The sequence below is a fragment of the Micrococcus sp. APC 4021 genome, assembly GCF_030407635.1.
Taxonomy (GTDB): Bacteria; Actinomycetota; Actinomycetes; order Actinomycetales; family Micrococcaceae; genus Micrococcus; species Micrococcus luteus.
This window is the reverse complement of record NZ_JASDCZ010000004.1, coordinates 1-42,135: the sequence shown is the minus strand read 5'-3', so window position 1 is coordinate 42,135 and position 42,135 is coordinate 1. Positions and strand designations below refer to the sequence as shown.

General features: G+C 73.4%; 40 protein-coding genes, 1 tRNA gene and 2 pseudogenes. 11 read left to right on the top strand and 32 right to left on the bottom strand.

Annotation, left to right across the window (positions count from 1 at the left end; translation table 11 throughout):
* The first annotated feature begins 177 nt into the window (after positions 1–177).
* On the top strand, positions 178–735 hold the full coding sequence (locus QL983_RS01045) for a helix-turn-helix transcriptional regulator (protein ID WP_290151115.1): 558 nt from the start codon (positions 178–180) through the stop codon (positions 733–735).
* A gap of 71 nt (positions 736–806) precedes the next feature.
* On the top strand, positions 807–1,943 hold the full coding sequence (locus tag QL983_RS01040) for a tyrosine-type recombinase/integrase (protein ID WP_148244921.1): 1,137 nt from the start codon (positions 807–809) through the stop codon (positions 1,941–1,943).
* 98 nt (positions 1,944–2,041) lie between these two features.
* Here the strand turns inward: QL983_RS01040 and QL983_RS01035 are convergent.
* A tRNA-Lys gene (locus tag QL983_RS01035) sits at positions 2,042–2,114 on the bottom strand.
* Positions 2,115–2,272: 158 nt separating this feature from the next.
* Here QL983_RS01035 and QL983_RS01030 point away from each other — a divergent pair.
* The 3 genes from QL983_RS01030 (at position 2,273) to QL983_RS01020 (ending at position 4,754) form a co-directional block, all read left to right on the top strand.
* Positions 2,273–2,947 (top strand): hypothetical protein, encoded by a 675-nt coding sequence (locus QL983_RS01030; protein ID WP_002856103.1) that lies wholly within the window; start codon positions 2,273–2,275, stop codon positions 2,945–2,947.
* Positions 2,948–3,086: 139 nt separating this feature from the next.
* Entirely contained in the window at positions 3,087–3,713 is a 627-nt protein-coding gene (locus QL983_RS01025; RefSeq protein ID WP_010079633.1) for a hypothetical protein, read from the top strand.
* A 15-nt stretch (positions 3,714–3,728) separates the two neighbouring features.
* Entirely contained in the window at positions 3,729–4,754 is a 1,026-nt protein-coding gene (locus QL983_RS01020) for an inorganic phosphate transporter (protein WP_290151114.1), read from the top strand.
* Positions 4,755–4,843: 89 nt separating this feature from the next.
* Here the strand turns inward: QL983_RS01020 and pstB are convergent, their stop codons facing one another.
* The 4 genes from pstB to pstS all read right to left on the bottom strand — a co-directional run bounded on the left by pstB (position 4,844) and on the right by pstS (position 9,123).
* A complete protein-coding gene (pstB, locus tag QL983_RS01015) occupies positions 4,844–5,623 on the bottom strand; it encodes a phosphate ABC transporter ATP-binding protein PstB (RefSeq protein WP_036384205.1) in 780 nt (259 codons plus the stop codon).
* 86 nt (positions 5,624–5,709) lie between these two features.
* Entirely contained in the window at positions 5,710–6,891 is a 1,182-nt protein-coding gene (pstA, locus tag QL983_RS01010) for a phosphate ABC transporter permease PstA (RefSeq protein ID WP_036384203.1), read from the bottom strand.
* Between the two features lies 1 nt (position 6,892).
* The gene (gene pstC / locus QL983_RS01005) at positions 6,893–7,849 is read right to left on the bottom strand and encodes a phosphate ABC transporter permease subunit PstC (protein WP_044658633.1); all 957 of its coding nucleotides are present in this window, start codon (positions 7,847–7,849) and stop codon (positions 6,893–6,895) included.
* Positions 7,850–7,983: 134 nt separating this feature from the next.
* Positions 7,984–9,123 (bottom strand): phosphate ABC transporter substrate-binding protein PstS, encoded by a 1,140-nt coding sequence (gene pstS / locus QL983_RS01000; RefSeq protein ID WP_020624566.1) that lies wholly within the window; start codon positions 9,121–9,123, stop codon positions 7,984–7,986.
* Between the two features lie 226 nt (positions 9,124–9,349).
* Here pstS and QL983_RS00995 point away from each other — a divergent pair, with 226 nt between their 5' ends.
* Together QL983_RS00995 and radA are read left to right on the top strand one after the other, a co-directional pair.
* Complete coding sequence (locus QL983_RS00995; protein ID WP_290151105.1) at positions 9,350–10,519, top strand: FUSC family protein; 1,170 nt, start codon at positions 9,350–9,352, stop codon at positions 10,517–10,519.
* 52 nt (positions 10,520–10,571) lie between these two features.
* The gene (gene radA / locus QL983_RS00990) at positions 10,572–12,008 is read left to right on the top strand and encodes a DNA repair protein RadA (RefSeq protein ID WP_102708227.1); all 1,437 of its coding nucleotides are present in this window, start codon (positions 10,572–10,574) and stop codon (positions 12,006–12,008) included.
* Between the two features lie 13 nt (positions 12,009–12,021).
* On the opposite strand, the gene QL983_RS00985 is transcribed toward radA, so the two are convergent.
* Complete coding sequence (locus tag QL983_RS00985; RefSeq protein ID WP_102708228.1) at positions 12,022–12,852, bottom strand: hypothetical protein; 831 nt, start codon at positions 12,850–12,852, stop codon at positions 12,022–12,024.
* A 41-nt stretch (positions 12,853–12,893) separates the two neighbouring features.
* On the opposite strand from QL983_RS00985, the gene QL983_RS00980 reads away from it, so the two are divergent.
* Positions 12,894–13,826, top strand: coding sequence for an A/G-specific adenine glycosylase (locus tag QL983_RS00980; RefSeq protein WP_180971853.1), 933 nt, complete (start codon positions 12,894–12,896; stop codon positions 13,824–13,826).
* A 37-nt stretch (positions 13,827–13,863) separates the two neighbouring features.
* Here QL983_RS00980 and QL983_RS00975 read toward each other — a convergent pair whose 3' ends face one another.
* From QL983_RS00975 to QL983_RS00945, 7 genes and pseudogenes are all read right to left on the bottom strand, one after another.
* The gene (locus tag QL983_RS00975) at positions 13,864–14,379 is read right to left on the bottom strand and encodes an amino-acid N-acetyltransferase (protein ID WP_102708230.1); all 516 of its coding nucleotides are present in this window, start codon (positions 14,377–14,379) and stop codon (positions 13,864–13,866) included.
* Positions 14,380–14,475: 96 nt separating this feature from the next.
* Complete coding sequence (locus tag QL983_RS00970) at positions 14,476–14,658, bottom strand: Rv0909 family putative TA system antitoxin (protein WP_041104640.1); 183 nt, start codon at positions 14,656–14,658, stop codon at positions 14,476–14,478.
* Positions 14,659–14,984: 326 nt separating this feature from the next.
* On the bottom strand, positions 14,985–17,540 hold the full coding sequence (locus tag QL983_RS00965; RefSeq protein WP_102708231.1) for an ATP-dependent Clp protease ATP-binding subunit: 2,556 nt from the start codon (positions 17,538–17,540) through the stop codon (positions 14,985–14,987).
* 156 nt (positions 17,541–17,696) lie between these two features.
* On the bottom strand, positions 17,697–17,999 hold the full coding sequence (locus QL983_RS00960) for an Lsr2 family protein (RefSeq protein ID WP_036314827.1): 303 nt from the start codon (positions 17,997–17,999) through the stop codon (positions 17,697–17,699).
* Positions 18,000–18,163: 164 nt separating this feature from the next.
* A complete protein-coding gene (locus QL983_RS00955; RefSeq protein ID WP_002856071.1) occupies positions 18,164–18,403 on the bottom strand; it encodes a hypothetical protein in 240 nt (79 codons plus the stop codon).
* Between the two features lies 1 nt (position 18,404).
* Positions 18,405–19,919, bottom strand: coding sequence for a lysine--tRNA ligase (gene lysS / locus QL983_RS00950; protein WP_102708232.1), 1,515 nt, complete (start codon positions 19,917–19,919; stop codon positions 18,405–18,407).
* A 32-nt stretch (positions 19,920–19,951) separates the two neighbouring features.
* Positions 19,952–20,677: pseudogene (locus tag QL983_RS00945) on the bottom strand (NAD(P)-dependent oxidoreductase); the annotation flags it as partial.
* Positions 20,678–20,730: 53 nt separating this feature from the next.
* On the opposite strand from QL983_RS00945, the gene QL983_RS00940 reads away from it, so the two are divergent.
* Positions 20,731–22,479 (top strand): MDR family MFS transporter, encoded by a 1,749-nt coding sequence (locus QL983_RS00940; protein WP_290151116.1) that lies wholly within the window; start codon positions 20,731–20,733, stop codon positions 22,477–22,479.
* Positions 22,472–22,981, top strand: coding sequence for a MarR family transcriptional regulator (locus QL983_RS00935; protein WP_102708235.1), 510 nt, complete (start codon positions 22,472–22,474; stop codon positions 22,979–22,981). Before QL983_RS00940 ends, QL983_RS00935 begins: the two co-directional genes overlap by 8 nt.
* Positions 22,982–23,021: 40 nt before the next feature.
* On the opposite strand, the gene QL983_RS00930 is transcribed toward QL983_RS00935, so the two are convergent.
* The 10 genes from QL983_RS00930 to QL983_RS00885 all read right to left on the bottom strand — a co-directional run bounded on the left by QL983_RS00930 (position 23,022) and on the right by QL983_RS00885 (position 33,854).
* The gene (locus QL983_RS00930; protein WP_290151089.1) at positions 23,022–25,073 is read right to left on the bottom strand and encodes a M13-type metalloendopeptidase; all 2,052 of its coding nucleotides are present in this window, start codon (positions 25,071–25,073) and stop codon (positions 23,022–23,024) included.
* A gap of 149 nt (positions 25,074–25,222) precedes the next feature.
* Entirely contained in the window at positions 25,223–25,705 is a 483-nt protein-coding gene (locus tag QL983_RS00925) for an SRPBCC family protein (protein ID WP_036380856.1), read from the bottom strand.
* Positions 25,706–25,752: 47 nt separating this feature from the next.
* Positions 25,753–26,451 carry a DNA-3-methyladenine glycosylase gene (locus QL983_RS00920; protein ID WP_036380853.1) on the bottom strand — a complete coding sequence of 233 codons (699 nt, stop codon included), beginning with the start codon at positions 26,449–26,451 and terminating at the stop codon, positions 25,753–25,755.
* Complete coding sequence (gene panC / locus QL983_RS00915) at positions 26,448–27,479, bottom strand: pantoate--beta-alanine ligase (protein ID WP_036380850.1); 1,032 nt, start codon at positions 27,477–27,479, stop codon at positions 26,448–26,450. Before panC ends, QL983_RS00920 begins: the two co-directional genes overlap by 4 nt.
* Positions 27,480–27,632: 153 nt before the next feature.
* A complete protein-coding gene (locus QL983_RS00910; protein ID WP_036338457.1) occupies positions 27,633–28,331 on the bottom strand; it encodes a DUF3618 domain-containing protein in 699 nt (232 codons plus the stop codon).
* Positions 28,328–28,795: a phage holin family protein gene (locus tag QL983_RS00905; protein ID WP_036314802.1), complete on the bottom strand. Its 468-nt coding sequence runs from the start codon at positions 28,793–28,795 to the stop codon at positions 28,328–28,330. The genes QL983_RS00910 and QL983_RS00905 overlap by 4 nt, the downstream gene beginning before the upstream one ends.
* Complete coding sequence (locus tag QL983_RS00900) at positions 28,792–29,607, bottom strand: hypothetical protein (RefSeq protein ID WP_020625303.1); 816 nt, start codon at positions 29,605–29,607, stop codon at positions 28,792–28,794. Before QL983_RS00900 ends, QL983_RS00905 begins: the two co-directional genes overlap by 4 nt.
* 157 nt (positions 29,608–29,764) lie before the next feature.
* Positions 29,765–30,994 carry a glycerophosphodiester phosphodiesterase gene (locus QL983_RS00895; RefSeq protein WP_290151081.1) on the bottom strand — a complete coding sequence of 410 codons (1,230 nt, stop codon included), beginning with the start codon at positions 30,992–30,994 and terminating at the stop codon, positions 29,765–29,767.
* Between the two features lie 170 nt (positions 30,995–31,164).
* On the bottom strand, positions 31,165–33,309 hold the full coding sequence (locus QL983_RS00890) for an alpha/beta fold hydrolase (protein ID WP_290151080.1): 2,145 nt from the start codon (positions 33,307–33,309) through the stop codon (positions 31,165–31,167).
* A 95-nt stretch (positions 33,310–33,404) separates the two neighbouring features.
* Positions 33,405–33,854, bottom strand: a complete 450-nt coding sequence (locus tag QL983_RS00885; protein WP_020625300.1) for a DUF3806 domain-containing protein — start codon at positions 33,852–33,854, stop codon at positions 33,405–33,407.
* A 261-nt stretch (positions 33,855–34,115) separates the two neighbouring features.
* Here QL983_RS00885 and QL983_RS00880 point away from each other — a divergent pair, with 261 nt between their 5' ends.
* Positions 34,116–34,592 (top strand): low molecular weight protein-tyrosine-phosphatase, encoded by a 477-nt coding sequence (locus tag QL983_RS00880; protein ID WP_020625299.1) that lies wholly within the window; start codon positions 34,116–34,118, stop codon positions 34,590–34,592.
* 157 nt (positions 34,593–34,749) lie between these two features.
* On the opposite strand, the gene QL983_RS00875 is transcribed toward QL983_RS00880, so the two are convergent.
* The 9 genes and pseudogenes from QL983_RS00875 to QL983_RS00835 all read right to left on the bottom strand — a co-directional run.
* On the bottom strand, positions 34,750–35,700 hold the full coding sequence (locus QL983_RS00875) for a DUF2520 domain-containing protein (protein ID WP_020625298.1): 951 nt from the start codon (positions 35,698–35,700) through the stop codon (positions 34,750–34,752).
* Positions 35,697–37,388 carry a PH domain-containing protein gene (locus QL983_RS00870; RefSeq protein WP_020625297.1) on the bottom strand — a complete coding sequence of 564 codons (1,692 nt, stop codon included), beginning with the start codon at positions 37,386–37,388 and terminating at the stop codon, positions 35,697–35,699. The genes QL983_RS00875 and QL983_RS00870 overlap by 4 nt, the downstream gene beginning before the upstream one ends.
* Positions 37,385–37,897, bottom strand: a complete 513-nt coding sequence (locus tag QL983_RS00865; RefSeq protein WP_020625296.1) for a PH domain-containing protein — start codon at positions 37,895–37,897, stop codon at positions 37,385–37,387. Before QL983_RS00865 ends, QL983_RS00870 begins: the two co-directional genes overlap by 4 nt.
* Positions 37,878–38,405 carry a DUF3180 domain-containing protein gene (locus tag QL983_RS00860; protein ID WP_020625295.1) on the bottom strand — a complete coding sequence of 176 codons (528 nt, stop codon included), beginning with the start codon at positions 38,403–38,405 and terminating at the stop codon, positions 37,878–37,880. Before QL983_RS00860 ends, QL983_RS00865 begins: the two co-directional genes overlap by 20 nt.
* On the bottom strand, positions 38,402–39,046 hold the full coding sequence (gene folK / locus QL983_RS00855) for a 2-amino-4-hydroxy-6-hydroxymethyldihydropteridine diphosphokinase (RefSeq protein WP_119217629.1): 645 nt from the start codon (positions 39,044–39,046) through the stop codon (positions 38,402–38,404). The genes QL983_RS00860 and folK overlap by 4 nt, the downstream gene beginning before the upstream one ends.
* Positions 39,043–39,423, bottom strand: a complete 381-nt coding sequence (folB, locus tag QL983_RS00850) for a dihydroneopterin aldolase (RefSeq protein WP_044659875.1) — start codon at positions 39,421–39,423, stop codon at positions 39,043–39,045. The genes folK and folB overlap by 4 nt, the downstream gene beginning before the upstream one ends.
* A complete protein-coding gene (gene folP, locus QL983_RS00845; RefSeq protein WP_221844701.1) occupies positions 39,420–40,334 on the bottom strand; it encodes a dihydropteroate synthase in 915 nt (304 codons plus the stop codon). The genes folB and folP overlap by 4 nt, the downstream gene beginning before the upstream one ends.
* A 26-nt stretch (positions 40,335–40,360) precedes the next feature.
* On the bottom strand, positions 40,361–40,981 hold the full coding sequence (gene folE / locus QL983_RS00840; protein ID WP_010079671.1) for a GTP cyclohydrolase I FolE: 621 nt from the start codon (positions 40,979–40,981) through the stop codon (positions 40,361–40,363).
* Positions 40,982–40,998: 17 nt separating this feature from the next.
* Positions 40,999–42,135: pseudogene (locus tag QL983_RS00835) on the bottom strand (cell division protein FtsH); the annotation flags it as partial.

Below are 42,135 nucleotides of genomic sequence, written 5' to 3'. Positions count from 1 at the left end.
ACAATGGACCGACGGGGGGTGGTGGTGGTCGCCATGGGTGTCTCCTTATTCGGGCTGCAGCTTGAGTGATCGCCACTGAAAGCTGTTCCTTGAGTCTCACCCCCCGTCGGTCCATTGTCAAGCGGTCCCGATAGTGGGAGACTGTTCAAGCTACGCGTTGCGAACGGACGGAGAACTATGAACATCGAAGAGGTCATCGGCACGAACCTGCGCCGGGTACGAGAGGGCCGGGGCCAGTCACAGACGGAGTTCGGGGCCGCCCTCGGCGAGGTCCTGGGGTCCACCTGGAAGCCCCAAACCGTGTCTGCCGCGGAGAAAGGCCGGCGGCAGTTCGTGGCGGCCGACCTGGTGGCGCTGGCGCACGCCCTAGGGGTCCCCGTGCCCACGCTTCTCACACCACCGAGCGACGTCACCACTGTCACGGCTGGCACAGTCGAGGTGCCCGCCTCGGCGCTCACGCTGTTGCCGTTCAGCGATGGGGAGACGGTGGACCCCCGATTCCTCGAATGGTCCTTCCGGGGGGTGGCGATGGGCCGGAAGTGGATTGACGAAGCCACGAAGGACGCCCGCGCCGCCCTGGACCGCGTCGACTCGGCGACGGAGTTCCAGCGGGGGAGGATCGAAGCGGTAGAGCGCGCATTGCGCGGCGAGGCACTCCCGGAAAGCGTCACGGGCGGCGGTGAGCCCGAGTGGGCAACGGAGGACAACGCCGCGGACGACGACGGGGAGGGCTGACCATGCCGCGCCCGCCGCTGACTGTGGGCACCTGGGGCCGGATCAGCGACCCCAAAGAGGTGTCCCCAGGCGTGTACCGCGCAATGGCCAAGGTCCGCGACGTGGACGGCGTCACGCGCAAGGTGGAGGCCCGCGCGTCGTCCAAGGAGCGCGCCCGCCGCGCCCTAGAGGCCCGCCTCCGCGCCCGCACGGCCCCGCCCGTCGGCGATGTCACCCCGGACACGCGCGTCCGCGAGGTCGCCCAACTATGGCTGGCGGACGTGGAGGCCCGCGGCCGGGCCGCCAACACCGTGAAGCGGTACCGGATCACGGTGGACCTGCACGTCTGCAAGGCCCGCGGCGGCGTCGGGGAACTCCGGGTGCGGGAATGCACCACGTCCCGCATGGAGGCGTTCCTCCGGGGCGTGGCGCGGGACCACGGGGCACCGTCGGCCAAGGTGGCCCGGACGGTCATGTCCGGCGTCCTCGGCCTCGCCGCCCGCCACGACGCGATCACGGGGAACCCGCTCCGGGAGGTGTCCCCCATCTCCGTCCCGCGCAAGGAGGTGCGCGCCCTGTCGGCGGCGGACGTCCGCGTCCTGCGCCGCAAGTTGGCGGCCTGGCAGTCGGAGCCGCCCGCGAACGGACGGAGGCAGCGCCCGGACGATCTGCTGGACGTCGTGGACGTCATGTTGGCCACGGGGTGCCGCATCTCGGAGGCGCTGGCCCTGCGCTGGCAGGACGTGGACGCGGACGGCCGAAAGGTGGCCATCACCGGCGCCGTCGTCGTCGCGGGCCGCGGGGGCGCCGTGCGTCAGGATCACCCCAAGTCGGCCGGGTCCGTCCAGACGTACACGGTGGACGCGCACACGGCGGACATGCTCCGGCGCCGCTGGGAACGGTCCATGGAGCTGGGGGTTGTGTCGCCGATGGTGTTCCCGTCGTCCACGGGGACCGTCCGAGACCCGTCGAACTACCGGAAACAGTGGCGCACGGCGCGGGAGTCCATTGGATTCGATTGGGTCACCCCGCACACGTTCCGCAAGACGGTGGCCACACGGGTGGCGGACGCGGAGGGCCTGGCCGCGGCCTCGGCGTACCTGGGCCACTCCGGGGAGGCCGTGACGCGGACCCACTACCGGGCCAAGGCGCCGGAGGCGGCGGATATGACGGCGGCCCTGGCCGGATTCTGGGAGGACGCGGACCGCGACGCGACGGAGGCACCCTAGGGTGAATCGGGTGGGTAAAGGGTGGATCGCGGCCCCCCGGCGCCCGACATGAACGGCCCCTGACCCGGCATCATGCCTAGTCAGGGGCCGTTTTCCGGTGGGCCCTGCGGGGATCGAACCCGCGACCGGCGGATTAAAAGTCCGATGCTCTGCCAGCTGAGCTAAAGGCCCCCACCCGCGGCCGACGACGACGGCGTGCGGCCGACGACGGCGACCCTCGCGGGTGCCCTCCGATGGTAGCCCAGGCGTCCGGGGCACTACCGTGGACGGGGCCGCCGCCTCCGGCGACCACATCCCCACCCCGATGCGCCCTCGAAGGGAGCCCGCCCATGGCACGTCACCGCCTGCCCGCCGGCCGCGGCGCCAGCTCGAGCGCCTCGGGCGTGCTGCGCCCCCACCGGCCCCGCCTCTCGGAACCGCAGGAGCTCACGCACTTCGCCGGCGGCGAAGACCCGCAGGAGGTGGCCGCGGCGGCCTCGCGCCTGGCCCACGCCCTCGTGGCCGGCGGCCGCGCGGAGGAGGACCCGGCCGTCGTCGAGCGGCTGGTCGGGCTGGTCCGCGAGCTCGGCGTCGAGACGCTCGCCGAGCTGTGGGCAGACGCCCCGCCCGTCTCGCTCGCCGGCGCCCTGTGGCGCCTGTACGCGCTGCAGGAGGCGACGACCCGCGACGGCGAGCGCTGGGCCGCCTGGTACCGCGCGGGGCACGCCGCCTACGCCTCGCGCGTCGTGGCGGGCGCCGTCGAGCCGCCGGGGCCGGCCGAGCTGCGCCGCCTCACGGACACGATCCTCACGGGCGCCTACCGCTCCGAGATCGACGTCGCGTTCGAGCGCGCCGCCGCCTACGCCCGCGTCGTGGCCCTGGGCCAGGTCGAGCACGCCGAGGGCTCCGAGGCCGCCGCCCCGGACCGCGCCGCCGCCCTCACCCGCCGGGCCGCGCGCCTGGTCAGCACCGCCGACGCCCTGGAGGCGGCGGGTCGAGCGTTTCGGGACGGATCGCTAGACTGAAGGGGACGGCGCCGGGCCGCTGGTAACCCCGGGCTCCAACACATAGCCGCTGCGAGCGGCCTTCCGCCGAGAGGCGTTCCCGGCCCGGCGTCGTCGTCGACCCCTTCGCCACCCGTCGACGAGAGAGCGACCGCTGCCCATGTCCCCCCGCATGCCCTGGCTCGTCACGCGCGACACCCCGGCGCTGCGCCACATGGCGGACCTCGCCGAGGCCCTGCACCGGTCCGTGCATCTGGTGGCCCAGGTCGCGGGGACCCGCGGACCCGAGGCGGACCGTGCCGCCCGTGAGCTCGAGGAGCTCGACTCGTCCTCGAGCGCCACCCTCATGGCCTTCCTCACCGCGCTGCGCAGCGCCTACGTGACTCCGCTGCCCCGTCAGGACCTCTACCGGCTGGCCAGCGGCGTGCACGCGGCCACCCGGCGCGTCGTGTCGGCGGGCGTGCTGATCCAACGGGCCGACCTCGAGGAGCTGCCGACGCACGCCCTCGACGTCCTCGAGACCGTGGGCCGGCAGGCCGAGCTGCTCGCCCGCAGCGCCGCCGAGATGCGCGACCTCGACGCCCTGGAGGCCACGTGGATGCAGCTGCTGCGCGCCTCCCGCCGCACGGAGCGGATCATGGTCGAGTGGCTCGCCGACCTCGGCATGGACCTGCTGCAGCGCGACTACAACCGCCAGCGCGAGGTCGCCTGGGCGCTGCACGCGGCGCTCGAGGCCCTCTCCCGCGTGAACATGGACCTGGGCATGGTGCTCGTCCGTGAGTCCTGAGCCGGTGGAGGCGCCGTGACCGCGGGGCTCGCCGTCGTCCTCGTGCTGCTGTGCGCCGTCGGCGCGCTGATGGGGTTCCGTGACGCCCCCAACGCCGCGGCGCTGCCTGTCCGGTACCGGGCGCTGACACCGCGCGGGGCCCTCCTCCTGACCGGAGCGGTCAACACCGTGGGCGCGCTGCTGGGCATCGGGCTCATCACGCTGAGCGTGCACTACTTCACCTCGCCCGCGGTGCGCAGCGAGATCGGCCCCCTGGCCGTGGGCGTGTCCTGCGCGGTGACCCTCGTGTGGGGTCTGCTGCTGTGGTGGCGGCGCCTGCCCGGCTCCAGCACGCACGCGCTGATCTCCGCGCTGGCGGGCAGCCACCTCGCCGTGCGCCTGAGCCTGCACATCGACGTCGCCCACACCATCTTCGACCTCGTCCGCGCCGAGGTGCTGCTCAGCCTGCTGCTCTCGCCCCTGATCGCGTGGGCGCTCGCCCGCCTGCTCACCGCGCCCGCCACGCGGCTCGCCACCCGCGGCACCACGGTCAACGTCCAGCACCGGGCCCGCGTCGCGTTGGGCATCTCCGCCAGCGCCATGGCCATGGGCCACGGCCTGCAGGCCGGTCAGCGCATGGGGGTGCTGTGGGCCGCCGTGCTGGTGGGGTCCGGGTCCGTCCTGGCGCCGGACGCCCTGACGGCCGAGTTCGTGGGGGGCGCGTTCCTGTTCGCCCTCGCGGTCGGGCTCGGCACGCTAGGCGGCGCCTGGCGGATCGCCTGGACCCTCACCGAGCGTCTCGTGCGCCTCGACCCCCTGCGGGCGTCCGTGGCCGCCGTCATCCCCGCGGGCCTGCTGTTCGTCGGATCCCTGGTGTTCCACCTGCCCCTGTCCTCCACCCACACGGCGACGGCGGCCATCGTGGGCGCCGGCCAGACGCAGACCTACGCGTCCGTGCGCTGGCCCACCGTGCTGCGCGTGGTCGGCTGGTGGCTGCTCACGCCGGTGGCCTGCGCGCTCCTCGGCCTCCTCGGCACGCTGGCCCTCCTCCTGCTGGCCTGAGGCCGCGCCCGACGACGCCCGGCCCCGCAGACGCAACGACCCCGCCCGGCGTGGGGCCGGACGGGGTCGGGGACGGAGCGCGGGGCGGCTCAGCCGAAACGGCCGGAGACGTAGTCCTCGGTCTGCTGGCTCGAGGGGTTGTTGAAGATGACGTTGGTGTCGTCGTACTCGATCAGCTTGCCGGGCTTGCCGACGCCCTGGATGTTGAAGAACGCGGTCTTGTCCGCCACGCGCGCGGCCTGCTGCATGTTGTGCGTGACGATGATGACCGTGTACTCCTCCTTGAGCTCGTTGATCAGGTCCTCGACGGCGAGGGTGGAGATCGGGTCGAGCGCGGAGCAGGGCTCGTCCATGAGGATCACGTCGGGCTGCACCGCGATGGAGCGGGCGATGCACAGACGCTGCTGCTGACCGCCGGAGAGGCCGGAGCCGGGCTTGTCGAGGCGGTCCTTGACCTCGTTCCACAGGTTGGCGCCGCGCAGGGACTTCTCCACGAGCTCGTCCGCACGGGACTTGTTCAGGCGGGTGCCGTTGAGCTTGTAGCCGGCCAGCACGTTGTCGCGGATGGACATCGTGGGGAACGGGTTCGGGCGCTGGAAGACCATGCCGATCTGGGAACGGACGCGGACCGGGTCCACACCGGGCCCGTAGATGTCCTCGCCGTCGAGCAGGAGCTGGCCGTCCACGGTGGCGCCGGGGAGCACCTCGTGCATGCGGTTGATGCTGCGCAGGAAGGTGGTCTTGCCGCAGCCGGAGGGGCCGATGAAGGCGGTGACGGAGCGGGGGGCGATGTCGATGTTGACGCCCTCGACGGCCTTGAACTTGCCGTAGAAGACATCGACGTCGATGGCCTGGATGCGCTTGGACATGAGTGGTTCTGTTCCTTCGTGGAAGTCTCTGGGGGGGTGCGACGGGGTCGGGGCCGGCCGCCCGGGGGATTCCGGGCGGCCGGACCTCATCGGCCCTTCTTGGGGGCGAACGCCTTGGCGATGAACCGTGCCGCCAGGTTGAGCAGCATGACGATGGTGACGAGCAGCAGGGCGGCTGCCCAGGCGCGGGCGGTCGAGGGGTCCGCCGCCGTGGGCGAGGTCGGGGCGACCAGCTGGCGGTAGATGTACACCGGCAGCGCGGTCATCCAGTTGTCGAACGGGTTCCAGTTGATGCTGGTGGCGAAGCCGGCCGTCACGAGGATCGGCGCGGTCTCGCCGGCCACGCGGGCGATGGCCAGGGTGACGCCGGAGGCGATGCCGGAGATCGCGGTGGGCAGGACCACCTTGGCGATGGTCTGCCACTTGCGGACGCCGAGGGCGTAGGCGCCCTCGCGCAGCTCGTTGGGCACCACGCGGAGCATCTCCTCCGTGGATCGCACGACCACGGGGATCATCAGCACGGAGAGCGCGATCGCGGCCGTGAGACCCATCTGCACGGACTGCAGTGCGGTGGACTTGCTGCCGGTGACCAGGGTCAGGACCCACGTGATCGCGGCGTAGGCGAAGAGGCCGGCCACGATCGAGGGGATGCCGGTCATGACGTCCACGAAGAACACGATGGCGCGGGAGAACCAGCCGCCGCGGCTGTACTCCACCAGGTAGATGGAGGTGAGCATGCCGATCGGCACGGAGATCAGGGTCGCGATGATCGTGATCACGACGGTGCCGATCAGGGCGTGGCCGAAACCGCCCGCGAGCCCGCCGGCGGGCTTGCCGTCCTCCACCCACGCCGAGTCGTCGATGCCGGTGATGCCCTTCATGTCGTACGCCATGATCTGCGGGTTGGCGATCAGGGTCGGCAGACCGGCGGAGAGGACCGACCACAGCACGGAGACCAGCGGCACCAGGGCCACGAGGAACGCCAGCCACACGAGGTTGCGGCACAGGCCGTCTGCGGCGCGGCGCCGGTTCTCCATCACGCGGGTGGCCACGTAGAGCCCCGCGATGTAGAGGATGGCGGCGATGATCACGAAACCGACGACGTTGAAGGCGCCGCTGAGCAGCACGGTCAGGCCGGCGGCGACGACGGCCGCGGCAGCTGCGACGGCCATCCAGGTCCAGCCGGGCTTCTGACCCTCGGTCAGGGAGTGACGCCGCGGCGTCACGCTGTCCTCGGTGGCCCGGGGAGAAGTCGAGACAGTGCTCATGTCAGTTGGCTCCCGAGAATTCCTTGTGCTTGTTCACGATCGCGCGGGCGATCATGTTCACCGCCAGGGTGATGATGAAGAGCATGAGACCGGCAGCGATCAGCTCGTGCAGGCGCATGTTGAACGCCTCGGGGAAGTTGAGCGCGATCTCCGACGGGATCGTCTGGTTCCTGCCGGACTCCACGAGCGACCAGGAGAAGACGCCGCCGGAGAGCACCATGGTGACCGCCATGGTCTCGCCGAGCGCGCGGCCGAGGCCGAGCATGATCGAGGAGACGATGCCGGCCCGGGCGAACGGGAACACGGTCATCTTGATCATCTCCCAGCGCGTGGCGCCGAGGCCGAGCGCGGCCTCCTCGTGGAGCTTCGGGGTCTGGGTGAAGATCTCACGGCAGAGCGCGGTGATGATCGGCAGAACCATCACGGCCAGCACGACGCCCGAGGTCAGCAGGGTGCGGCCCGTGGTGGTGGCCGAGCCGCCGAAGAACGGGATGAAGCCCAGGTTCTCGTTGAGCCAGCCGTAGATCGGCACCATCAGCGGAGCGAGCGTCAGCCAGCCCCACACGCCGTAGACCACGGAGGGGATCGCGGCCAGCAGATCGATCACGAAGCCCACCGACTGCGCGATGCGCGGGGGCGCATAGTGCGAGATGAACAGGGCGACACCGATCGCGACCGGGGTGGCGATGAGCAGAGCGATGATCGACACCATCACGGTGCCGGCCATGAGCGGCCACACGTACTGGAAGAAGGAGTCCGCAGACACGAGCTCCGCGCCCGGCTGCAGGGCAGGCCATGCCTCCGTCAGGAGGAAGACCGCCACGAAGGCGAGCACGAGCAGGATCAGGACGGCGGCCGCAAGGGCCCCGCCGGAGAGGAGCTTGTCTCCGGCGGCTCCGCGGCGGGGGCCGCGCAGGCTGGACGGCTTCGGTGCCGCCTCGTTGGTGGTTGAGGACACAGTGCCTTCCCTCAGATCGACGTGCGTGGTGATGGACGGGCCGCGACGAACGAGAGCCCTGACGCGGCTTCAGCCGCCGGGCCCGTGGGGCCCGGCGGCCGAAGCGGCGGTGGGTCAGCCGACAAGAAGCGACATCAGCCCTTGACCGAGATGGCCTCGATGCGCTCCATGGCCTTCTTGCGGGTGTCCTCGGAGATCGGGGCGTTGCCCGCGGACTCCTCGGCGGTCTTCTGACCGTCCTCGGACACGACGTACTCGGCGAAGGCCTTGACCTGGTCCACGGTCTCCTGCGACTCGTACTGGTTGCAGTAGATGTGGTAGGAGACCAACACGACGGGGTACACGCCGGACTCGTCGGTGGCGCGGTCGAGCTCGATCGAGCCGTCCTCCTTGGCCTCGGACTTCTCGACGGTCGCGGCCGCGGCCTCGGCGGAGTACTTCACGTACTCCTCGCCGACCTTCACGGACACGGTGCCCAGCTCGCCCACGGCGGAGGCGTCGGCGTAGGTGATGGCGCCCTCGGTCTGGGAGGCCAGGCCCACGACACCCTTGGTGCCCTGGGCCGACTCGGCGGTGATGTCGGACGGCCAGGTCTCGACCTCGTCGTAGGACCAGGCATCGCCGGCGGCCTCGGTGAGGTAGGCGGTGAAGTTCTCGGTGGTGCCCGAGTCGTCGGAACGGTGCACGACGGTGATCGGGGTGTCGGGCAGCTCGACGCCCTCGTTCTGCGCGGCGATGGCCTCGTCGTTCCAGTTCTTGATCTCGCCGGAGAACACCTTGGCGATGGTCTCGGCGTCCATCTTGACCTCATCGACGCCCGGCAGGTTGTAGGCCACGGCGATCGGGGAGATGTAGGCCGGCACGTGGAACGCACCCTCGTCGCCGCAGTTCTCCTTGGCGGACTCAGCCTCCTCCTCCTTGAGGGCGGCGTCGGAGCCGGCGAAGGAGGTGGCGCCGGCGAGGAACTTCTCACGACCGGCACCGGAGCCGTCCGGGGAGTACTGCACGGTCAGGTTCGGAGCGATCTCGGTGACACCCTGGGTCCAGGCGGTCATGGCCGCCTCCTGCGAGGAGGCGCCGGCGCCGACCAGGTTGCCCTGGACCTCGGAGGTGGTGCCCTGCTCGCCGCCGGCGGAGCCGGAGGCATGCTCGCCGCCGGCGGAGCCGGAGGCATCGGAGCCGCCGTTGCCGCTGTCCGCGGAGGAGCAGGCGGTCAGGGCGATGGCGGCCACGGACAGGAGGGCGGCGGAGCGGCCGAAGCGGTGAGCCTTCACGAAGAGCCTCTTTCAATCGGATGACGACGGTGAGGGCAGAGCGTCCGGCTGGCCCGGTTCTGCACCGCACCCGACCGTACGGTCCCGAGGTGAATCGAGTGCTCGGCCGGGGTGAACAGATGGTGAACGGGAGCGGCATTCGCAGGAATGATCTGTGCCGTGGGCCACAATGCTTGGTTGAGCCTCGCACGGCGGGGGCACCGCGGCGTCGGACTAGGCTGGCCGCATGACGGACCGCTTCGCCACCGCCACGGGCACGGTGCCGATGGTCGACCCCCAGACCCGCGGGGAACGTCTCGGCCGCTTCCTGCGTCGGCGCGCCCGTGCGGGCTGGTCCCGCGTCCGCTCCTCCGTGGGCCAGGCCGCCCTCGTCGCTGTCTGCGCGGTGGGCGCCTACTGGTTCGCGGAGGCCGTCCTGGGCCACCAGCAGCCCCTGTTCGCCTCCACCGCCCTGCTGATCGCCCTCGGCTTCCAACGGGAGCCGAAGCTGCGCAAGGTGGCCGAGGTCGCCGTCGGCTGCACCGTCGGCATCCTGATCGGGGACCTGCTCATGGTCGGGCTCGGCCGCGGCCTGTGGCAGGCCTCGGTGGTCCTGTTCGTGTCCGTGATGGTGGCCCGGTTCCTGGACTCCGGCGCCACGTTCACGATGCAGATGTCCCTGCAGTCCGTCCTCGTGGTCCTCCTGCCCATCGGCACGGGAGGGCCGTTCGTCCGCAGCCAGGACGCGATCGTGGGCGGCGTCCTGGCCCTGCTCGTCACGTTCCTCTCGCCCCAGGACGTGCGCCGTCCCGCGGTGCGTCAGCTGGGTGGGCTCTACGACTCGATCGCCACGGTGCTGCGCGACCTCTCCCGGGCCCTGCGGGAGGACGACTCCCGCACCGCCTGGATGGCGCTCGTGGCCAGCCGCGGCACGCACACCACGCTGGAGGCGCTGCGCAAGGAGCTGCGCGTCACGCATGAGCAGACCGTGTTCAACCCGCTGCACCGCTCCTCGCGCTCCTTCGTGGAGGACGCGGTGAACGCGGCGGACCGCTCGGACCTGGCGGTGCGCTCCCTGCGGATCGTGGCCCGGCGGGTGGTCTCGGTCCTGGACGAGGGTGTGTTCGACGACGACGACCGCGAGCGCCTGGCCGCCTGGTTCGACGACGCCGCGGACGCCGTCGAGATCCTGCACCGCTCCCTCGTGGAGCCGCAGGCCGAGGGCCGCCATCGCTCGCTTTCCGTGGCGCGGGACGCCCTGGGGGCGTCCGCGTCCGCGCTGGACCCGCACCAGCTGGGCGGCGGGTCCGTGCACGGCGAGGCGCTCGTGATGCTGCTGCGGCCCATGATGGTGGACCTCATCGAGGCCACGGGCGCCGAGCACGACGAGGCGCGCGGCTACCTGCCCCGCGTCTGAGCCCGACGGCGGCGCCGGCTAACGCGTCCGCCCCGGCTCCTAGAGTGGGCGCATGGCCACCAAGACCGCCCCGAAGCGTGCCCCCGGATACCGCTGCACCGAGTGCGGCTGGACCACCGTGAAGTGGGTCGGCCGCTGCGGGGAGTGCCAGTCGTGGGGCACGGTCGAGGAGATCGGGCTGACGTCCACCACCGGTCGCACGCGCGCGGCCACGGTCGCGGAGGTCGCGCCGCGCATCGGGGACGTGGACGCCACGCTGGCCTCGTTCCGATCCACGGGGGTGCGTGAGCTGGACCGCGTGCTCGGCGGCGGCCTCGTGCCGGGCGCGGTGATCCTGCTGGCCGGCGAGCCGGGCATCGGCAAGTCCACGCTGCTGTTGGACGTGGCCGCCCAGACGGCGCGCGGCGCGGGCGGCGGCGGTCCGCGCTCGGTGCTGTACCTGACGGGCGAGGAGTCGGCGGCGCAGGTGCGCTCCCGCGCAGACCGGATCGGGGCGATCGCGGAGACCCTGCGTCTGACGGCGGAGACGGACCTGGGCCGGGCGCTGGGGCAGATCGAGCGGACTGACCCGGAGCTGGTGATCGTGGACTCCGTGCAGACCCTGCAGTCCACCGAGGTGGACGGGATCGCCGGGGGCGTCAGCCAGGTGCGCGAGGTGGCGGCCAGCCTCATCCGCACGGCCAAGGAGAAGGGGATCACCACGGTCCTGGTGGGCCACGTGACGAAGGACGGGACCATCGCCGGCCCGCGGCTGCTCGAGCACCTCGTGGACGTGGTCTGCCAGTTCGAGGGGGACCGCCACTCACGGCTGCGCCTGGTGCGTGCGGTGAAGAACCGCTTCGGGCCCACGGACGAGGTCGGCTGCTTCGACCTGCGGGAGGACGGCATCGAGTCCCTGGACGACCCCTCCGGTCTGTTCCTCTCGGGCGTTTCGGAGCCGGTCGAGGGCACGTGCGTGACGGTGACGCTCGAGGGCCGGCGCCCGCTCGTGGCCGAGGTGCAGTCCTTGCTCACCCCGTCCGCCGGCGGCAGCCCGCGCCGCACCGTCTCCGGCGTGGACGCGGCGCGCGTGAACATGCTCCTGGCCGTGCTCCAGCGCCGGGCCCGTTTCGCCCTCGCCCAGGACGACTGCTACGTGGCCACCGTGGGCGGCGTGCGACTCTCGGAGCCCGCCTCGGACCTGGCCGTGGCCGTCGCCGTGGCCTCGGCGAAGCTCTCGGCCCCCGTCCCGCAGGGGATGATCGCGGTCGGCGAGCTCGGGCTGGCCGGGGAGGTGCGCCCCGTGCCCGGCATCGGGCGACGGGTGCGTGAGGCTGCGCGGCTGGGCTTCACCCGCGCGCTGGTCCCCCGCTCCCCCGAGCCGCTCGGGGAGGTCCCGGCGGGCTTCACGGTGGCGGAGGTCCGCTCGATCGGCGAGGCCCTCGCCACGATCCCCACGTGGACCGGCGGCGGCCCGGCCGCGCGTCCGGAGGCCGCCCCCGGCCGCTGACGACGCGCCCGGCTCAGCGGGACGGCGACGGCGACGGGTCGGTGGTCGTGGCGGGCGCCGCGGACGGCGAGGCCGACGCCGAGGCTGAGGCCGACGCCGGGTCGGAGGCGGACCCCGACGGGGAGGCGCTGCCGCTCGAGGAGGGGGTGGCCGAGGAGCCGCCGTCCTGGGCCCCCGGGGCGAGCTCCTCGAGGATCTTCAGCGCGACGGGGCGGGAGGTGACGTCGCCGAGGCTGACCGTCAGCAGATGGGGCCCGGGCTCCGCGAGAGCGCCGAGGCGGCCGCAGTCCTGGCTCGAGGCGCGGCCGGACCAGCGGTACACGGCGGTGAGCTCCTCGTGCGGGTACAGCACCCGCTGGGCCTCCGCGGGGTCCGCCTGGCAGATGCGGGTGGAGAAGACGTCGTCGCCCTCGGCCGTGCGGATCGTGAACTCCTGCCGGGCCGTGCCCACATCCGTGCGGCACGGGGTCGAGGAGAGGTTCGTGATGCCCAGGCGCAGCTCGGCCTCCTCCCCCCGCTGATACTCGGACCGGTCCGCGGAGGCGGCGATCCGCAGGTCCGAGGGCTGGCACTCGGCCGCGTCCTCGACGGCCACGGTGGGCGAGGCGGAGCCGGACTCGGCGTCCGTGGCCGGGGCGGGCGACGGGGAGTGCACCGGCGTCGGGGCGGCGGAGGGGTCGGCGTCCTCGGAGGAGAAGGCGCCGATCCCGGCACGGACGAGCGCCACGACGGCCCACCCCACCAGGATCAGGAGCACGAGGGCGAGCAGGGCGGCCACGAGCCGCCGGCGGCGGTAGACGGCGGGGGACGGCTTCGACCCGGGGGAAGTCGGACGAGACGGCATGCGATCCAGGGTAGGCGGCGGCGCACCCTACAGTGGACGCCATGCCCGCGCCCGCCCCCCTCGTCCCGCCCACGGTGGACGTGCCGCGCCTGCACGAGGCGGTGCTGGGCTGGTTCGTCGTCCACGCCCGGGACCTTCCCTGGCGCAGCCCGGACTGCTCCCCGTGGGGCGTGCTCGTCTCGGAGATCATGCTCCAGCAGACGCCGGTCGTGCGGGTGCTGCCTCGCTGGCGGGAGTGGCTGGAGCGCTGGCCGACCCCCGCGGACCTGGCCGTCGCCCCCACCGCAGACGTGCTCACGGCCTGGGGCCGGCTCGGCTACCCGCGCCGGGCCCTGCGCCTCCAGGAGGCCGCCCGGGCCGTCGTCGAGCGCCACGACGGCCGGGTGCCGGCCGACCCCGCCGCCCTGCGCGCCCTGCCCGGCATCGGCGAGTACACGGCCGCGGCGGTCGCGAGCTTCGCGTTCGGCATCCCCGAGACCGTCGTGGACACCAACGTGCGCCGGGTGATCGCGCGCGCGGTCGCGGGTGAGGCCCTGCCCGGCAGGTCGCTGACCCGCGCCGAGATGCGCCGCGCCCAGGCCCTCATGCCCGAGGACCCCACCCGCGCCAACGCGTGGAACGCGGCCGTCATGGAGCTCGGGGCCCTCGTCTGCACCGCCCGCTCCCCCGCCTGCGAGCGCTGCCCCCTGGCGGAGACGTGCGCGTGGGTCGCGGCGGGCTCCCCGCCGCCGGTGGAGGTGCCGCGCGGCCAGGCCTGGGCCGGCACGGACCGTCAGGTGCGCGGGGCCGTGATGGCCGCCGTCCGCGAGCACGGGCGCGTGGCCGAGGCGGAGGTGCCCGCCGTCGTCGTGGCCGGGGGGCGGCTCGGGTCGCACCGCCCCGAGGACGCGCAGTGGGCGCGGTGCGTGGCCGGGCTCGTGTCGGACGGGCTGCTGGCCCGGGGCGCCGACGGCGGCCTCACCTTCCCGGCCTGACCTCGCCGGGGCACGGGGCGACCCGCGGTGCGGCGGCTCAGAGGCGGCGGATCATCCGCGTGTTGCCGAGGGTGTTCGGCTTGACCCGGGCGAGGTCGAGGAACTCGGCGACGCCCTCGTCCGTGGAGCGCAGCAGTTCCGCGTAGACCTCCGGGTCCACGGCGGACTGGTCCGCCATCACCTCGAAACCGTGCCGGCGGAAGAACTCGACCTCGAAGGTCAGGCAGAAGACCCGCTCGACGCCCACGGCCCGCGCACGGTCCAGCAGCTCCTCGATGATCAGGTGCCCGACGCCGGCCCCCCGGTGGGCCTCCGAGACGGCGAGGGTGCGGACCTCGGCGATGTCCTGCCACATCACGTGGAGGGCGCCGAAGCCGGCCAGGGTCCCGTCCGCCTCCTCGGCGACCACGAACTCCTGGATGGCCTCGTAGTAGGCCACAGCCTCCTTCTGGAGCAGCACGCGCTCTTGCGCCAGCGGCTCCACGAGCGCCTGGATGACCGGCACGTCCTGGGTCCGCGCCGAGCGGAGGGTGAGGGGGCGGTCGGCAGGCATGGGGTCCAGTCTAGGCACGGACATCCCGACCCCGGACAGACGGGAGCCCCCGTCCCGGCGGACCGGGCGGGGGCTCCCGCGGCGTCGACGGCAGGCTCAGGCCTGCTGCTCGCCCTCGTCCCCGGACAGGAACTTCTCCTGCGCGCCGTCGACACCCTTGTTCACGGTGTCGCCGTGCTCGCCGAGCTTGTCGCCGTGCTGCTCCTGAGCGTTGTCCACGGCCTCGTCGATCTTGTCCGAGTGCTGGTTTGCGAGGTTGTTCAGGTCACCGATACCCATGGGCGGCCTCCTTCTTCTCGGGGCTGCTCCGCGGCCGTCCCGGCGAGTGCCGGGCCGAAGCGGAGACAGGACCACCGTCGAGCGGTCACAGACCACAGTGGCACCGATCCCGCCGCGAGGGAACCCCTCTCGCGTCTGCGGGGAGGCGGGCCGGTTCAGCGGTCCTTCGCGAGGCCGTCCTTGATGCCGGCGGCGGTGTCGCGGACCTCGGCCCCGACGTCCCCGCGGGGGCACGACGACGGCCCGCCGCCTCCTCCCGAGGGGGAGGGGCGACGGGCCGTGGCCACCGGACGCGCGGTCCGGCGTCGTGGGTCAGGCCCCGCGGGTCACGCGGAGCGGTCGGCGTCCACCGGATCGCCGGCACCGGGCTCGAGCTCGGCCAGGTCCGCACCCTCCAGGGCCTCCCGGCCGCCGGAGAACGTGAACGTCAGCTCGGCGCCCTCCCCCTCGCCCGTGGCGTCCACGGTGATGAGGGAGCCGGCCGGGATCTCACCGAAGAGGATCTTCTCCGAGAGCTGGTCCTCCACCATCTGCTGGATGGTGCGGCGCAGCGGGCGGGCGCCCATGGCCGGATCGTAGCCGCGGTCCGCGAGCAGATCCTTGGCGGACTGGGTGAGCTCGATGGACAGATCCTGCTCCGCCAGGCGCTTGCCGAGGCGGGAGACGAACAGGTCCACGATCTCCACGATCTCGTGCTTCTGCAGCTGCGGGAACACGATCACGTCGTCCACACGGTTGAGGAACTCGGGGCGGAAGTGCTGGCGCAGCTCCTCCTTGACCTTGCCCTTCATCCGCTCGTACCCGGTGGTGGTGTCCGTGGCCGACTGGAAGCCGGTCATGACGCCCTTGGAGATGTCCCGGGTGCCGAGGTTCGTGGTCATGATGATCACGGTGTTCTTGAAGTCCACCACACGGCCCTGCGAGTCGGTCAGGCGACCGTCCTCGAGGATCTGCAGCAGGGAGTTGAACAGGTCCTGATGGGCCTTCTCCACCTCGTCGAACAGCACCACGGAGAACGGACGGCGGCGGACCTTCTCGGTGAGCTGGCCGCCCTCCTCGTAGCCCACGTAGCCGGGAGGGGCGCCGAACAGACGCGAGACGGTGTGCTTCTCCTGGAACTCGGACATGTCCAGCGTGATGAGCGCGTCCTCGTCCCCGAAGAGGAACTCCGCGAGGGACTTGGCCAGCTCCGTCTTGCCGACGCCGGTGGGGCCGGCGAAGATGAACGACCCCGAGGGGCGGTTCGGGTCCTTCAGGCCCGCGCGGGTGCGGCGGATGGCGCGGGACAGGGACTTGATGGCCTCGTCCTGGCCGATCACGCGGCGGTGGAGCTCGTCCTCCATGTTGCGCAGGCGGTCCGTCTCCTCCTCGGTGAGCTTGAACACCGGGATGCCGGTGGACTTGGAGAGCACCTCGGCGATGAGGTCCTCGTCCACCGTGGCGACGTCGGCGTCCGCGCCGGTGCGCCACGCCTGCTCCTTCTCGCGGCGCTCGTCCCCGAGCTGCTGCTCCTGGTCCCGCAGGCGGGCGGCGCCCTCGAAGTCCTGGCCGTCGATGGCGGCCTCCTTCTGGGTGCGCACCTCCGCGATCCGGGACTCGTAGGCCTTGATCTCCGGCGGCACGGTCATGCGACGGATGCGCAGACGCGCGCCGGCCTCGTCGATCAGGTCGATGGCCTTGTCCGGCAGGTGCCGGTCGGAGACGTAGCGGTCCGCCAGGCCGGCGGCGGCCTTGAGCGCGCCGTCGGTGATGGAGACCTTGTGGTGCGCCTCGTAGCGGTCCCGCAGGCCGCGCAGGATCTCCGTGGCGTCCTCGACGGACGGCTCGGCGACCTGGATCGGCTGGAAGCGGCGCTCGAGCGCGGCGTCCTTCTCGATGTGCTTGCGGTACTCGTCCAGCGTGGTGGCGCCGATGGTCTGCAGCTCACCGCGGGCCAGCATCGGCTTGAGGATGCTGGCGGCGTCGATCGCGCCCTCGGCCGCACCCGCCCCGACGAGGGTGTGGATCTCGTCGATGAACAGGATGATGTCCCCGCGCGTGCGGATCTCCTTGAGCACCTTCTTCAGGCGCTCCTCGAAGTCGCCGCGGTAGCGGGAGCCGGCCACGAGGGAGCCGAGGTCCAGCGAGTAGAGCTGCTTGTCCCTGAGCGTCTCCGGGACGTCGCCGCGGTCGATCGCCTGGGCCAGGCCCTCGACGACGGCGGTCTTGCCGACGCCGGGCTCGCCGATGAGCACGGGGTTGTTCTTGGTGCGGCGGGAGAGCACCTGCATGACGCGCTCCATCTCGCCCGCACGCCCGATGACGGGATCCAGCTTGCCGTCGTGCGCGGCCGCGGTGAGGTTGCGTCCGAACTGGTCCAGCACCACGGAGCCGGCGTTCTGGCCGGCCTCGCCGCCCTGGCCCACCCCGGCGCCGGCGGTCTCCTTGCCACCCTGGGCGCCGCCCTGGTAGCCGGAGAGCAGCTGGATGACCGTCTGACGGACGCGGTTCAGGTCCGCGCCGAGCTGCACGAGCACCTGGGCGGCCACGCCCTCGCCCTCGCGGATCAGGCCGAGCAGGATGTGCTCGGTGCCGATGTAGTTGTGGCCGAGCTGCAGCGCCTCGCGCAGGGACAGCTCGAGCACCTTCTTGGCGCGCGGCGTGAAGGGGATGTGGCCGGGCGGGTTCTGCTGACCCTGGCCGATGTCCTCCTGCACCTTCTCTCGCACGGCGCCCAGGGAGATGTCCATGGACTCCAGTGCCTTGGCTGCGACGCCCTCACCCTCGTGGATCAGACCGAGCAGGATGTGCTCGGTACCGATGTAGCTGTGGTTGAGCATGCGCGCCTCTTCCTGGGCGAGCACGACCACCCGCCGGGCGCGGTCGGTGAATCTCTCGAACATGGGCACACTCCTTGCGTACGGTCGTGGTCGAGACTACGCACCCGGGCCGCGTGCCGCGCGACTGTTCGCCAGCGGGAGAAGCGGCCCGGCCGTCGTCGGGAGGGGCCGGAACGAGGCCCGGGGACGCCGATTCCTCGACGCACCCGGGCGGGGCGCTCACTTGCGCTTCGCGTTGCGGTAGGCCTCCACCACGTCGCGGTGCAGACGGCCCCGGCTCGAGACCTCGTAGCCGTTCTCGGCCGCCCACTTGCGGATCTGGGCGGCCTCGACCTTGGGCGACGGCGGCGCCACGGCGCGGCCCTTCTTCATGTAGGGCTTCAGGAACTCACGGAGTTCCGCAGCGTGCTCCTTCGACAGGTCGATCTCGTAATTGCGACCGTCCAATGCGAAGTTCACGGTCTCATCTGCAGGCGAACCGTCAAGATCATCCACGAGGACCACTTCTACCTTCTGTGCCAACGGTGATTCCCACTTTCTTCTCTCGTGCGCGTGTCCCTGGGTTCCGGTCTTCGCTCTCGGGGTTCTTTCCCGCGTGCTCACGATTCCGGCCGTGCACTTGTGGTGATTCAAGAATACCGCAACAAAGCCGGGCAGAAGGATTCTTCAACGCCGGGGAAGGAATCTCACCGGGCGCGGTCCTCCGGATCAGCCTCCGGCCCTCCCTCGGCTCGGCGTCGGGCCGCCCACTCACGGGCCTCGGCCTCCTCGCGGGCCGCCCGCGCGTCCGCGCCCGAGAGCCGGCGGGCCTGACTCTCGCGCTCGCCCGTGTCCGAACGCAGCAGGGAGCGCATCACCAGCCAGAAGATGAGCCCGAGGCCGATCGAGGGGGCGAGGACGGAGAAGTAGTCCCAGAAGTCGGCCATGTCAGGCCTCCGGCTTGAGCAGCGGGAAGAGGATGGTCTCGCGGATGCCGGCGTCCGTGAACAGCATCACCAGGCGGTCGATGCCCAGGCCGATGCCGCCCATGGGCGGGGCGCCGTACTCGAGGGCGCGCAGGAAGTCCTCGTCCAGCTGCATCGCCTCGTCGTCGCCGGCGGCCGCCATCGCCGACTGGGCGGTCAGGCGCTCGCGCTGGATGACGGGGTCGATCAGCTCGGAGAACGCGGTGCCGCGCTCCATGCCGCCGATGATCAGGTCCCACGCCTCGATGACCCGGTCGTCCGAGCGGTGCGGGCGCGCGAGCGGCTGAGCGGCCGGCGGGTAGTCGTACACGAACGTGGGGTTCATCAGGGTGGGCTCCACGATCTCGCCGAACAGCTCGATCACGAGCTTCTCCGCGTCCCACGCGGGGTCCACCTTGACCTCGTGCTCCGCGGCGATCGCCCGCAGCGTCTCGGCGTCCGTCTCCGGGGTGATCTCGCGGCCCACGGCCTCGGACAGCCCCGGGTACACGGCGACCCAGGCCCACTCGCCGTCGAGGTCGATGACGCCCTTCGCGGTCTCGAGCCGACGCCCGGCGCCCACCGCGCCCGCGGCGTTGAGGATGATCTCCTGCATGCGCTCGGCCATGACGTGCATGTCCGCCCACGCCTCATAGGACTCGAGGGTGGTGAACTCGGGCGAGTGGGTCGAGTCCACGCCCTCGTTGCGGAACACGCGGCCGATCTCGAACACGCGGTCGATGCCGCCGACGACGGCGCGCTTGAGGTACAGCTCGGTGGCGATGCGCAGGGTCATCGGCTGGTCGAACGCGTTGAGGTGCGTCTCGAAGGGACGCGCGAGGGCGCCGCCGTGGACGAGCTGGAGCATCGGGGTCTCCACCTCCACGTAGCCGTGGCCCTCGAGGGTGCGCCGCACCGCCGAGGTGACCTTGGCGCGGGTGTAGACCATGCGGCGGGCCTCGTCGCGCACGATCAGGTCCGCGTAGCGCTGGCGGACGCGGGTCTCCTCATTCAGGTCCGCGTGCAGCACGGGCAGGGGGCGCAGCGCCTTGGAGGCCATCTCCCATGCCGAGGCCATGATGGACAGCTCGCCGCGGCGCGAGACGATCACCTCGCCGGTGACGGAGAGGAAGTCGCCCAGGTCCACGACCTTCTTCCAGTCGGCCAGGGACTCCTCACCGACGGCGGCCAGGGACACCATGACCTGGAGGCGGACGGCCTCCCCGTCCGCGCCGGACTCCTGCAGGGTGGCGAAGCAGAGCTTGCCGGTGTTGCGGAGGAAGACGACGCGCCCGGTCACCGACACGGTCTCGCCCGAGGCCCAGTCAGGCTCGTGGCCGTCGAACCGCTCACGCACCTCGGCCAGCGCGTGGGTGCGCGGCACCTGCACGGGGTAGGCCTCGCGGCCCGAGGCGAGCAGCTGCTCACGCTTGGCGGCGCGGACGGCCTGCTGATCGTGGTGGTCGACGGCGGCGGAGGCGGAGTTCTGGGTGGTCACGGTCCCCGAGTCTACCGACGGCGCCCCGCCGGTCAGCCGCGCACCCCGGGGTTGACGAGGGCCGGGACCTCCGCGCCCGTGGCCATGGCGATCGCGTTGCGCGCGGCCAGCTCGGCCATCGCGGCGCGGGTGTCCCGGGTGGCGGAGCCCAGGTGCGGCAGGAGCATCACGTTCCCCAGCTCGGCCAGGCCCGGGGCGAGGGCGGGCTCGTCCTCGTAGACGTCCAGACCGGCGCCGAAGAGCCGCCCCTCGCGCAGGGCGGTGACGAGGGCCGCCTCGTCCACCACGGGCCCCCGGGCCGTGTTGACGAGGACGGCGTCGTCCTTCATCTTCGCGATCACGTCCGCATCCACGAGGTGGTGGGTCTCGTCCGTCAGGGGCACGTGGAGGGACAGGACGTCCGCGACCTCGACGAGCTCCTCCCAGCGGACCTGACGGACGCGGCCGGCGAGGTCGCCGAGCTCCGCGGCCGCGACCTCCCGGTGCGCGGGCGGCCGCGGCGCGAACACGACGTCCATGCCGAAGACGAGCGCACGCTCGGCCACCGCCTTGCCGATCCGCCCGAAACCGGCCAGGCCCAGGGTCGCGCCGCGCACGTCCCGGCCCACGAGCAGGTCCGGCGCCCAGCCGTGGAAGCGCCCCTCGCGCACCATCCGCTCACCCTCGTGGGCGCGGCGGGTCACACCGAGGATCAGGAGCATCGCGATGTCCGCGGTGGCGTCCGTGAGCACGTCCGGGGTGTTGCCGACGGCGATCCCCCGCCGCGCGCCACCGCTCCGTGCTCCAGGCCCTGACCGGCCTCCTGCTGGGCATGTTCGTCTCGATGATCGCCAACACGGTGGTCTCGACCTCGATGCCGGTGATCATCCACGACATCGGCGGCGACCAGACCGCCTACACCTGGGTCATCACCTCGGCCCTGCTCGCCACGGCCATCGCCACCCCGATCTGGGGCAAGCTGGCCGACCTCGTCAACCGCAAGGTCCTCTTCCAGGTCGCCCTGGCGATCTTCGTCGCCGCCTCCGCGGCGGCCGGGTTCACCCACGATCCGACCTTCCTGATCGTCTGCCGCACCGTGCAGGGCCTGGGCGGCGGCGGCCTCGTCGCGCTCAGCCAGGTGATCATGGCGGACATCATCAGCCCGCGTGAGCGCGGCCGCTACATGGGCCTGTTCGGCGCCGTGATGGCCGTGGCCACGGTGGGCGGCCCGCTCGCCGGCGGCGTGATCACCGACCTGTGGGGCTGGCGCTGGAACTTCTTCGTGGCGGTGCCCTTCGCCGTCGTCGCCCTGGTGATGGTGCAGCGCACCCTCCACCTCCCGCACCGCGAGCGCCAGAAGGTGTCCATCGACTACCTCGGCATCGTGTTCCTGACCGCGGCCACCGCGCTGCTGCTGATCTGGGTCACCAGCGCCGGTCGCGACTTCGACTGGGCCAGCACCACCACCGCATGGATGCTCGGCGGCGCCGCCGTCGCCACCGTCCTGTTCGTCGTGACCGAGCTGCGCGTCGCCGAGCCGCTCATCCCGCTCACCCTCTTCCGCGACCGCACCTTCACCCTCGCGACGATCGCCTCGATCGCCACGGGCCTGGCCATGTTCGGCTCCTCCGTCTACCTGGCCCAGTACATGCAGCTGGCCCGCGGCGCGACGCCGACCCAGGCCGGCCTCATGACCATCCCGATGATCCTCGGCCTGCTCGTGTCCTCCACGGTGATCGGCGGCCTCATCACCCGCACCGGCGTGTGGAAGCGCTGGCTCGTGATCGGCGCCGTCCTGCTGATCGCCGGCACCGCCCTGCTCGGCACCCTGCACTACGACACCTCCTTCTGGCTGGTGTCCCTCTACATGTTCCTGCTCGGCGCCGGCGTCGGCATGACCATGCAGAACCTCGTGCTCGTGGTGCAGAACACCACCGACCCGCGGCAGATGGGCGTCGCCAGCTCCGGCGTCACCTTCTTCCGCACCCTGGGCGGCAGCATCGGTGTCGCCGTGATGGGCGCCGTGGTCTCCAACGTGGTCCCGGACCGCATCGAGGAGCGCCGCGCGGACCTCGCCGCGGCCCTGCGCAGCCTGGGCCCGGACGCCGCCGAGTGGTCCGAGAGCCTGCAGTCCAGCACCCTGCCACGCGTGGCGGAGATGCCCGACGGCCTGCGCTCGATCTTCGAGGACGTCTACGCCACCGGCATCTCCCACGCGTTCCTCGTGGGCGTGCCGCTCGCGATCGTCGCGCTGATCGCGATCCTGTTCCTGCCGAACATCCCGCTGGGCCGCATGACCACCTCCGAGCGCCTCCACGCCACCCGCGCCGACCTGGCCACCCACTCCACGGCCGAGGCCATGCAGACGCTGCCCGCGACCGGTCCGATCCCCGTGGTGACCGCGGCGCAGGGGCAGCATCCGGCCGAGGACCCGGAGGAGTCCCGGGCGGTGACGGCCGAGCGCCCGGCGACGGCGTCGCCGGTGGCCGGCCGGCCCGTCGTCCCCGCAGCACTGGCCGTGTCAGGGGCGGCCCTGCTGGCGGCCGTCGTCACCGCACTGGTCCGGGCCCGCCGTGGCTGACGGCGCCCCGGACTCGGGCGGAGGCGGCGACGACGCGGGCTTCGAGGCCGCCGTCCAGGGGCTCGAGCAGGCGTTCTCGCGTCTGGTCCTGCAGCACCGCCAGGTGATGGCCCGCTACGCGGCGGCCCTCAGCCCGGCCCTGTCCGTCGGGGCGATGAAGGCGTTCATGATGCTGGCCAACGAGGGGACCATGACGCCCTCGGCCGTGGCCGAGGGCCTGCTGGTGGACCGCGCCCAGGTCTCCCGCATGGTCCGCGACCTCGAGGCTGCCGGGCTGATCACCCGCGAGCCGGACCCGCGGGACCGCCGCTCCGCCCTCCTGAGCGCCAGCCCCGAGGGGCTCGCCCGCCTCGACGCGGTGCGCGGCGGCCCGGCGGGTCGCGGGCTGCGCGACGACCTGGCGCGCTGGGACCGCGAGGACATCCGTACGCTGACGCGCCTGTTGGACCGGCTGGCCGCCGAGCGTCAGACCCGGATGCAGGACCCCGCCGAATCCGAGTGAGCCGCCGGCCGGACCCGCGGGGCCCGGCCGGCGGGCGGGATCACCAGATGGTGACGCGCTCCTCCGGGGCCAGCCACATGGGGTCGCCCTCGCGCGTGCCGAACGCCTCGTGGAAGGCGTCGATGTTCTTGACCACCTGGTTGCAGCGGAACTCGTTGGGCGAGTGCGGGTCCGAGGCGATGCGGGTGACCATGGCCTCCGGTCGCGTGAGCTGACGCCACACGGTGGCCCAGGCGGTGAAGAACTCGCGGTCCCCCGCCGCGGCGTCGAGGGAGGCGCCGTCGCCCTCGTCCCGCCAGATCTCCAAGGCGCGGTGGGCGATGCCCAGGCCGCCGAGGTCGCCGATGTTCTCCCCGAGGGTGAACTCGCCGTTGACGCGGTGGTCCGGGGCCTCGGCCGGGGAGAGCGCGTTGTACTGGGCCACCAGCCGGGAGGTGCGCTCGGTGAACGCCGTGCGGTCCTCCTCGGTCCACCAGTCCTCGAGCCGGCCGGCGCCGTCGTACCGCGAGCCCTGGTCGTCGAAGCCGTGGCCGATCACGGCGCCGATCGCCCCCAGGTTCGCGGCCATCGAGGCCTCGGGGTCGAAGAACGGGGGCTGCAGGATGGCGGCCGGGAAGACGATCGCGTTCTCGAGCGGCGAGTAGTACGCGTTCACCGTCTGCGGCGTGATGTGCCACTCCTCCGGGTCCGGCCCGTCCGCGATCTTGCGCAGGTCCCGCTCCCACTCGAGCTCCGAGGAGGAGCGGGCGTTGCCCAGCAGGTCGCCGGCATGGACCTCGAGGGCGGAGTAGTCCAGCCACTTCGAGGGGTAGCCCACCATGGGGCGGAACATCGCCAGCTTCTCGAGCGCCCGCTGACGGGTCTCCTCCCCCATCCACTCGAGCTCCTCGATGGACCGGCGGTAGGCCTCCTGGAGCAGGCCCACGAGCTCGTCCATCGCGGCCACGTGGCCCTGCGGGAAGTGGCGGGCCACGTAGAGCTGCGCCACGTCCTCGCCGGCCGCCCCGTTGACGAACGCGACCGCGCGCTTCCAGCGGGGGCGGACCTCCTCGGTGCCGGCCAGGCGGCGGCCGTAGAAGGAGAAGTTCTCCTGCACGAACGCGTCCGGCAGGAAGCCGGCGAAGGAGCGCAGCACCTGCAGGATCAGCCAGTGACGCCAGTCCTCGAGGTCGGCGGCCTCGGGTCCCTCGAGCAGCCCCTGCACACCGGAGAGGAAGTCCGGCTGCCACACCACGACCTCCGCGGCGCGCTCGCCGGCGGCGTCCACGCCCTCGAGCCAGGCGTCGGCCAGGGGGAAGAGCTCCGTCAGCCGGTCGTGGGTCATGAGGTTGTAGCGGGCCACGGCGTCCCGGGTGCGGACCACGTCCCAGTGCAGGGCGGCGATGCGCTTCTCCAGCTCCACCACCCGGACGCCCAGCGCGGCGGCCTCGTCCCGGTCCGCGCCGATCCCGGCCAGCGCCAGCAGACGGCCGGTGTGCTCGGTGTACTGCTCGAGGATCTCGGCGTAGGCCTCGTCCCGGTAGTAGGACTCGTCCGGCAGGCCCAGGCCGCCCTGGAGCAGGTGCAGGAGCATGCGGTCCGGGTTCCCGGCGTCGTTGAGGGCGCCGGTGTTGATGAGGCCGGAGACGCCCTGGCGCTGCAGTCGCCCGGACAGGGCGAGCAGCTCCGCGGGGGTGGACACGGTGGCCACCGCCGCCAGGTCCGAGGCGATCGGCTCGAGGCCGCGGGCCTCCACGGTCTCGTCGTCCATGAACGAGGCGTACAGCGCGGCGATCCGGCGCTTGAGCTCCGGATGCTCCGTGCCCTCCGCGTCCTCCTCGTCCAGCGGGGCGAGCGGGACGTCCCGGTGCGCGCCGGCCGCGGCCGTGGCCTGCACGCGCGCCTGGGCGGGGTCGAAGCCCGTGCCGACCTCGCGCACGGCGTCCTCGCACAGGTGCCGGACGGCGAGCTCGGCCGCGTCCCGCAGCTCGAGGAACGCGCCGTAGGCGCCCTGGTCCGCGGGGATCTCATGGGTGTCCAGCCACCCGGCGTTGACGTGGCGGTACAGGTCCTCGCGCGGCGACGGGACTTCGGGCTCGGCGGTGGCGGTCACGGCGGATCCTCCTGGACGTGGGGGTGGACGGTCTCGCACGGCACTCTAGCCGTGACACCGGACACGACGACGGGCACCGCACCCTGGCCGGGTGCGTGCCCGTCGTCGAGGGGACGGCCAGCCCGGAGGCCGCCGTCGGGAGGCGGGGGTCAGCCGACCTCGGCGGCCAGCTTCGCGAGCGACTCCTCCATCTGCTCCTCGGACACCATCGGGAAGAGGTTCTTCGCCAGCAGCTCCGGGTCGGTCACGGCGGTCCAGTCGTAGGTGAGGGACACGACCGTGCTGCCGGAGCCGTTGTCCTCGAGCCGGTAGACCCACTGCCAACCCTTGGGCTCGGTGCCGGCGGGGGCGGTCTTCCAGCCGACCAGCTTGTTCGGGTCGTAGGCGACCACGTGATTGTCGGTCTGGTAGTCGCCACCCATGTGCTCCGCGTGCATGTTCATGGTGAACACGTCGCCGACCTTCTGGATGCGCTGGGTCTTGTCGTCGGACTGCACCATGCCCGAGCCGTCGAACTTCGCGTGGTTCGCGGGCAGGGTCAGGAAGTCGAACACGTCCTTGGCGGACGCGTCGATGGTCCGGGTGACGGTCTGCTGGGTCTCGCCGTGGGCGGTCTTGTTCATCTCGGTCATGGGATCAACCTAGGCACGGGGCCGGGGCGGTCGACAAGGTCTGGGGGTCAGTCCGGCACGTTGCGGCCACGCCGGAACGCGGACACGCTGCGGTGGCCGGCCACGCTGAACCGCCACGGGAAGCGCACGGAGCCGCCCTCCCCCGAGACGCCGACGCGCGGGCCCGTCACGACCTCGATCGGCGGCTCGGCCGGATCGCGGGGCGCGGGCGGGGCCAGGAGGAAGCGGGCGGGCGCGGCCGGCGCGGCGAGGCGGGCCGAGGTGCCACCGTCGTCGGCCACCTCCGGCGGCGCGGCGACGATCTCCACGGGCGCGTGGCCCATCTCCAGGGTGATGCCGAGGCCCTGGCCGAGGTTGCCCGGGCCGGAGAGCAGCTTGGGGCCGGTGTCCCGGCCACGGCGGGCCACCGCGAGGTCCCCTCCTGCAAGCACCTCGGCCGCACGCAGCAGCACACCGCCGGCCTCCCCCTCGGGGTGGCCCACCAGGTTCAGGCAGCGGTGGATGCCGTAGTTCAGGTACACGTACGTGCGCCGCGGCGGCCCGAACAGCGCGGCATTGCGCTCGGTGCGGCCGCGGAACGAGTGGGCGCCGGGGTCCGCTCCCGCGTTCCCGTACGCCTCGGTCTCGGTCAGCCGCACGGTGACGGCGCCGTCCGGGGCGACGACGGTCAGCCGGCACCCCAGCAGCGTCGCGGCGAGCGCGGGCGAGGGGCCGTCGAAGGCGGCGGCGAGACGCTCCGGGGTCACGGCAGCGGCCCCGCGACGGGCAGCACCATGGTGTCGATCAGCCGGACGGGCGGCACGTGCGCGGCCACGAGGGCGAGGGCCTCGCGGCGCAGCGGCTGGCACAGCAGCTCCGGACCGAGCTCGGCGAAGGTGTCCCGGTCCACCACCACGAGGTGGTCCAGCTCGACGCCCGGCTCGTCCTCGACCATCCGGCGAGCGGCCTGGACGTCGACGGGCTCACCGGCCGCCGCGGCGTCGGCCAGGGAGCGCAGGGCGCGGCTGAGGACGAGCGCGTGCTCCAGGCCCGCGGCGTCCAGGCGGGTGTTGCGGCTGGAGAGCGCGAGGCCCTCGGGCGAGCGGACGATGGGTACGGCGCGGACGTCGACGTCGATGTCCAGGTCCGTGGCCAGGCGGCGCAGGACGGTGAGCTGCTGCGCGTCCTTCTGGCCGAAGTAGCTGCGCAGGGCCGGCACCGCCGGGCGCACGATGTTCCACAGCTTCGCCACGACGGTGGCCACGCCGTCGAAGTGGCCCGGGCGGGAGGCGCCCTCGAGGACCTCCCCCATGCGGCCGGCGGAGACGGTGACGATCGGCGCGTCCGGGTAACCCGGGTACATCTCCTGCACGTCCGGGGCGAACACGACGTCGGCGCCCGCCGCCGCCAGCAGGTCCAGGTCCGCGTCGAGGGTGCGCGGGTAGTGCTCCAGGTCGGCCGGATCGCCGAACTGGAGCGGGTTCACGAAGATGCTGACCGCGACGACGTCGTTCTCGGCGCGGGCCCGCCGCACCAGGGCCGCGTGGCCGCCGTGGAGGGCGCCCATCGTGGGGATCAGGCCGACGGTGACGGGCTCGGCGTCGCCGTCGTCCGTGGCGTGGGCGACGAGCTCACGGAGAGCGGAGCGCATCTCGGCGACGGTCCGGGCCAGACGCGGGCGCGCGGAGACGCCGTCGGCCTCGGCCGTCACGGGAGCGGGGAGGGCGTCCTCGAGGGTCAGGCCGGTGCCGGCGGGGACGGGGCGCTGGTCGGGGACGCGGTCGAGAGGGGTCACCCTCCGAGTCTAGGCACGGGGCCTCGGGGAGGACTTCCGCCTCACCACGCGCATCTGGTCCAAGGCCTGAGCCGCGGGCCGGATTCGGCCCCAAACGCGCGACGCCGGCTAGTCCCGTCAACGAGACCGGCCGGCGTCGTGCTCGGGTCGGGCTCAGGCGTCCTTCGCGGTGTCCTTCACCTGGCGGGCGGCGTCCTGGGACTCCGCCTTGAGGTCCTGCGCCGTGTCCGTGCCCTGCTCCTTGAGGTGGGAAGCGGCCTCGGCAGCCGACTCCTTCACGCTCCCGGCGGCCTCGCGGGCGGCGGGCTCGAGGTCCTCGCGCAGCTGCTGGGCGGCCTGCTTGGCCTCGTCCACCAGCGGGGCGGCCTGCTCCTTGAGGCCCTCCGCGGCGCGCTGCTCCACGCGTGAGGCGGGGATCAGCGAGCTGAGCAGCAGGCCGGCGCCGAAGGCGATCAGCCCGGCGGCCAGCGGGTTGCCCGCGGTGCGGCCGCGCAGCTGAGCCGGGGCCTGCTGCAGGGCGAGCTGGGCGTCGTCGGCCCACTCGGACACGCGGTCGCCGGCATCGCCCAGGCGGTCCTGGGCCTGGCCGGCAGCGTCGTACGCGGAGGCCCGGGCGTCGTCGATCACCCCGTGGGCGCGATCGCCCAGCGAGGGCTCGTGGCGGTGCTGCTCCGGGGAGCCCATGATGTTCTCCTTCGCGTGGATGAAGCCGTCCTTGATGCGGTTGGTCTGCCGGGACACGGCCTTCGTGGGGCTCACCTTCTCGGCGAGGGCGTCCACGTCCTGGCCGAGCTCGCGGCGCGTACGCTCGATGTCGGCGCGGATCTCATCGGGGTTGTTGCTCGTGGTCATCGCGTCTCCTTCGCGGGGTTCAGGGTCTCGGGGATCTCCTGAAGCGTCTCCTGGGTCTGCGGCAGACCCTTGATCTTCTCGATGTCCTTCTTGCCCTGCACGGCCAGCACGGCCGCCACGACGCCCCACAGCACGGCCACGATCAGCGCGGCCCAGCCGATCGGCAGGAACACGTCGAGCAGGTGCATCAGGGCGAGGGACAGGAACATCAGCAGGAAGAAGCCGCCGACGGCGGCGCCGGCCAGCAGCCCCGCCCCCTTGCCGGCCTTCTTCGCGGACTCGGTGGCCTCGGCCTTGGCCAGGGCGATCTCCTGGCTGACCAGCGTCGACAGCTTGGCCGACAGGCTCTGGAACATCTCGCCGAGGCTCTCGTGCTCGGCGCGGAACTCCGCCTGCGTGGGCGGCGGGGTGTGCGCGCCGGAGTGCGGCGTCGCGTCGCGGAACGGCTCGTGGGCGGTGCTCATGCGTCACCCCCGGGCCGGGTCTGGTCGAACGGCCGCTCGGCGGTCAGGCCCTGCTGGACCGGTGCCTGCGTGCCGTACGGGACGTCCCCGACGCCGGCCGCGCGGCGGGGCCCGGCGCCGTCCGCGACGCGGCCGTCGGCCTGGGAGAGCGAATCGCTCGAGTAGGCCGGGGCCTGCGAGTCCAGGTGGTGCGGAGTCACGTCCGCGTGCACCGCGTCCGGACGGGTCTCGTGACGGCGCGGCGAGGTGGAGGCGGTGGAGTCGGGCTGGGCGGCGTCGCGGATGCCGCGCGTCAGTCGACCGGCCACCAGCCCGGCGCCCAGGGCGAGAGCCAGGAACGTGCCCGGACGGCGAGCGGCGAAGCCGCGCACGTCCTGCAGCAGGTCCTGCGGGGAAGCGGTCTCCAGGCGCTGGGTCAGGGCCTCGGCACGGTCCGCCACCGAGGCGACGCCCTGGCGCACCAAATCGGTCTGCGGCTGCTCACCGGAGACCACGCGGTGCAGGTCGTCGGTGTAGCTGCGCACCTGGCCCGCGAGCCGCTCCTGCTGGGTCTGCACCTGCGCGCCGACCTGCTCCTGGGCGGAGCCGACCAGCGACTGCACCTGGTCAGCGGCCTCGTCCTTCACCTGGCCGGCCTCGTGCTTGGCGGTGGCCGCGAGGTCCTGGGCCTTGTCCTTGGCGTCGTGGGCCACGGCCTTCGCCTGGCCCTGGGCCTCGCCCGCGGCCTGTTGGGCCTTGCCCTTCGCCTGGTCCTTGGCGTCACGGCCCTCGGCTGAGGAGCCGTGGGCGTTCTTCGGCGTGTTCGTCGTCATGCTGTGCCTTCCTTCGTCCGGGTCGGCGTCCCTCATGGCCAGCCCTTCTGGCCGTCCACGTCACCGGGTCCACCGGTCCTGAGGGCCAAGGTAAGCACCGCGACGGACGTGCCGGAAGACCTCGGGTCCGCCGGGATCGTCTCCGGTCGGGACGGGGTCAGCGCACCTTCAGGCCCCGCTGGGCGGTCTTGCCGACGCCCCGGCCCGGGTGCTCCTTCTTGCCCTGCATCCAGGTGTCCACGGCCTGCACGCCGAGGTCGGGGTGGTCGGTGAAGAAGCCGTCGATCCCGGCGTCGAGGAACGGCTGGATCATGCCGACCATGTCGCCCTGGGCGTTCGGGTCCGCGGAGGAGCGGAACTCCGTGTAGAGGAACTGGTTCTCGGCGCGGAAGGTGTACGGCACCACCTCGAGGCCCGCGCGGTGGGCGAGGGAGACGAACGCGGTCTCCTCACCCATCGAGCCGTCCTTCTCCTTGGTGATGATCTGCGCGAAGGCCGGGCCGAGCGTGTCGACGCCGGCCGCGCGGACCTCGCGCATGCCCGCGGCGGTCTCGTAGAAGTCGTAGTCGCGGACGGTGTCGCCGGCGGCCACGGAGTCGTAGGGCGCGCCGTTGGCGCTGGACAGGAAGACCGTCTCGGCCTTGAGGCCGAGGTTCTCGTTGAGATCGCGCAGGTTGGCGAGCTCGAAGGACTGCACGGTGGCGGGGGCGTTGCGCTTGTTCAGGCCGTGCTCGTCGAGCAGCTCGACGACGCGCTCCTCCATGGACAAGCCGATGGAGTCGAAGTAGGTGGGGTGCTTGATCTCGGGGATGACGCCGATCTGCCGGCCGTACCGGGCCGAGAGGCGTTCGCGCAGCTCGAGCACCTCCTCGAAGGTGGGCACCTGGTACCGGCCGTCGTAGGACGCGGACTCCGGGCGGACCTGCGGCTGGCGCTCCTTGGCGCGCAGGGTCTTGAGCTCGGCGAGGGTGAAGTCCTCGGTGAACCAGCCGGTGAGGGCCACGCCGTCGACGACCTTGGTGGTCTTGCGGTCGGCGAACTCGGGTCGCTGGGCGACGTCCGTGGTGCCGTCGATCAGGTTCTCGTGGCGGACCACGAGCACGCCGTCCTTGGTGGAGACCAGGTCCGGCTCGATCACGTCCGCGCCCTGGGCGGCGGCCAGCTCGTAGGCGGCCAGGGTGTGCTCGGGGCGGTAGCCGGAGGCGCCGCGGTGGCCGACGACGTCGGGGCGCACCACGGGCTTGCCCGTGGCGGACTGCGCGGCGGCCGGGGTCTCCGCTGCGGCAGGGGCGGCGACGGCCGGGGCGGCCAGCGGGGCGCTGACGGCGACGGCGGCGGCGGCGAGGGCCACGAGGCCGCGGGCGGCGTGACGACGGACGGAGGTCATGGAACGGTCCTTTCCGGGAGGGGATGACCGCTCCAGTGGGCCAGATCCGGGTGTCGGCCGGGTGGCCCCCCTCCGGCCACAGCCGGCCCGTCCGGTGAACAGCCGGTGACGGGCGGCTGATCGGAGAGGTTCAGCCGCCCGTCACGATGCGCGGCGCCGGGCCCGGCGGCTCAGCCCGCCGTCGACGACGGCCGCGTCAGTCCCAGCGTCTCCGGGGCCGTCGGGGCGCCGTCGCCGAGGACGTGCTCGCCCAGGAAGCCGAGGACGACCTCGTACCAGACCTTCGCGTGCTGCGGGGCGAGGATCCAGTGGTTCTCGTGCGGGAAGTAGAGGAACCGGTGGTCGGTGGTGCCGTCCGCGGCGGCCGGCCGCCCGGACTTCGCCAGCAGGTCCGACCACAGGCGCAGCCCCTCGCCGATCGGCACGCGGTAATCCTTGTCGCCGTGGATGACGAGCATCGGGGAGACGATCTCGCCCACGAACCGGTGCGGAGAGTTCTCCTGCTGCATCTGCTCGTCCATCTCGCGGGCCCAGTAGAACGCGGCGTCCGTCGTCGGGCCGAAGCCGTCCAGCGCCCACAGCGAGGCGTGCGTGACCACGCACCGGAACCGATCGGTGTGCCCGGCCACCCAGTTCGCCATGTAGCCGCCGAACGAGCCGCCCATGGCGGCGGTGCGGTCGCCGTCGACGTCCTCACGCGCCACGACGGCGTCCGTGAGCGCCATCAGGTCCGTGTAGGGCGCCTGACCCCAGCGGCCCCAGCCGCGTTCGATGAAGTCCTGGCCGTAGCCCGTGGACAGCGCCGGGTCCGGCAGCAGCACCGCGTAGCCGCGCGCCGCCATGACCCACGGCGTCCAGCGCCAGCTCCACGCGTTCCACGAGCCCAGCGGCCCGCCGTGGATCCACAGCAACAGCGGGTGACCGCCGGCCGGCGCCTCCCCCTCGGGGAGCACGAGCCAGCCGCGCACGCGCGTGCCGTCCTCGGCGACGGTCTCCACGTCCTCGAGGGTGCCCGGGATCGCGGGGCGCTCCACGGGGTTCGGCAAGCGCGTGGCCTCGCCCGTGGCCAGGTCGATCCGCGCCACCTCCGGCGGGAACAGGTAGGAGGAGCGGACGCCGTAGGCCGTGGCCCCGTCCGGGGAGAGCACGACGTCGGTCCACGCCTCGTCCTCCCGGGTCACCTGCGCGACGGCGCCGGTGGCCACCTCGATGCGGAACACCGGGCGGCGACCCTCCGAGTCCGCGAGCGCGATCACCGCGGAGTCGTCCGGCAGCCACGCGACGACGTCGGCCCAGCGGTCCCAGCCGTGGGCCAGGGGCGTGGTCTGGCCCGTGGCCGTGTCCATCACGTACAGGCGCGGGTGCACGGCGGAATGCGGGGTGGAGTCGGGGGTGCGGACGACGACGGCGCGCGTGCCGTCATGGCTGACGGGGCCGACGGCCACGTCCTCACCGGGGACGTCGTGCAGGACGCGGTGCTCGCCCGTGGCCAGGTCCACGCGCACCACCGTGCCCTCGCGCACGTTGCCGCGAGCCTCGGCGGTGGCGGCCGTGGTGAGCAGGAACGAGCCGTCCGGGGCCACCTGCGCGCCGATCCCGAACGCGTGGGAGCGCGGGAATCCGGAGACGTGGCGCAGGTGGTGCGCCACGTCGTCGGCCTCGGGAGCCAGGCCGGAGGCGGCGGGGCCGGGCTCGGCGGCGTCGGCGTCCGTGGCGGGCTCGCCCTGCGGGTCCGGGCCGGGCTCGAGGACGAAGAGCTCGGGGCGGGCGGGGCCGAGGTCGTGGTCCCAGAAGCGGATGGGGTAGCCGGTGTGCAGGATGGCGTCCACGCCGGCGTCCCTGCGGGTCTGCGCGAGGGCCGCGTGCTCGGCCTCGGTGGTCGCACCGAGCAGCCGGTCCGCCGTGACGACCACGCGGTCCGCCGCGGAGGCGCACGTGACCGCGGCGACGCCGCCCGGGCGGGAGAGCACCACGCGCGCCTCGCCGCCCCGGGCCGGCAGGGCCCACAGGGCGCTGCGCTTCTCGGCCTCGGCGTCGGCGGGGTCGGGACGGGCGGAGGTGAAGAAGAGGGTGCCGTCCGCGGCGAACTGCGCGCCGGCCTCGCCCTCGCGGGAGCGGGTCAGGCGGTGGGCGGGGCGCTCGCCCGCGGGGTCGACCTCCCAGAGGGCGGTGGCGTAGCCGGTGCCCTTCGCGTCCCGGGTGGCGACGGTGGTCACCAGGCGGGCGCCGTCCGGGCTGAGGGTGAGACCGGCGACGCGCGGCAGGGCGGTGAAGGCGTCGAGGTCGTGGAAGGGGGTGTCCGGGGTGGAGGTCATGCGTTCGTTTCTATCGGCCCGCACGTGATCCGGGCAACACGGAGGACGGCGGGGTGGCGGCCTTGACGGCGGGCCGCCCCGGTGCCCGCCGCGCCTCAGGCGCCGGGCCGCGTGCCGGCGTCGGCCCGGATCTGCTGGAGCTGCTCGCCGAGCCAGTCGACGTACTCGCCCATCCACTCCCCCGTGGCCTGATGGTTCCAGCTCTGGCCGACCACCGGCTGCGGGAAGACGACGGCGTCCGAGAGGGTATCCCGCAGCGCGAGGGCGGGCCCCTCCTCGTCCGCGACCGTCACCCACTGCATGCCGTGGCGCGCGCCCAGGTGCTCGCCGAGCAGCACCGCGACGACGTCCAGCAGCACCGCCAGCTCCTCGGGGTCCAGCTCCTCGGCTTCGGCCTGCGAGCGGGCCAGCACGGCGTCGTAGTAGGCGGCGACCGCGTCCAGGTCCAGGTGGTCCACGCCCTCCTGCGCGGCGAAGTCGCGGCGGACGCGTACCCACTCCCGCTCGGGCTCGGTCAGGGGGCTCATCTCGGGCTGGTCGGTCATGGCCTCCATCCTGCCAGGCGCGTCCGGTGCCGCCGTCGCCGGAACGGGCGGCGCCGGCCGCGCTTTCGTTCGAGAAACGGCGGCGTGTCGCAGCGCTTTCGTTCGAGAAACGGCGAGGAGCCGGGGGACGGACCGCCGGAGGCCTCTGATCCCCCAGCGGGAGCACTCGTGGACGCAACCGACGTCGCGCCGCCAGCGACGAGGCGAGCGTGCGGACCGTCGTCGTCCGCCGCCCCCGCCCGGACTTGAGACACTGGCCCCATGCGCATCATGACCGTCTGCCTGGGGAACATCTGCCGCTCGCCCGCCGCCGAGGCCGTGCTGAACCGCAAGCTCGCGGAGGCCGGTCTCGACGACGTCGAGGTCACCTCCGCCGGCACGTCCGACGAGCACGTGGGCGCCCGGCCGCATCACCTCACCCGCGAGGTCGGCGGGGAACTGGGCTACGAGTTCCCGACGGTGGGGGTGCAGCTGTCCGCCGACCTCGTGGACGACGCCGACCTGATCCTGGTGATGGACGAGGCCAACCTCGCCGACGCGCGGCGGCTCGCGACCACGGACGAGCAGCGGGACCGGATCCACCTGATGGGCGAGTTCGCGTCGGATGCGGACCGCGCCGGGGTGCGCGAGGTCCCCGATCCGTACGGGTATCCGCGGCCGCAGTTCGAGGAGATGTACCGGCAGATCGAGGACGCGGCAGACGGCGTCGTCGCCGCGATCCGCGACGGGCGCCTCTGACGGCCGGGGCGCGGTCCCGGGGTCTCGTCCCAGCGACGCGAACGCCGCCGGACCCGCCGTTTCCCGAACGAAAACGGCTCGGGGCCCGCCGTTTCCCGAACGAAAACGGCCCGGGACCCGCCGTTTCCCGAACGAAAGCGGGGGCGGCGGGGGTCGATCAGTCGTCGTGGGGGTCGTCGGAGTCGTCGAGGACCTCGCGCAGCCGCGCCGCCGTGTCCGCGCGCAGGGCGCCGCGGGTCTCGGCGCGGTCGGTCGTCGCGCGGGCGAGGGTCTCCCACACGGCCCGCACGTCCGCCGACAGTCCCCCGGCCTCGAGCTCGCCGAGGGTCTCACGGTGGGTCCGCAGCGTGTCGACGTCGCCGCGGGCCACGGGGCCGGTGAGGGCGCCGTCGCCGTCGGTGAGCGCGTTCTCCAGCGCGGCGGTCATGAGCGAGCGCAGCACCCGCTCCGGGTCGGCCACCCCGATCGTCTCGAGGATCTGACGGGCCTGCGCCGTCAGCGTCACCAGGTGGTTCGACCCGTGGGACAGCGCCAGGTGGTAGGCCGCCCGGTCGGCCTCCTTCACGACCACGGGCTCGCCGCCCATCTCCACCACGAGCGCCTGGGCCACGGGCAGCACCACGGGGTCCGCGGTCACGCCGAACACGCAGTCCTGCAGCCGGGCGACGTCGAGGCTCAGCCCCGTGAACGTCATGGCCGGGTGGATCGCCAGGGGGATCGCCCCGTGCGCGCGCACCGGCTCCATCACCCCCACCCCGTAGCGGCCGGAGGTGTGCACGAGCAGGTGGCCGGTCTGCACGTGGCCCGCGGCGGCCAGGCCGGCCACGAGCTCGCCCAGCGCGTCGTCCGGGACGGCGAAGACGACCATCTCGGAGCGGCGCAGGATCTCGGGGATCTCCAGGACGGGCACGCCCGGCAGGAGCATCTCCGCGCGGTCCCGCGAGGCCTCGGAGACGGCGTGCACGCCCGTGATCGTGTGGCCCGCAGCCCGCAGCGCCGAGCCCAGCACGGCCCCCACTCGACCCGCGCTCACCACGCCGACGCCCAGCCGCCCGGGCCGCTGCGCCGGGTCATGCGGGTCCAGGCTCAGGTCGAGTCCGCCGGTCATCGCTCCTCCTCGCCGCGCACGGCGGGGACGTGCGCCCCGCTCTCCTCCCCGACGACGGCGCCGCCGACGACGCCGGCCCGGGCCAGTTCGCGGCGGCCCACCTCGGTGGCCGCGACCTCGCGCGTGCGCTGCTCGAAGCGGGCCAGCTCCTCGGGGCGCATCCACTGGTCGCGGTCGGCGAGGCGACGCGAGACGGCCGCGTGCCGGGCCTCCCGGGCGTACAGGTCCACGGCCACGTCCTCGTCGAGGTCGCGGACCACGGCGTTCGCCCCCGCGACCCACACGCGCACCGTGGCCAGGCCCAGGCGTCGCTGCACCGGGCCCTGCGCCAGCTCGGCCGCCTGCATGCGCTCGTGCTGGAGGGTCTGCAGCCGGCGGTTCAACCAGCCGCTGCGCACCACCAGCAGGGACCGCGTCGTCGTGAAGCCGGTCCGCCGCCAGGCGAACCAGTTGAACCACCACCTGCCGCGCCGCGGCACGTGCTGGAAGCCGCCCTCCGTGCCGGTGCCGTGCACGCCGAGGTGCATGAGCCCGGCGGGGGTCAGCCCCTGCGCGGCGCGCGGATCGCCGTCCAGGCCCGGGTCCGGGGCCACGACCGTGAGGACGCGGAGCACGTCCTCCCACGGGCCGACGGGCAGCGCGACGTCCCGGGCGCCGTCGGACTCCTGCAGGTACCCGGCCACCGCCATGTTCACCCGATACCAGCCGAAGGGCCGCCAGAACAGGGGCTGGGAGACGGTCACCCCCTGCACCCGCCCCGGCGGGACGGTCTGGTGGGTGGTCTCGGTGAGCCCGTGCCGCAGTCGCAGCCCGTCGGTGGAGCGGCGCACCTGGAAACCCCAGCCGGCGTTCAACCGGGACCACGCGACGCCGGCCACGGAGAACAGGGCGGGCAGGGACGCGGCCGCGCCGATCCCGGTCAGGGTCTCCCCCTCGTCCAGCACCGCCTCGGGCAGCAGCGCGACCACGAGGGCGAGACCGCCCAGCCAGATCAGGGACCCGGCCAGCACCCCCAGCACGCCTCCGGAGAGCAGGACGGAGCCGAGGAGCCGCCCCGCGGGCACCTGCAGCAGGAGTTCGCCGGCGTCCGCGTCCACGGCGTCGGGATCGGCGTCGGCGAGGCCGGGCTCGGCCGCGCGCTCCGGGGCGGACGCGTCCGCCCCGGCTCCCCCGAGCACCCCCGACGCGCGGTCCAGGATCTCCCGGCGCACCGCTTCGGCCTCGGCGCGGCGCAGGAAGGACAGCTCGAGCGCGGACTCGCCGCCGTCGGCCGCCTCGACCTTCACCGTGGCCAGCCCGAGCAGCCGGGCCACGAGGGGGTGCTGCAGGTCCACCGCCTGTATGCGGTCGTAGCGCATCTGCCGCCGGCTGCGGAAGAGCCAGCCCTGGCGCAGCTCGATCCGATCCTCCCCACAGCGGAACCGGGTGAACCACCAGGAGAAGAAGAACACGAGGCTGATCAGCAGGGTGACCCCCAGCAGGATGCCGCCGGCCACGAGCAGGCTGCCGTCGCCGCCGCCCGGGGCGTCCTCCCCGCTGAGCCGGCCCGCCGCGAAGTCCTCCACCGCGTTGCGGCCCGCGAAGAACAGGATCAGCAGCAGGAAGGTCCAGCCCCGCACCCAGGGCGAGGCGGGGTGGACGCGGACCCAGCCGGCGTCGTCGGCGGGGGGCGGGGCGGCCGCGCTCACAGGCCCGCCAGCCGCGCCTGGCCGCGCGCCATGAGGACTTCGCGCAGCTCCTCGGCCCTCTCGCGGGGCACGCCCTCCAGGGTGACGTCCCCGCCCGCGGCGGCGGTCTTCAGGGTGAGGGTCTGCAGCCCGACCCGGCGCAGCAGCGGACCGTCCGAGACGTCCACGTACTGCAGGCGGCCGTACGGCACCGCGTGCACGCTGCGGAACAGGATGCCCTCGCGCCACAGGACGTCGTCCTCGCGCTCGGCCCAGCCCATCGCGCGCACGCGCCGCGGGATCAGGATCAGGTCCACGATCCAGGACACGACGACGACGGCCGGCAGCCCCCACGCGACCCACGCGGCCATCCCCGCCCACGGGCCGGTGAGCTTGAGGATCAGCGGCACGGAGAACGCGGCGAGCCAGATCAGGTGGCCGATGGTCGTGGCGATGAGCTTCACCGTCGCCAGCCGCGGCGAGGCCGGCGTGAAGGCCACGCCGCTCAGGTCAATGCCGGGCACGGGCATACCCTCCTTCCGTCTCGGGACGGGCCGGTCGGCCCGGGGACCCATCCTGCCCACGACCGCCCTCGGGCGCATCCTCCTCAGGCGGGATCCGGCACCACCGTTCGACGATCAGCCCCACCACCAGCAGGACGAGACCGCCGACGGCCTGCAGGGCGGCCTCCCGCACGGTCGGTGCCTCCACGCCGGCCCGCAGCAGCACCTGCACCGCCACCCCGGCGTGCCACCCGCCGAGGGCCGCTCCCGCGAAGCCGGAGGCCTGGCCGAGCACGAGGGTGCGGGCCGCGGCGAGCGGGTCCATCCGCGCGGCGGCGGGCTTCTCCCGGTCGCGGCGCACCCGCCAGCCCAGCGCGAGGCACAGCACGGAGACCGCGGCCACGGTGATCAGGCCGCCGCGGCCCACCACGGGCGCCGGCCAGCCCAGGGACGGCGCGGCGAGCCCGGCCAGCCAGCCGAGCACGGCGGCCACCAGCACCACGAGCAGGGTCCACCCGGAGCGCAGCGCGATCACGTGGCCTCCCTCCCGAGGGCGTCCGGGCGCGCCGGGCGGAGCGGGACGACGTCGTCGGAGCCGGCCAGCAGCCGGTGCCGCTCGGGCTCCTGGCGGCGCACCCCGGGGGCGTCTGCGGCGACGGCGGCGAGGTCGGCGACGGGCGTGCCGGCGAGCGTGGCGTCCGCGTCGAGCCACAGCCACGGCAGCAGCACGAAGGCCCGCTCGGCCGCGCGGGGGTGCGGCAGGGTGAGGTCTGGGTGGTCGCTGCGCACGTCCCCGTAGGCGATCACGTCCACGTCCAGGGTGCGCGCGCCCCAGCGGACCTCACGCCGCCGATGGTGGTCCTGCTCGAGCCGGTGCGCCACCGCGAGCAGCTCCCACGGCGCGAGGTCCGTGCGCAGGGTGACCACCTGGTTGAGGTAGTCGGGCTGCCCCGGCGGCCCGCCCACGGGCGCGGTGACGGCCCGGGGCGAGGCCCGGACGTCCGTGATGTGCGGCAGCGCGGACAGGGCGGCGACGGCGGCGTCGAGCGTCTGCGCCGGCTCGCGCAGGTTGGCGCCGAGGGCCAGCACGGCCGCGACGGGCGCGTCCGGGCGGGCGCCCAGCTCGGGGACGGGCGCGGGGCCCTCGGCCGGGTGCGACCAGTCGACGGTGCTCACGCGAGGTCCTCCCGGGTGCGGTGCACGGTGACGGCGGCGTCCGCGAAGTCGTGCGGGATGGGCGCCTGCGGCTTGTGCACGGTGACCTCGACGGCGGTCACCACGGGCTGCTCGGCGAGGACGGCGCGGGCGATCCGGTCGGCGAGGGTCTCGATCAGGTCTACCGGCTCCCCGGTGACCAGGCGGACCACCGTGTCCGCGACCTCGGCGTAGTTGGCGGTGCGGGCGAGGTCGTCGCCGGCCGCGGCGGGGCCGGCGTCGAGGTGGAGGACGACGTCCGTGACGAACGGCTGCCCGTCCCGGCGCTCGTGGTCGAAGACCCCGTGGTGCCCGACGGCGGACAGCCCGGCCAGGCGGATGCGGTCCCGGGCGCTCACGGCAGCACGTCCTCGGAGACGGGCTCACCCGGGGCATGCGCCCCGGCCCAGGCCGCGGCGGTGCGGACGGCGTCGGCGCTGGCGCGCACGTCGTGCACGCGCACGCCCCACGCGCCCTGGGCGGCGGCGAGGGCGGAGATGGCCGCGGTGGCGGCGTCGCGCGCGGCGGGCGGGGCCGGGGTGCCGTCGTCGTCCGCCAGCAGCGTGCCCAGGAACCGCTTGCGCGAGGCGGCGACGAGCACCGGGTGGCCCATGGCGCGGAGCCACTCGAGGCCGCGCAGCAGCTCCCAGTTCTGCTCGCCGGCCTTCGCGAAGCCCAGGCCCGGGTCGACGATCAGCTGCGCGGGCTCGACGCCCGCGGCGAGGAAGCGGCCGGCCACGTCCCGCAGCTCGCACACGACGTCCGGGACGGTGTCCTCGTAGACGGCCAGACCGTCCATGGTCTGCGGGTTCCCGCGGTTGTGCATGAGGATGTAGGGCGCGCCCGACGCGGCGATCAGCGCCGGCATCTCCGGCTCGTGGGCGAGGCCGGAGACGTCGTTGACGATCACCGGCCCCAGCGCCAGGGCGGCCCGGGCGGTGGCGGTGTGGCGCGTGTCCACGGAGACGACGACGTCCTCGGCCAGCAGCGCCTCGATCACGGGCAGGATGCGCTCCTGCTCCTCGGCCGGCGGCACGGCGCGGGCCCCGGGGCGGGTGGACTCGCCACCCACGTCCACGATGTCCGCGCCGTCCGCGACCATGCGTCGGGCGTGCTCGACGGCCGCGCGGACGGTGGCGTGCTCCCCGCCGTCCGAGAACGAGTCAGGGGTGACATTGAGGATGCCCATGACCAGGGTCCGGTCCCCGGGCAGCCGCCCCAGCAGGGCGCGGTTCGCCTCCCGCGCCGCCGCGTCGATGCTCTCGTCCACGTGTCCTCCTCCGCCGTCGGTGGTCCTCAGCCGTGCATGATGAGGCTCATCGCCTCGGAGCGCGTGGACGGATCCCGCAGCTGGCCGCGCACCGCCGAGGTGACGGTCTTCGCGCCCGGCTTGCGCACACCGCGCATGGACATGCACATGTGCTCGGCCTCCACCACCACGATCGCCCCGCGCGGGGCCAGGTGCTCCATGAGCGCCTCCACCACCTGCGTGGTCAGCCGCTCCTGCACCTGCGGACGCCGCGCGTACAGCTCCACGAGGCGGGCCAGCTTGGACAGCCCCGTCACGCGGCCCTCGGCGGAGGGGATGTAGCCGATGTGCGCGGCGCCGTGGAACGGCACCAGGTGGTGCTCGCACGTCGAGTAGAACGGGATGTCCTTCACGAGCACGAGCTCCTCGTGCGCGATGTCGAACGTGGTGCCGAGCACCTGGTCCGGGCTCTGGTGCAGGCCCGCGAAGAACTCTGCGTACGCCTTGGCCACCCGCGCCGGGGTGTCCGCCAGGCCCTCGCGGTCCGGGTCCTCACCGATCGCCAGCAGGATCTCCCGCACCGCCGCCTCGATGCGCGGCCGGTCCACCGCGGTCGAGTCCGGGTCGAACGTGCCGGGGACGGCGTCGTCGGGGGTGTGGGCTGTCATGCGGGTCTCCTGCGCGGTCAAAAGGTCGGTCCCTCGCCGGGGCCCGGCGTGTTGCTCGGACCGCCGTGCGGCGGCAGGCCGGGGCCGGCCGCGTCCCCGCCCAGCGACGACGGCGGCGCACCCTCCGGACGCACCGGCACCGTGGTGCCCTCGACGCCGACGGGGGTCTGCTGCCCGCCGTCATGCCGCGAGCGGCGCTCGGAGGGGGAGAGGACGGGCGGGATGTCCTGCGGGAGCCGGTCGTCCGAGGCCAGCCACACGCCGCGCTCGGGCCGCTTGCGCACGTCCGCGAAGATGGCGGCGATGGCCTCCTGGGTGAGCGTCTCCTTCTCCAGCAGCTCGTAGGCCAGCCGGTCCAGGACGTCCCGGTTCTCCGTGAGCACCCAGTGGGCCTCGGCGTGGGCCTGGTCCAGCAGGGTGCGGACCTCGGCGTCCACCAGGTACGCCAGCTCCTCGGAGTACTCGCGGGAGGAGCCGCCGGCGGCGCCGCCCACGAAGGGCTCGGAGCTGCCGCCGCCGAGCTTGACGGCGCCCACCTTGGCGGACATGCCGTACTCGGTGACCATCTTGCGGGCCGTGTCCGTGGCCTTCTGGATGTCGTTCGCGGCGCCCGTGGACGGGTCCTTGAACACGATCTCCTCCGCCACGCGCCCGCCCATCGCGTACGCGAGCTGGTCCAGGAGCTCGTTGCGGGTGACGGAGTACTTGTCGTCCTCCGGGACCACCATCGTGTAGCCCAGGGCGCGGCCGCGGGGCAGGATCGTGATCTTGGTGACCGGGGCGGAGTTGCGCAGCCCGGCCGCGACGAGCGCGTGGCCGCCCTCGTGGTAGGCGGTGACCTTGCGCTCGTGCTCGTTCATCAGGCGGGTGCGCTTCTGCGGGCCGGCCATCACGCGGTCCACGGCCTCGTCCAGGGCGTGGTTGTCGATCACATTGTTGTTCGAGCGCGCCGTGAGCAGCGCGGCCTCGTTGATCACGTTGGCCAGGTCCGCACCCGTGTAGCCGGGGGTGCGCTTGGCCAGGGAGCGCAGGTCCACGTCCAGGGCGATCGGCTTGCCCTGCGCGTGCACCTCGAGGATCTTGGCGCGGCCCTCGAGGTCCGGGGCGTCCACGGGGATCTGGCGGTCGAAGCGGCCCGGGCGCAGCAGCGCCGG

Coding starts and splice junctions, on each gene's coding strand:
- QL983_RS01045 (WP_290151115.1), top strand. CDS start 178: ATGAACATCGAAGAGGTCATCGGCACGAACCTGCGCCGGGTACGAGAG.
- QL983_RS01030 (WP_002856103.1), top strand. CDS start 2,273: ATGGCACGTCACCGCCTGCCCGCCGGCCGCGGCGCCAGCTCGAGCGCC.
- QL983_RS01025 (WP_010079633.1), top strand. CDS start 3,087: ATGTCCCCCCGCATGCCCTGGCTCGTCACGCGCGACACCCCGGCGCTG.
- pstB (WP_036384205.1), bottom strand. CDS start 5,623: ATGTCCAAGCGCATCCAGGCCATCGACGTCGATGTCTTCTACGGCAAG.
- pstA (WP_036384203.1), bottom strand. CDS start 6,891: ATGAGCACTGTCTCGACTTCTCCCCGGGCCACCGAGGACAGCGTGACG.
- QL983_RS00995 (WP_290151105.1), top strand. CDS start 9,350: ATGACGGACCGCTTCGCCACCGCCACGGGCACGGTGCCGATGGTCGAC.
- radA (WP_102708227.1), top strand. CDS start 10,572: ATGGCCACCAAGACCGCCCCGAAGCGTGCCCCCGGATACCGCTGCACC.
- QL983_RS00985 (WP_102708228.1), bottom strand. CDS start 12,852: ATGCCGTCTCGTCCGACTTCCCCCGGGTCGAAGCCGTCCCCCGCCGTC.
- QL983_RS00980 (WP_180971853.1), top strand. CDS start 12,894: ATGCCCGCGCCCGCCCCCCTCGTCCCGCCCACGGTGGACGTGCCGCGC.
- QL983_RS00975 (WP_102708230.1), bottom strand. CDS start 14,379: ATGCCTGCCGACCGCCCCCTCACCCTCCGCTCGGCGCGGACCCAGGAC.
- QL983_RS00970 (WP_041104640.1), bottom strand. CDS start 14,658: ATGGGTATCGGTGACCTGAACAACCTCGCAAACCAGCACTCGGACAAG.
- QL983_RS00965 (WP_102708231.1), bottom strand. CDS start 17,540: ATGTTCGAGAGATTCACCGACCGCGCCCGGCGGGTGGTCGTGCTCGCC.
- QL983_RS00955 (WP_002856071.1), bottom strand. CDS start 18,403: ATGGCCGACTTCTGGGACTACTTCTCCGTCCTCGCCCCCTCGATCGGC.
- QL983_RS00940 (WP_290151116.1), top strand. CDS start 20,731: ATGTTCGTCTCGATGATCGCCAACACGGTGGTCTCGACCTCGATGCCG.
- QL983_RS00925 (WP_036380856.1), bottom strand. CDS start 25,705: ATGACCGAGATGAACAAGACCGCCCACGGCGAGACCCAGCAGACCGTC.
- QL983_RS00910 (WP_036338457.1), bottom strand. CDS start 28,331: ATGACCACGAGCAACAACCCCGATGAGATCCGCGCCGACATCGAGCGT.
- QL983_RS00905 (WP_036314802.1), bottom strand. CDS start 28,795: ATGAGCACCGCCCACGAGCCGTTCCGCGACGCGACGCCGCACTCCGGC.
- QL983_RS00900 (WP_020625303.1), bottom strand. CDS start 29,607: ATGACGACGAACACGCCGAAGAACGCCCACGGCTCCTCAGCCGAGGGC.
- QL983_RS00895 (WP_290151081.1), bottom strand. CDS start 30,994: ATGACCTCCGTCCGTCGTCACGCCGCCCGCGGCCTCGTGGCCCTCGCC.
- QL983_RS00890 (WP_290151080.1), bottom strand. CDS start 33,309: ATGACCTCCACCCCGGACACCCCCTTCCACGACCTCGACGCCTTCACC.
- QL983_RS00885 (WP_020625300.1), bottom strand. CDS start 33,854: ATGACCGACCAGCCCGAGATGAGCCCCCTGACCGAGCCCGAGCGGGAG.
- QL983_RS00880 (WP_020625299.1), top strand. CDS start 34,116: ATGCGCATCATGACCGTCTGCCTGGGGAACATCTGCCGCTCGCCCGCC.
- QL983_RS00875 (WP_020625298.1), bottom strand. CDS start 35,700: ATGACCGGCGGACTCGACCTGAGCCTGGACCCGCATGACCCGGCGCAG.
- QL983_RS00865 (WP_020625296.1), bottom strand. CDS start 37,897: ATGCCCGTGCCCGGCATTGACCTGAGCGGCGTGGCCTTCACGCCGGCC.
- folE (WP_010079671.1), bottom strand. CDS start 40,981: ATGACAGCCCACACCCCCGACGACGCCGTCCCCGGCACGTTCGACCCG.